The following is a 57671-nucleotide window of genomic DNA, read 5'->3' as shown; positions in this document are numbered from 1 at the left end:
TTGCTGCTCGGGTTGCTGAGCGCATGTGGAGGGAAAGGCAATAACAATAATGGCGCCGCAAAGGAAAAAGCGAACAATACGCCGAGTGCGGAAGTGGCTGCTGAGTCAAAAGATCCTATCGAGCTTAAGATGTCCGTTTGGGGCAGTGATGCCCAGGTGGCGTTGTATGACGAGCTTGCTGAGGAATACAAGAAGCTCCATCCGAATGTGACAGTCAAAACTTCCGTGATTCCATGGGCGGACTACCAGCAGAAACTGGCGATCATGGCAGCGACCAAAACCTCGCCTGATATCGTATGGATCTCAGAGCGCATGATTCCGCAATTTATGAATGGGGGCCAGCTGCTCGATATTTCGTCCGTGAAAGAGGACGCGGCTTATGCGTTCGGTGATATAATACCATCCACGCTCACTGCATTTGAAAAGGACGGCAAACTCTACGGTATTCCATTCTCTACGCCGCCTCAGGTAGTTTTCTACAATAAAAAACTGTTTGAAGCGAATGGATTGAAGTCGCCAATGCAGCTTTATGRAGAGGACAACTGGACTTACGATGAGATGGTCAAAGCGTCCGAAGCGATCTCCAAACCGCAAGAAGGGGTATACGGCGTGAAGTTCATACAAAGTTCCTCCAACTGGTCCGACAATCTGATTCCATTGATTTGGGCGATGGGTGGAGAAATATTCAACGAAGACACAACTAAATTCGCTATGAACACGCCGGAGACGGCCAAAGCGATCAATCTCTTTAAAGGGCTGCTCGATAAGAAAGCGCATCCAAGCATCGGCGAGCAGTTAACTTTTGATACAGGTAAGCTTGGTATGGCGTTTGAAAACGTTACCCGTACAAGCGCTTACCGTGACAAAGTCGATTTCGAATGGGATATTGCTCCGCTTCCGAAAGGCGACCATGGCGTCACGGTGCCTATCGGCTTTGGAGGCTATTCGATCTTCAAAGACGCAGAGTATCCGGAAGAAGCATTGGAATATTTAAAATTTATTAGTAATAAGGAAAATGCAGCTAAAGTAGCCCAGTTTTTTGTGCCGCAGAGAAAGTCTGTCCTATACTCCGATGAGTATCTTAACAAGTTCCCATTCCCGACTGTTGAAACGATGAAAGTGGCTGCGTACGATCGGTTGGCCGAAGGTACAATCCGGCCTTCTCATCCGAACTGGGTCAAGATTGACGAGCAGGTGACATTAAACATGGATGCGATTTTGCTCGGTTCCACGACAACCGAGCAAGCGTTAAAAATTATGGAAGACAGCATTAATCCTCTATTGAAATAACCCTCCAGAACGATGGAGCATTGCGAGATCGCCATATGAACAATAGGGCGGTCTCGTAGATTATAGGGAGGGTTGCGTCATATTGACAACAGGAGGTAGGCGCGAATGGCCGGAGGTAAGTCTGCGGGTTTAGCATCTTTGAGATCAAAAGAAATGTGGATGGGATATTTATTCATACTGCCTATTGTGGCAGGATATATAATCTTTCTGTTTGGCCCGATCGTGTACGCTTTCGTGATGAGCTTTACGAATTGGTCGTTATTTGGAGATACAGCGTACATTGGTTTAGATAACTATATTTACGCGATGCGCGATGATCCCGTCTTCTGGGATACGGTCGTGAATACCGTATATTTCTCTGCGGGCTTGGTCCCGCTGAACATTGTTTTATCGCTTTTGCTGGCCATGCTATTGAAACGGAAAATATGGGGCATCGGCTTGTTTCGGACCGCGATCTTTACGCCGGTAGTCGTTTCCCTCGTGGTTTGGGGGATCGTATGGAAGTTTATTTTCTCTACGGACGGCGGATTAGTCAATCTGCTGATCCGAACGTTTGGCGGAACGGAGATTGCCTGGCTTTTCTCAGAAACTTGGACGATGCCTACCGTTATAGTGGTCAGTGCGCTCAAAGGCGTGGGCATGAACATGGTCATCTTCCTGGCTGCTCTGCACGATGTGCCGAAGGATTATTACGAGGCTTCCAAAATTGATGGTGCTTCGCGCTGGGAAACCTTTAAATCCATTACATTGCCAATGATTACGCCAGCCGTATTCATGATAACGATAATAACCGTTATCGGTTCTCTTAAAGTGTTCGGACAAATCTATGTGATGACAGGCGGAGGGCCGGGAACTAGCACGTACGTGATGGTCTTCTACATTTTCAAACAAGCGTTCCGCTCCTACGAATTCGGTTATGCATCGGCACTGGCATTTATTTTGTTCAGCATTATCCTGGTTCTGACTTTGATACAGTGGAAACTGAGAAAGAGATGGGTACATTATGAACAATAAAAAGATAACATCCAACCTTGCATCCTATCTGGTTCTAACAATCGTTTCCTTCATCGTGTTGTTCCCTTTTTTTTGGATGGTCAGCACATCCTTGAAGACGGATTCCGAGGTGTTTCTATTTCCGCCCCAGTGGATACCCGAAGCTTGGGAATGGTTCAATTATATTCGCGTGTTTACGGAAATGCCGTTTCATCTCTACTTTTTTAATAGTATATATATCGCTGTGCTCGTCACGGCAGGCACTTGTTTCTTGTCCGCATTGGCAGGCTATGCGTTTGCCAGATTGCACTTTCCATTCAAAAACGCGATCTTTCTGTTCCTGCTCAGCGGGATGATGATTCCTACAGAAGTTACGGCCATTCCTTTATTCAGCTGGATATCAAAACTCGGATTCATCGATACGCATATTCCTCTGATTCTTCCGCCAATGCTTGGAGCGGGAGGGATGTTTGGTGTATTTCTCGTACGTCAGTTTCTAATTACCGTTCCTATTGAACTGGATGAAGCAGCCAAAGTAGACGGGTGTTCGCCGTGGCGCACGTTCAGGTCGATTATGCTCCCGATTGCCACGCCCGCATTGGCAACCGTAAGCATCTTTACATTCATGAATAGCTGGAACGAGTTTTTTGAACCGCTAATTTATTTAAATACGAAGGAATTGTTCACGCTGCCGATCGGCTTATCGCTGCTTACTACGGATACCGGCGTGGACTGGCCGCTGCTGCTTGCCGCTTCGACCATAGCAACTGTCCCGATTCTGGTTGTTTTCTTCCTGGCTCAAAATAAGTTTATTGAAGGCATTGCCAATACGGGCTTGAAATAATATTCACATACAAACGTCAGCCCAACAATGGACTGACGTTTGTTTTTTGCAGCTACTTCGAAACGAAAAAAAAGTCATATGTTAAAAGAGTGATTCTTTACGTCGATAACATGGTATTATAAATAAACTGGTGAACTAGAAGAGTAATGATAAGGCTCCTTTTGGAGCTTTTTTTAATAGGTACTGTCAAATATTATTCCAAACAGAACTCTTTCCCTAATATAATAGATGGAGCTTGATTTGATCAAACTCTTCGTCGGTCAGCTTGCCTTCTTTGAATAAAACATCGTCACGAACATCAATTTTGCTGATATCATGTAGGAGTGCCATTTTGTGCAGAAGATCAATTTGCCATTATAGGAAATATAGGCACGACTATTAGCAACAAGAGAGGAATTAATAAGGTGAAGGAATCACTCTGGACCAAACCGTTTGTTTTGTTGATTTTATCTAATTTATTTTTGTTCTTATCACTGGAGATGCTGCTGCCTACACTTCCGATGTTTGCGGCAAATAAAGGCGGGTCGGATGCTGAGATCGGACTCATTATTGGTTTATTTACTTTTTCAGCCGTTATTTTAAGACCTTTTGTTGGTATGGCTTCTGATAAATTTGGCAAAAAGCTGCTGCTTCTCGTCGGTGTAGCCATTTGTTTAATCGGTACGGCCAGCTATTACGCCGCAGTGACGATTACGATGATGCTTATGCTTCGTATCGTGCATGGTGTAGGCTTCGGTATTTCAACGACCTTGTACGGAACGGTTGCTTCGGACATTATACCTGCCTCCCGAAGAGGAGAGGGCATGGGGTTTTTCGGTACAGGGAATGCTGTAGCCATTTCGCTCGGGCCCTTCCTTGGCATATGGTTGATGGAGGAGTTTGGTTTCTCCGTATTGTTCATTGTTGGCGCATGTATACTGCTAATTGCGATGGTTTGTACGGCCTTCGTCAAAGGTGACACCAAAGAGGAGAGGGCAAAGGCGCAAATAGCGTCCGCCACGGAAACCTCATTCATGCTGCGGTTTATTGAGCCGAAAGCACTTATGCCTTCTTTATTAGGACTGCTTGTAGGTTTGTCTCTGGGCGGTGTTATCAGCTTTATCACATTGTTCGGCAAAGAAACAGGCGTACAAAATATAGGTTTTTTCTTCCTTGTCCTTGCTATAAGCGAATTTTTGATACGTTTTATCAGCGGACGGATTTTCGATTCGAAGGGGAGATTCTGGGTACTGTTTCCTGCGGCAATATCTTGTATCGTGGGCTGCATAATCCTTTATGTGACGAAATCTACTGGAACATTGCTGCTTGCAGCGGTGTTTTATGGAGCGGGCTTCGGGGCTATTTTCCCAGGCTTGCAGGCTTGGGTAATTGACAGGGTGGAGCCGCAGCGAAGAGGGGTAGCGACTGCAACTTTTTATAATGCATTCGATATCGGAATCGGAAGCGGAGCCATGCTGCTTGGTCTAGTCGCGACATGGTCGAATTATGCGACGATGTATCTCGTATCCAGTCTGTTCTTCGTCATTTACTTAGTTGTATATTTCGTGTATGAGAAGCAGCTTAAGCAAGCGGGTTTGGCGGAAATAGCAAAGCGATCGTAGCCGAGAAAAACAGCAGCGACGATCGCGTGGTTAGTGTGATACGTATCGATCTTTTCCTTCGCGCTTCGCCTGGTACAGCGCTTTGTCTGCATAGGTAAACAGCTCGTCTTGCTTAGCGGAGCAGCCAGGCTTCCATGTCGCTGAGCCCAAGCTTATCGTAACCTGCTGGCAGCCGGATAATTCTGCATGCGGTATTTTTAATTGTCTGACCGCTTCCAGAAGTCTAGATGCAATATTGTCGGCGCGTTCTTCACTCGTTTGAGGTAAAATAAATCCAAATTCCTCGCCCCCATAGCGGGCGACAATATCAAGCGGACGCTTCAGGGCGCTCCGCAATGCGGCGGCGATTTGTCTGAGACATTCGTCGCCTTTTTGATGCCCGAACGTATCATTGAATAATTTGAAGTTGTCGATATCGCCCAGCATGAGCGTGATCGGCATATGGTGATGCTGCGCTTCCAGCCATTCCTTGTTCCAAGACTCATCAAACACTCGCCGATTTGCAATATTGGTCAACTCATCCACATGCGAGAGCTTATGTAATAATTGATATTTTTCAATCATTTTCAACTCATTTTCTTTGCGAGGGGTAACGTCTCTGGAGACAGAAACGATCGTCTGCGTGCGATCACCATCATGATAAATGACGCGGGAGGTCGTTTCGAGCCAGCGATAAATGCCTTCCTTGCGGCGCATGCGATAAGTAATGGTATTGGCTTCAACGTTGCTGTAAATGAGCTCCTGATTTTCGAGCATTCTCCCTCTGTCATCAGGATGATACAAAACAAACGGTGACGATCCAATCAGCTCGTCATCACGAAAGCCTAGCAGCATATAGCAAGCAGGGGATACATAAGTAAATAACCCATCTCGATCATGCTTGGAGATCATGTCGCTTGAATTTTCAGCAAGCAGCCGGAAGCTCTTCTCGCTCTCCAGCAGCTTGTCAGCGATTCGCTTCCGCTCTGTAATTTGGCGAAAATGAACGGAGAGTCCAAATTCGGACGGGTATAAATTCGACTCAAACCAATTATTAAGCCGTGGAATAAATTGCTCATACATGCGGTGCTGATTGGTTTCCATAGACAACCTATATTCTAGATGGCTTATGGACTCTGCGAGCCAAGGGAATAGCTCCCATATGCTATAACCAATCAATTGTTCCTTGTTTCGCTTAAATAGTTCCTGAGTCGCATTGTTCGTATAGATAAACCTAAATTCATGATCCAGTGAGAAAAATGCATCTGAGATACTCTCCAAAATAGTGGAGATACGCATCGTAAGCTGCCTTACTTCCGACACGGCTTGCGTCTTCTCTGTAATGTCCATCATTTGCGATATAAAATGACGGGGGGCGCCATGCCTATCATATACAAGGGATACGGAAAGAAGCACGGTTACAATGCCGCCGGTCTTTTTGAAGTATCTCTTCTCCATTTGAAAGGTGTCGATTTCGCCCTCGAGCAGCTGTTTCACGTAGCGGTAATCCTCTTCCAAGTCATCCGGATGGGTAATTTGGCCAAACGTAAGATTGATAAGCTCTTTCTCCTCATAACCCAGCATCGTTTGAGCGGAAGGGTTGGCTACGATAAAACGACCATCTAAATCTACTAATGCCATGCCTATTGAGGCATAATGAAAAGCGCTGCCGAATAAATCAGCTTCGCGCTTTGATTTCGAAAACAAGGTCAAGCTGCGCACCTCTCTGCGGTTCAGACTGGATAAGTTTGTTAGTACATAGTAAAGAATAGAACACAACCATCCGTTTGTCCACATGACTTCTGTAGGAAAGATCATCTGCAAAAAAGTAAGCATGTGGTATTTTCGGCGCTATATTATTGTTGTTTTGAACAAAGCTTCGTATAATGAAACGTATCATGCGTATCTCGCCCATTCGTTTGGATAGGATAGGGATGAGGCGTACCGGCAGAGCAATGTTTGGAGCAATCAAAATGATAGAGGAGGAGCAGCAAAATGAGCAACGATATGAATTTATCGCCTGCGGAAATAGCGGCGATGATCGATCATACAATACTTAAAGCTGATGCAACAAAGGATGAGGTACTTCAAATTTGCCGCGAGGCTAAGCAGTATCAATTTGCAACGGTTTGCGTAAATGCAGGCTGGGTAGCAACAGCTGCTGAAGAACTAAAGGGATCGGGAGTAGGCATAACGACAGTCGTTGGTTTCCCATTAGGAGCGACGATGACGGCATCTAAGGCAGCAGAAGCGAAGTTTGCTATTGAAGCTGGAGCAACGGAAGTGGATATGGTTTTAAACATCGGCTTGATGAAATCAGGCGATCTTGAAGGCGTGAAGCGTGATGTTGAGGGTGTAGCTGCGGCGGTTAAAGGACAAGCCCTGCTTAAAGTTATTCTTGAAACGGGACTTCTAACGGATGAAGAAAAGGTTGTCGCATGTGAAATTTGCAAACAGGCTGGCGCAGATTTCGTGAAGACATCGACGGGTTTTGGCAAGGGAGGCGCTACGGTAGAGGATATCGCGCTGATGCGCCGTACGGTAGGTCCTGACCTCGGTGTGAAAGCATCCGGCGGCGTACGCGACCGGGAAACTGCTTTGCAAATGTTCGCAGCGGGCGCTACACGTATTGGAGCAAGCTCTGGTATCGCTATCGTTACAGGCGGTCAAGGCGAAGGCTATTAGTTCGTTGCTCTTAAAATGAAAAGAGGGAAGCCTTGCACCATGGAACCGAACCCATGGCTTGCAAGGCTTCCCTCTCTTTTTTTGCTTAATGGCTGAATCGTTCGTCCAAAGAGACAGGACTTAACGTTCGCAGCTAATCGTCATGTTGGCATGCAGCTCTTCGCCAGCGTTCAGCATGACAAGCTCCTCTTGACGGTTAAGCTCACCATTTTCAGCCATCCATGGCTCTACACATACGAAAGGCCGATCCTTAACGGACCAAAGTACCATATATTTGAAAATGTCATCGTAAGTTAGACGAACGCGAGCGCCTTGCAAAGCGACGAAGGAGATTTCGCTCTTCTTCGCATCGAGCAGGCATACGGATTCCACAAGTCCTTCCAAGTCGATAACACCATCAAATGGTTTCTCTACATTATCGTTATAATCGACATAGCGGGTAGCATCGCTTTCATATGCGATCTTTTTATCCGAATCAATGGCGAAATAAGGATGGAAGCCAGCATAAAAAGGCATCGCAGCTGCTTCGCTTAGATTGCGGTACAGCTGACGCGTATGTAATTGACCATCCTGCAGTACATAGGTAAACAACAATTCGAATGCAAAAGGGTAGGAGCGCAGCGTTTCTTCATTGCTTTGCAGGCGGATTGTAATCGAAGCCTCACCATCCGTTTTTGTACTGACAACATCCCATACAGCAGTACGGGCAACGCCGTGATTAGCCATCGTGTACGATTGACCGTTCCACTCATAAGTTTGGTTAGCAAGCTGCCCGCTAATTGGGAACAGGATCGGATTGCCTCCGCGGATATTGGCTGTGGGGTTCTCAAACGTCGCTTTGTCCAAATAAAAGAGCTCTAGTCCATGCAGCTGGCAGCCGATAACGATACCGCCGCGCTCTGGACATACAATGATGCGGGATTGCGTGCTTTCTTCCGTTAACTCATACAAGGTATACGTATCCTTATAGCTGCGTACTTCGTAGTTGCTCACTTGTTTCCCTCCAATAATAGGTACATGGCATATTTCACCATCATATCATATTCGCAATACACGCTACCTCACTATTTATGTCCTAAATCACGCCTACAGAGTCATTTCGCCCTCCCCGTCATCCGTACGACTATCCCTAACCGATCGATTGCCTGTTTTAAAATGGTCGAATCTAGTAAAACAATCATCTACGCCAATTGATAGTCATAGAATAATATATATTAACTTCAGAAGAATGACATAAAATTGAAGAGGCTCATCTGTCTTTCTGAAGCCAAAGCCTCCCTGAAGCCCATCCCTCCGGGTGAAAGGGGGGCTTTTTATTGTGAAAAAAGGACTGTGCCCACAGGTTATAAATAACCTATGAAGCACAGTCCCTTTAAAGAAAGCATTAGCTATTATTCAGCTTTTGGAGCGTCAGTAGCTGCTGGAGTCAGTGTGTTCGTGATTTTTGCTTTTGCACGAATTTCTGTCATCCAAGCTTCGGATAGCTCATTTGCTTCTGTAGCAACAAGCTGGTTCTTAATTTCTTCTTTTTTCTCTTCGAACGTTGGAACAACAGCAGCTTTCTCAGCTGTTTTCTTAATAATGTGGAAGCCGTTTTCGGTTTGAACAACACCGCTGATTTCATTGATTTTTAGAGCAAAAGCAGCAGCTTCGAACTCAGGAACCATTTTTCCTTTTCCGAATAGGCCAAGATCTCCGCCATTATCTTTCGAACCTGGGTCGATCGATTTCGCTTTTGCAATTGCAGCGAAGTCGCCGCCTTGCTTAAGCTCAGCTAGAATAGCGTCAGCTTCTTCTTTTGTAGCTACCAAAATGTGTGAAGCTTGAATTTGCTCAGGCGTGCCAAGTGCAGCTTTGTTCGTATCATAGAACTGTTGAATTTCTTCCGCAGTTACGTCTGTTTTTGGCTCCAAAACTTTACGAATCGTTAGATTGATTTTTGTATCGCTTTTCAAGTTTTCAAGCGTCATGTTGTACTGAGCAAGTGCATTACTGAACTGCTCGTCCGTACCGAAGCTCTTCTTGATCAGCGCAATTTCAGCATCCACGTCAGCGTCTGTAACTTTGACGTTATTTGCTTCTGCTTCTTGGAAGATCAGCTCTTGTGTAATGATGTTCTCAAGTGTAGCCGGACCGCCTGCTTTAACTAGCTCATCGTAAAGTCTGTCTTTCCCTATGTTGACACCGTTGACAGTTGCCACGGTTTCATTGCTTGATCCAAATGGCGGTTTAATTAATACGACGATCAGCAAAATAGCTAGTACTGCTGAGACGATCAACCATGCTTTACCGCTTCCGCCTTTGGGAGCCTGATGAACGCTCTCCGAATTTAGGGCAGCAGCACGAACCTCGTCGTTTGATGCTTCAGGAAGCTCTTCGTTTAATTCTTGTTGAAGCTCCTCTTCGATAGCTGTATCTTGATCCGAAAGCTTGTCCTGCTCTTCTGTCTGTTCGAGCTCGTAACGTTCTTCCTTCGCAGTCAATTCGTTTTCTGCGTCTTTGTTTGGCTGCGATTCCTTGTTATTCATTCCATAAACTCCCTTCAATTTACCTGTCTTCAACTACTATAACAAAACAAGATTGAAAAAACCTTAATCTAAAATAAAAATATATGTTGTCGGCTCGAATTATCCGTATTTCCGCGAAATTTCACTATTTATAGGTTGACTCCGTGATGATATGATAGTAAAAGACGAATATCCAACATTATCCTACAAGTTTCATGTTGGTTTTTAATGAAGCTTTACATTTTGCGCCTCCCACAGGCGGTATGTTTACCAGCAAATACATATAAAGAACGACATCTAGGAGGAATAAGCTTGCGCAAAAATATGTGGGTATACACACGTTTAGTTTTATTAATGCTTTTGCCGTTGGCAGGCTATTTCGCGTTGCGAGGTTCGGAGCTTGATAAGAGCATTAACGCACCTCAAGAGCATTTTTATATCGTCAGTCTCGTAGCATTGATCTCACTGATCCTTGCTATTGCTGTAGGATTCGTCGCGATTACCCTTCGCAATATTAAGATTAGTTTTCTATCGTTATCTTATGTATCATTATCTGCATTGTTTGTTCTGCATGGCTTATCTACCCCTGGTTTTTTAACGCATCACTCAAGTACTGCAGGCAGCACTGCTCAGCTTAGCGTTATACTGGCCGTTGTATGGTTGTGGTTGTCCTCTATATCTGTAGATCGTCCTCTCATCAAATGGTTTGCGCAGTTGCAGCGAATGCTTTTGCCCTTATGGATATCCTTGCTTCTTGCCCTTTGCACCATCCTTTGGTTTTACCCGAATCTTATTCTATTTCTACATTTTAAGGAATTGCCGATGAAATGGGCCGCAAGCCTATTTACGATCGCTTTGAATGGCTGGACAATATATCGGTATTTGCAAGCGTACATATCCTCTCGTTTTCCATTGCAGCTCGCCATCGTGTACAGCTCAGGCTGGATGATTATTGCACAGCTGATTATCGTGAGTGGCGAAGCTTGGAATATAAGCTGGTGGCTTTACCATTTCCTATTGCTTGCTTCGGTTATTGTTATGGTTTGGGGTATTGTAAATCAATATGTCAGCTCCAAATCCATTACAGCGTCTATTAAGCTGATGTTCCGCGCCAATCCGCGCGATTGGATTAACACCTATATGTCTACAAGCGTTCGAGAGCTGGTGATGACAACGGAAGCACGTGATTCTTACACAGCAGGCCATAACTATCGGGTAGCCCTCTATGCTTTGAAGCTGGGAGAGGAGCTCTCACTCAGCTCAGCTGAATTAAGAGCGATTGCGCAAGGCGGATTAGTTCATGATGTCGGCAAATTGCGAATACCGGATACGATTTTGAACAAGCCAGGCAAGCTTACACCAGAGGAACGTGAAATTATTGAGGTGCATCCTATATCGGGCTACGATTTGTGCAAAAGATTAGGTTTTATGCCGGAGGAGCTTTCTGTTATAAGGTCTCATCATGAGAAGTGGGACGGCAGCGGCTATCCTGATCAGCTTGCAGGTGAACAGATACCGCTGCTTGCACGGGTCACTGCCGTAGCGGATGTTTATGATGCTTTGACCTCGTCACGTTCTTACCGAAAGGCGATGTCGCATGAGGCAGCTATGGAAATTATCCTAAAGGAGAGCGGGAGACATTTCGACCCCGTGTGCGTTCAGGCATGGGAGYGCCTTGTACGGGAGCAAACGAGCTTTTTCGAGGAAACCGTCCGCAACAGTCCGCATTTGAAGCTGGAGAAAAGGCTGATCAAATAGTTGCATTTCCATTTGGCAAGCTGCAGTTGTACAATATACGGGAAGCAGTTTGTTGATGCTTAATAAGCACAATAAGCGATTCCAATAACGGTTTGGGGGAATATTGAACATGACTTATTTAGCGGCTAATAATCGGTATGAGAGCATGAAGTATAACCGTGTCGGACGAAGCGGCTTAAAGCTGCCGGCAATTTCCTTAGGATTGTGGCATAATTTCGGCGGCATTGACCGTCATGAGAATGGGCGTGCCATGGTACGCCGTGCATTTGATTTAGGCATTACGCACTTCGATCTTGCGAATAACTATGGACCGCCTGCTGGATCAGCAGAAGAAATGTTTGGCCAAATACTTAATCAAGATTTTGCAGCATATCGTGATGAGCTTATTATATCAACCAAAGCTGGCTACTATATGTGGGAAGGCCCTTATGGCGAATGGGGCTCACGCAAATATTTGGTTTCCAGCTTGGATCAAAGCCTAAAGCGGATGAACCTTGATTATGTCGATATTTTTTATCACCATCGTCCAGATCCGGATACACCGCTTGAAGAAATAATGGGGGCTCTTGATCATATTGTGCGCCAAGGAAAAGCGCTGTATGTCGGCGTTTCGAATTACAATCCAGAGCAAACAGCTAAAGCGGCCGCTATTCTGAAGGATCTAGGTACGCCTTTCCTTATTCATCAGCCATCCTATTCGATGTTCAATCGCTGGATCGAGAACGGCTTGCAGGATGTTTTGGACGAAGAAGGCATTGGCTCGATCGTATTTTCTCCGCTTGCTGGAGGCTTGTTGACGAATCGTTATTTGAACGGTGTTCCTGCCGATTCACGCGCTGGAGGACCAAGTGTATTTCTGAAGGCGGATCATATTACAGACAGCACATTGAATAAGATTAAGCTGTTGAATGAGATTGCACAGCATCGTGGACAATCGCTTGCCCAAATGTCTCTTGCTTGGGTACTCCGAGGCGGAAGAGTAACTTCGGCTTTGATCGGAGCAAGTCGTGTTGAACAAATTGATGATAATGTTGCAGCACTACGCCGTCTTGATTTCAGCGACGAGGAGCTTAGCCGTATTGAATCGGTGCTTGCAGCCGAATAGCTTACTATAAATGATAATGAGACGCTAGAGCAGCTAACCGCAGTGTTGCGGCATGCAGACTCTAGCGTTTTTTTATTATCCAAATAATAGTTGAAAGAGATATAATAGTGTCAAAGTCAGGCAGATTTGGCTCATGCGTAGCGAAAGGTGGAAGTGGTTTGAAAAAAATGTCGTTGCGTACAAAAGGTTTGATCTTGATTGTTCTCATTTCTTTTTTTCCGCTGTTGATTGCCGGAATAGGCAACTATTCTGCGGTCAAGGATGCAATGCTCAAATCCGAAATCGAGAAAACAAGCAGTATGCAAAACAAACGTGCAAACGAATTGGCGTCATGGATGGCTATCCGCAAGGCGGAGGTTATTGTGATGAGCCGAACAGAGGTTGTCCGTTTTGGCACAGATGAGGAGCGTCTTCATTATTTTGGACGTGAGCTCGTTCGCGGGGGCTTTATCTATCACTCGATTGGGTATATAGATGAATCAGGCATAGGCCTGCGTACCGATGGTATTAGACGAGACATGAGTATGGAGTCATTTTTTCAGGAGTCGATTACAGGCAAAGTGGTCATTACGGACCCTTTTAAGCCTTCTTTTTCTGATGCTACACAATCATTTATTGTTGTACCTGTATATGGGGCTACGAATGAACTCAAAGGAGTTGTGTACGCCTCTATTGTCATGGCTACACTTCGGCCATTCATTGAATTTACAGGAGATCAAACGATTATACGCTTGTTCAATGATGAAGGCGGCATCATCTATAGCTCTGATGACCAAGAGATCATTAGCAAGGGCTTATTTCATGAGAAGTCTTCCTTGTCTCCGATTGCCGAGAAAATGCTTGGCTCCTATGAGGGTGTTTCAGAAATTAACATAGCGGGAAGAGCGTACGCGGTATTTCATACGAAGGTGAGTGAAACGCCATGGCGTTTTGCATTGCAAGAGCCAATGTCCAAGCTGGAAGAAGAGGTAAAGCCGATCTTTTGGCGTATTTTCACGACGATTGCTGTCTCGGAAGTAATCATTGTTATCTTCTTCTTTCTCTACTTCGAACGTATTGTGAAGCGGTTAGAACGTATTTTGGGCGTTACGGAGCAGGCTGCAGCGGGGAGCTTCGAGGCTGAGCATCTTGAAGTTGAGCCGTATGATGAGATTGGTCAGCTTGGTCATTCTGTGAACGGCATGATGGAGCATTTGCAAGAAATGTTCGATCGCCTTGAGGCAATTATTAATCAGAATCAATATGCATTTATCGTGCTCGACGATCAGTATAAGGTCACCTATCTGAATAAAACAGCTGAAGAGATGCTGGGCTACAAGACTTCGGAGCTAGCTGGGAGCGCTACACCGCTGTTGTTCATGGATCTAGATGAGGTTCGCTTGGAAGCTGAGAAGCTTACCGAACAGCTTGGCAGAACGGTTCAGCCTGGTCTTGAAGTATTCAAGGAGCTCCGCAGCACGAGCTTCTCCTATGAGAGGGAATGGACCTTTATTCATAAAAACGGAACAAGAATTCCAACGCTGCACAGCTCGAATGGTTTGCGTGACCGCAATGGACGGTTCTCTGGTGTTGTAGGTATGGTGCTCGATATTTCCGACCGCAAGCATGTAGAGAAAGCACGCAATCGTTTGCTCGACATCGTTGAATCAGCCAAGGATTTAATAGCTTCAGTCAGCTCAAGAGGCAAGCTCGTCTATATGAATGGGGCAGGCAGAGAAATGCTGGGCTTGCAAAGCAATGCGGATCAGGTGCATATGGTAGAGGAATATTCTCATCCAGAAATGTATTCGGAGCTTGTGAGAGGAGCAGCGCTCGCCAAAGAGTTTGGTTACTGGGAAAGCGACGCGCAGTTGATGAAGCGAAATGGCGAGCCGCTGTACGTTTCCATGGTCATCGTGCCGCATAAGGATGAAGATACGGGTGAGCTGTTTTTTTCTTGTATAGCCAGAGATATTTCGGAGCAGAAGATGGTGCAGGAGAAGCTTGTTCGCGCCACACTCGAAGCGGAGGAAGCCAATCAGGCGAAAAGCCGATTCCTAGCACTCATGAGCCATGAGATACGCACACCGCTTAATGGGATAATCGGCTTGACGCAATTAATGCGCAAGACAGGGCTGTCTTCGTCACAGAAGGATTATATGGACAAGATGAATACCTCCTCGGAGACGCTGCTGCGAATTATTAATGATATTTTGGATTTCTCCAAAATTGAAGCAGGCAAGGTCGACATCGAACGTCAGCCGTTCCAGCCTGAGGAGCTGATGCACCGGATCACTGATCAATTAAGCGTATTTATGGGCGGTAAAGAGCAGTTTGAATTCATTATTGATACGCCAGAGGAATTGCCGCAAACGATTATTGGCGATGCGCTGCGTCTTGAGCAGGTGCTGCTCAATTTGTGCATGAATGCGATCAAATTCACGAATAGAGGAAAAGTAAGGCTGAAGCTGGAGATAGTGGAGCAGACGGATAAAGGGGTAGACGTGAAGTTTATCATCTCGGATACGGGGATTGGGATGAGCGAGGCGCAGGTCCAGAAGCTCTTTAAACCGTTTACGCAAGCGGATGGATCAACAACACGGAAGTTTGGTGGAACGGGACTTGGACTTGTCATATCCAAATCATTTGTTGAATTAATGGGAGGCAAGCTGAAGGTTACCAGCAAAGCGCTTGTTGGAAGCGAGTTTTACTTTACGCTGCCATTCACTATTATTCATAAGTATACCGAACCGCGTTTGCAGGTTCATCAGGATTTATTGGAGCAGCCCGTGTGGATCGTAGAGGATGATGACGAGATGCGGGAGCACTGGAGCGATATTGTCGAATCGTTTGGCTTGACGCCTATTCCATTTCACTCTTGGAAAATGGCTAGAGATCGCCTGCGCCGCATTGGAGCTGGCGCTCTGCCGAAGCTTATCGTGCTTGATATGGAGATGCCGGATATGTACGGTGCAGAAACCTGGCTTGAATTCCATCGTGATGCGGAACTAGCTGGTGTTAAAACCATTGCTATGACGACCTCTTATGGACGCGACGAAATGATGCAGCTTCCTGCTGAGCAAAGACCGGTAACATTGTTAATTAAGCCTATCATGAGAACGGCTATGCTTCGTGCAATTGAAAGTGTTCTGGATCATAATGGCACGAATGGGAAGGAACAAGAAATCGAGTCGCTCGAAGCAACGATTCAACAAAATATGACAAATACGCGGATTTTGTTAGCAGAGGACAATAAAATTAATCAGCTGGTTGCAATCGAAATTTTGAAGGAGCGGGGCTACGAGGTCGGCTTAGCTGAGAATGGCGAAGAAGTGCTGATGAAGCTGGGTGAAGAGCGCTGGGATCTTATATTAATGGATATTCATATGCCGATAATGGATGGATCGGAAGCGGTTCGCATCATTCGCACACAAGCTAAATATGATCATATTCCGATTATTGCCGTGACGGCAAACGTGCTTCGCAATGATCACGAGCGTTATTTGAAGCTGGGGATGAACGATGTGGTAACGAAGCCTATTTCCTCCGAGCGAATTCATAATGTCATTTCCTATTGGTTGAAGGAAATCAGCGGTTCGACTATTCAGCCGGTCGTCAAATCTGGGCTAAATGATCGTACACGTACATTAGAACCAGCAAATATAGATAGTTTGCCGTCTATTGACGGCATGGACGTTGAAAGCGCACTGGCAAGAGTGAATGGAAAACTGCCGATCTTGCTGCATATGATGGAGCAATTTATGCTTGATTACGATTCATTTGCAGACCAGCTGCGAATGATGATTAAGCAATCGGAGCTAACAATTGTCAAACGAATGGCTCACACACTTAAGGGGGCTGCCGGTTATTTATCCGCCTACGAATTGTTAGAGGCGGCTTGTGAGGTTGAGCGAATCGTGAAGCTGCCGGAGCTAGAATCAGACAATTTGCAAAAAGCTATGATTCAGTTAGAGGTGACGTTAAAGCGGCTTTTGGATGGGCTTCGGAAAGCGAAAGATGTATTCGACAATAAAACCTAACAAATTTCTAACAACTTGTTGTTCCTTTAATAACGTTAAGGTATAGTAGAGATACAAAAAATATTCGACAGAAATCTTCAATCCTCAAAAAGGGTGACGACAATGTATAAGGTTTTAGTTATTGAAGATGACGTCATGATGAGTGATATGCTGTCTATGTATTTATCCGAGGAAGGCTATTCTGTCATGCAAGCTTATAGAGCGGATGATGGATTAAGACTCGCATCAGAGTTTAATCCGGACTTGGTGCTGCTTGATTTAATCTTGCCCGATCTGGACGGAATGGAAGTGTGTGCGCTAATTAGAAAGCGCTCTAACGTACCGATTATGATTCTATCCATGAAGAGTGAAGTGTCAGAAAGAGTTCAGGCTTTAAAAGCTGGAGCGGATGATTACATGTGCAAACCATTCAGCATGCACGAAATGACAGCTAGGGTAGAGGCGTTAATTCGTCGATCGAATACGATGCAGACAGAGACAATGCAGCAGGTTTCAGCAGCAGTGGAAGCGACCGAAGAGGGGGAGCTCATTCAGCTTGATTTTGAGAGACGCCTATTGCTGGTTCGCGGGAAGTTAGTTGAAACAACCTTCTCGGAATATGAGCTGATGAAATTATTTCTTGCACATCCGGGCAAGGTGTTTAGCAGGGAAGAACTTATAAATACGATCCGCGGCTTTGATTCCTTCGTAACAGACCGTGCCATAGACGTACATATCGTCAACCTTCGCAAGAAGATTGAACAGAACCCGAAGGAACCGCGGCTCATTCGAACGGTTTGGGGATTCGGCTATAAGTATACCGCTCAGCATACGAGCAAGAATCAAACCTGAATAAGCTATTATGTAAGAAGAATCACTCTATAACATGGAGTGATTCTTTTTTTTTGCCCATTTGCCCAGCAATACTATGAATATTCGCCGCCATTCTCCTAATTGTAAGGTTGTTAGAACAGGTATTAAATTATCTAACAATGTTCTAAATATTGCTCATTAATTTTTCTAATAGTTGTATGACAAAATGAGTGTATATAACTGAAATGGAAAAGGATGGTGGTCGAACAACATGGATGCGTTGACCGGTTTGCCTTGTCGCAAGGAGGCTTATGCACAGCTGGAATTGGCCGTAAATGTCGTACGTGCAGCAGGCAAGCGGATGGTGGTGGCGTTGGTGGATTTGGATAAATTTTATCGCTTAAATGAAACCAAAGGAACAGAGTTTGGCAACCATGTACTCCTCATGATGGGGCAGCGTCTGGCTGAAGCTAGAAAGGCTGCTACAACGGTGAGTAGAGTTGGTGGAAACAGATTTATGGTAGCTATGCCTGTAGAACATGATGAATGTCAAAGCATACAAGCTGTGGAGGCTATCAAAAATGCGATTGAGCGTCCCATCGATATTAACGGAGCGGAGCTGTATTTGACCTCGAGTATTGGGGCAACGTTATACCCGAAGGATGGACGAACAAGCGAACAGCTTATATGCCGAGCGGAGTCTGCCCTATACCAATCAAAAGAGCAGGGCGGCAATCGAGCAAGATTTTATAATTTGGAAGATACGAATAAGCTTAATCGACGCATCGCTATCGAAGCGGCGTTAAGACCAGCATTATATTTACAGCAATTTCACCTCAGCTATCAGCCTATCTATCGCATGGAGGACGGCAAGCTTAGAGGATTTGAAGCGCTGCTGCGCTGGCAGCATCCTGAGCTTGGCGATATTTCACCTACAGAATTTATACCTATAGCTGAGCATAGCGGTCTCATTGTACCTATTGGAGAATGGGTGCTTAGAGAATCGTGCAAAACGCTCGCGAACATGAGCAAATATGGTTTGAATAGTCTTAACATGTCAATTAATATATCTTCTCTTCAGCTGCAAGATCTGACCTTTTCACAAACGGTGCTGCATGTGTTAAAGGAATATGAGCTTGCGCCCTCCTCATTTGAGCTTGAAATAACGGAAAGCTGTATGCTTCATACTTCAACTACAGCCATATCTACACTTAGCTGGCTTCGAGTAGCTGGCGTTCGAATCATACTAGACGATTTTGGAACAGGATTCTCTTCCCTCACCAACTTGAATCAATTGCCGATTCATTGCCTTAAGATCGATAAGTCATTCATTAGAAACATTGATCTGCAAAGCGCGGATCGCATTATCGTTGAAGGCATCATTAATCTCGTTCATAAGCTTGGTCTTGAAGTGATTGCCAAGGGTGTAGAGTACAAGGAACAATACGAATTATTAGGCGAATGGGGTTGCAATTATGTACAGGGATTCCTTCTGGGCAAACCACAGGAACCTGACGTGCTTGATATATCCATGATACGACGTTCGGAATACACAGCAAAGAAGATGACTAAAGGAGAACTGTAAAGTGAGTCTATTGAGCAAGCTAAAAAATCTTCGATCGATCAAACCTACGATTCGTATAAAGCTAATGGCGTTATGCTTGTCGCTTCTTTTAATTCCTAGCATTCTAGTTAGTACTTTAAGTTACAATACTGCTGTTAGCGAACTGGACAACGGCGGCGAGAAGCTGCTTCAAAATAGCGTTAAAAGCACCATTGGTTTAATTGCATTGCTCGACACACAGGTGAAAGCAGGAGCGATTGACCGCGCCAAAGCAGAAGAGTTCGTCAAAGTCACTATGCTTGGGCCAAAGAATGAGGCAGGCAAACGGCCTATCAATAAAAGCATTGATCTCGGCGAAAACGGTTATGTTTTTGCATTAGACAAAGACTCACTCACGATTGCCCATCCCACGATGGAGGGCAGCAGTCTTGCTGGACTTAAGTACGGCAATGGAGAACCAGTGCTCGATTCTGAATGGGGCCTCCCTGTTTCGGATGCCTTCATGAAGAAAGCGGAGTCGGGTGGCGGTTTTGTTTATTATACTTGGGCGCTTCCGGGTACAGAGAATGAACTGGCGTCGAAAATTACTTACCTAGAGAAGGACCCTCACTGGGGCTGGATTATTGCCTCGGGTACATATATGCAGGATTTTAATAAGGGTGCTGAACAGATTGTGACGGTTACAATCGTTACCTTATTAATTACGATAGCGGTCGGTATGGCAGCAACAATACTCTTTACGATCCGCATGACACGGCCAATCAAGCAGGTTTCTGCGCTTTCAATGGAGGTTGCAAAAGGTAATCTTCAAATAGATCCAATTATTTGCCATTACCGAGATGAGACAGGCGTACTTGCTGTAAGCTTTAATGAAATGGTAAAGCAGCTCAAAACGCTTGTGCACGAGGTGGGGAGCAGCGTGGATCAGGTAGCCGCTTCCTCGGAGGAGCTTATGGCTAGCGGAGAGCAAACCAGCCATGCAAGCGAACATATCGCATATACGATTCAGAAGGTAGCAGATGGGGCAGAGAAGCAATCGGCTAGTGCTGAGCAGAGCTTTCAGGTTATCCATGAAATGTCGGCAAGCGTTCAGCAAATTGCGGTTAGCACGGAGCAAGCATCACATGCAGCCAAAAAAACTTCCCGCCAGGCAACAGAAGGAAACGAGACGCTGCAGCAGGCAGTTGTTCAAATGGAATCAATCCAGCTATCGTTTAATAGTTTGGCTGCAGCCGTACAAGGACTTGGGAATCGATCCACTGAAATCGTTAGAATGGTGCAGGTTATATCTGACATTTCTGCTCAGACGAATCTGCTTGCACTGAACGCTTCTATAGAAGCGGCAAGAGCGGGTGAGCATGGCAAAGGCTTTGCAGTTGTAGCTGGCGAGGTTCGCAAGCTGGCAGAGCAAACGAAGGAATCAAGCGATCATATTACGAAGATTGTTATGGCTGTTGGCACGGAGACGGAACGTGTGGTGCTGGCGATGAATGATGCGGGCACTGTCGTATCCGGCGGCATCCAAGCAGTTGAAGGAGCAGGCCGCATGTTTGGCTCTATACGGGACGAGGTTATGCAGGTCGCTGAGCAAATTGATGAGGTTTCGCAAGCAGCAAATGGGATTGCAGCAGGTACGGAGCAAGTGATGCTGACCATTAAAGAGGTCGTTGATATCGCGGTTGAAGGGGCTTCTGGTACGCAATCTGTAGCTGCGGCGGCGCAGCAGCAGACGGCCTCGATGGAAGAAATTGCAGCGGCATCAGCTATGCTTGCCAATATGGCAGAGCATTTGCAGAAGGAAATTATGAAATTTAAGGTTTAGCTTAAAGGAGAATGAGTAATGCCCTAGCAGCGATATGCTGTTGGGGCATTTTTTATAGGTGAATGGGATTGATAAAAACACAAAAAGACCTGACGGGCACTTTGCCTGCAGGTCTTTCTTTACGAGTTATCTAACATACTTCAAGGTAGAGCTTTGTGCCGTCGTTATATTGGAAAATAGCGACATCACGCACCATTTCAACAGATTTGATTCTTCTCCACTTTTTGCGGAAGTCAAAATCGAGTTCTAGTTCGTACAATTTATGATGAAGCAGATCTATGGATGCGGATTGTTCATTAGGGTAATAGACTGGGACAGAACGACTTTTAAAGGTAACGATTTTCATCATTTCCTATAACACCTCCGATCAATTTCCTCCATTCTAACGTAAATATTTTAGCCCCTTATGAATATGTGGTCAGAATTTTGTTTACTTTATTTACACTTTTCTAACATGTTCGACAATTACTGCACATGCTTTAGAGGTGTAGCAGCTGCAATCTCATGTATGAAAGCCATAGAAAAACTGGCGGAATGATCAACTGAATGATAGCTTGCGAAATATTTCCTTAAAGCTTTCGCTGCTGGTTGCGTAATAAACGATTGCGATGAGCGTCAAATGAAGCGGATAAAAGCTGCGCCAGACGAAGCGCGGCACTTTGATGGTTTCGAGGCTGCGCATGAAATCAGGCACATAGACCATAAGAATAGTAGCAAATATGCTAAAGGGCTGTATGAACCATTCCTTTATAAAGATGCTTACCACTTCCAAGGAGAAGTGAAACACAACAAAGGATTGATTTTGAGCATAACGATAAATGAGTACGAGCAGTGCAGCATATGCGCCATAGCTGAAGGGCATAAACTCGAGAAGTCCAGCGAGTGAAAGGCAAAGCAGAACTTGAAGAAGCGGCTTTCCGTTCCATTTGTCTAGAAGGCGCAGAAGCAGCAGGCAGACGAATAAAGTGCCTACCGTATTGACTTCAAGCCGGTAAAAAGCAAATTGATAAGGCAGCTGCGATAAAAGCGCGATCCATGCAACCCGTTTCAGATAACGATCCAAATTGCTCGTTCGGTAATAACCGAGGACAATCGCGAGCGCATAGAAGGGGAGTGCCAGCCGTCCAATGATTCTCCAAACGACGTTCTCAGGGAACCATAACAGACCAATATGATCAATAAGCATAGTAAGCATAGCCAAAACTTGAATCGCAATCACCTTCGTTCCCTCGCCTTTTGTTTAGTATAGCATAGGAAAACGAGGGAATAGGAGCAGGAAGACCTCCAAGCCGCTTTGCGCGCATGAGGAGGTCTTCCTTGAATCATGACATGATTATAGTCCGGCGTTTTTCTGCAGCCGACGGGCAATTTCAATAAAATCCTCTTGCGAGATGCCTGGCGCAAACTCTTCTGGAAGCTCGCTCAAATCAGGCATAGGTGCGCCTTGCGGTGCGCCTTGAATGACCTCAAGCTCAGCGCCGGTAAGCGGATTTTGTCCATTCCAAATGAGGACAATATCCTTGTAGTCGTTCTGGCTGAATGTGTACAGCTTGTTGCCAAGCCCCATTGCTTCGTATTTTCGAGCCGTTTCGAAGCTGTTGTTGCTAAGGTCGGGAATAGGGATAAGCTTCTTCACATCAACACCCGTTGCGATTTCGAGCGCTTTGGCATAGGCAAGTACATGGACGCCGCCGCGAACGAGTAAATAGCCAATCATTGCCCTTGCTGTAGGGTGATCCGTCATCTCAAATACTCGCATTTTATGCGTTCGTGCTCCGCACTCCAAGAAGAAATTATGCAGCAGATCAAGCACGAGATTGCCGCTGCTAAATACATTATCACCAGTCCATGCGCGTCCCATCGAATCACCTGGCAGCGAGGTTTGACCGGTTTGTATAAAAAAATAGCTGTTGCGCTTATTTACACCTTCCTTTAGTGGAGCAGAATTAGGATCACCGGGACTTGTTGTCCCTGTTAATACCATATTAATAGCTGTCGAAACAAGCTCCACATGGCCAAATTCCTCTGCTGTTATGCTGGATACGAGGTCGTAGAACGGTTTAAGCTTCTTTTTCTCACGGAAATTAAAGGACTGATACATGTAGTTGTTTAAGGTGGACATTTCACCAAATTTTCCTCCAAGCAGCTCCTGCACCGCTGCCGCGGCGTTCGCATCCGCGTAAGGTGATGGCGGGAGTTCTATCTGAAGCCGATTTATCCGTTCAATCATGAGTTTACTCCCCTCATTTCATCGACGTTTCATTCTATGCATATGTATGACAGCTTTCGCAGTCATAGACCGTCGATGTCAAAAGGGACATGCTTTTGTCGAATGTATCAAAGCCTAACTTAATACTTAGAGCAGTGTGATGACAAGAAGCTCATACAGAACGAGTGGCAGCACCGCATTGTACGGGTTCATGAAAGCGCGCGGGTCTCGCATCGTACATTGCAAATAAAGAATGCAGTGATCAATATGCATAAGTTTGCCTTCAAATACATGTCCATCGATGGTCTGGACGCAAACGTATTTATGCATATGACCGCCGCACATGTTCATAATCCTATCGCGTACCTCCATCACCATTGCCGTGTGCTGCGCTTCGGCTTCATAGATCACTGGAGCGGGTTTCTCCATGCCTGCCATGTTGCTCATATTAGGCATGCCGCCCATGCCTGCGTTTTGCATGTTGCTCATGTTAGGCATGCCACCCATACTGCTGACGTTTGGCATATTGCCCATGTTGCTCATATTGGACATGCCGCCCATACTGCCGACGTTTGGCATATTGCCCATGTTGCTCATATTGGGCATGCTGCCCATATTGCCTGCTTTCGGCATATTGCCCATGTTGCTCATATTGGACATACTTCCCACATTCCCCGCATTCGGCATACTACTCATGGTGTTCATGTTAGGCATATTGCTCATGCTCCCCATGTTGCCGGGGTTTGGCACATTGCCCATATTGCCGATATTGCCCATGCTCATCATATTTTCTGCCAAGCCAAAGACCTCCATTCGTATGGTATGTCATATAGGTATGCAGGAAGCGAGCGGGTCATACAAAAATGGAAGGTTAAATTCAACACATGGAAGGCGATACTCGTCCATGCAACTCTCTTAAATTTACATAGAATAGAGTATGTTCGATAGGGAGGTGGAATAATATGTCTGCTAAATCAATACTGAAAGTTAGCAATGTGAAAGCTGCTCGCAAAACAAAAAGCCGAGCTCGTATTTCTTCTGAAAGCATAAGCCCAGTGGAGCAAAAAAGCTGCGGACGCAGAGAAGACCCGGCAGTTGAAGCGATGCAAGAAGCAGGAGCTGAGTTAAGTGATATTTTTAAACAGTTGAAAGATGAGCGCACTGCTGCAAAACTTGTGAGAGCGATACGATGTCGTGATGCAAGAGCCGTTCAAAGCTTAATCGATTGCCATTGCCGTGTAGTTAACTTCTTCTGCACGCGTGACAAGGACTGTGTAAGAATTTTCTGTGCGTTTGGAAGAAATCAAGATGTAACCGTCTCATTTGATATTTGCGTCAAAAGAGAAGTAGATGAATGCCGTCGTCAATTCTGGTAATTTCAATTTAATAGGAAGGGCTGTCAATATTCTATGTTGGCAGTCCTTTTTGTTATTTAAAAAGGAGGCATATCACAGGAGTTGTATGGGCTGCATACGTTATAGGAGTGAGAGACGAGAATCATGTATAAGTTTGGAGGGAAAGAGGATGCCGCGAATACCTAATTTTCCGCAAGCGTTGTTAGATGAGCACCGCGTATGGCATCATACGAATCATTTGGTTCCGGGAACGATACCGCCGCCGGGTTATGGCGATCGGTTTCTGCGATTTCATCGAGATTTTATTAATAGGGTATACAGCTGGCATGATTCGATGGGCTATGACCGCAGCTGGATTGCTGGCTGGAACCAAGTGCCTGAGGAGATCAGGCGTTCCTCCTGCTTTAATCCAGGCGCAGAGCAGCGAGTACAGAACAATCCGCGTTCATTCGCTACAGCCGATCAGCTGGGCAGCTTTATTGAGTACAATCTTCACGGGTGTTTTCATGAAATGGCGGCGAGGTTGTACAATCAGCCCGAGCTGAATGATTTTGACCTAGCGCCGCGCCATACTGAATTTTATAATATCCATGGCTTAATTGACCAGTGGTATAGCAATTGGGAGCGAACAATGGGCGTTCGCGATCCAGCTAGCAAAAGCAGGGCATCCCTTAAGTACAACCGCGCAGAGCCTGAAGTACGCTCGTATAATAAGAAAACTCGCGAGGCACGAATTGCTTCGCCGAAACAGAGCACTGGACAATCGTCAGCTGCTCGTTCTGATCGCCGAGCTCAACACCTGACGCAGAAACCGCAGATAAAGAGCCTTCAAACAATGCAATCAGCTCATCTAGATCAGCCTCATAAACGCCGGCCACTTCTTCAGGCTGCAGCAGAAGTTCTGTCAAAGGCAGCTCGCACACAAGGCCAAAAACGTCACTGACCTCACGGTCGATAAAGGGTTTTCCGTTTACTTCACCGCTAATATTTTCCCTGATTTGCCCGAGTGGTATGAGCTGTTGAAATGAGGCGGAAACCCCTAGCTCTTCCTCAAGCTCACGAATGGCCTCGCGAATAGTTTCGCCCGCACTCAAATGGCCGGCCGCCGTGATATCATAGCAGCCCGGATTGGTATCCTTGCCTGCCTGACGCAGCTGAAACCGCACGAACCTGCGGTTTCCTTCACGGCGCGTCAGCCAGCAATGGAAGCTGCGGTGCCAATAACCTTTCGCATGCGTCTCTGCGCGTGTTGCTGTGCCCAGCGGCCGAAGCTGCTCGTCATAAATGTCAAAGAGCTCATCAGCCATGTGCAGCAGCCTCTAGCTGGGATGTGCAGTGCTTGCAGCGAGTAGCCTTCACAGGGATTTTGGACAAGCAGTAAGGGCAATCCTTCTCGGTCACTTCAACAGGTGGAGCTTCCTTCTTCTCATTGCGGCGAAGCACATTGATTACTTTTACAAGCAGAAAGATACAGAATGCAACGATAATAAAGTCCAGCATTACGTTTATGAATTGGCCATAATTAATGGTAGGCAACAAGGTTTCATCAATTTTGCCTCCGTTGCTTGCGGTGACAGTGGCGGCGTGTTCTTTGCTATAAAGAGGGATTTTTAAATCCTTAAAATCGACGCCTCCCAAAACCACACCGATCGGCGGCATAATCACATCGTTAACCAAAGAAGTTACGATTTTACCAAAAGCTCCTCCGATAATGACCCCGACCGCTAAATCGATGACATTGCCTCTCATTGCAAACTCTTTAAACTCTTTAATGATTTTCATTGCTTTTCCTCCTACACATTTTAAGAAGCGGTAATAATGTCTGACGTAAGCCTCGTGCTATTACGAAGCGGAATGATCAAATCTAGCAATCCTATTAGACTATTATCGCCTGTTTCTACTAAGGTCATTCTAACATAATAGCCGAAGATGAGCAGAAGAGAAACTCACTCGCGATTTCTTACAAAAAATTGAAATATTGCCGGGACAAAGAGAGGTTTTTAAAGGATATTGTCGAATTTTACTATTTGAAAGCAAATTAATGGTTATTTAAGGAGTTCTATGAGCGACCTCGTTATACATGAAAATGGATTCTATTTAGTTTTATCACTCTTCATCATGTGTTTTGCCTCCTATACGATGCTGAAAATGATTGAAAAGCCTCTGCAAAATGAACATACACACGGCTTCAATTGGATCATTGGCGGCGCTGCTGTATTTGGACTTGGCCTATGGACGATGCATGTTGTTTTGTTGCTTGCATCCCATTATAGATTGGTCATGAATTGGAGCATGCTCCCTATAGTATTCGCATGTGTCATTATCATTTATGTCTCATTAGTTGTTATGCAAAAGAAAAATCTCTCATCGGTACGCTTCTTATTTGGAGCCCTATTAATGGCTCTGGGAGTTAATATGCTTCATTACTTGTCGATGCTTTCCGAATCGGTCGTTATACTAAAAATGGACTGGCCGCTTTATTGGATCTCCTTTGGAGTCAACTTTATTGGTGCATATTTGGCTTTTTATTGGCTGGAAACAAAGGGGTCAGGGTATAAGATAAAAAGCTGCTTTTCACTCGGATTGTCTAATATAGTCGTTCATCAAGTTGGCATGCACGCGCTGCAGATTGATTATAGCGATGTTTTATCTACAGATCTTCTAAACCAATATTTGTTGATTCTTGCATCTTTACTTGGTTTATCTACTTTATTTATCCTCAGCTTCAGTCTTACCACCTGGTTTGCATCCAACAAATATACTCAAATGAATGAGCGTTATAAACTTCTAGTGGAGAACTCCATAGATACGATAGCTTTAATAAGCGACGGCAAATGGGAATTTATGAACCGTGCTGGCTTGCGTTTATTCGAAGTGCATTCAGCGGATAAAATAATCGGTTCAAATGTTTATAATTTATTGGCCGAACCCTATCATAATGAACTGGAAGCATGGCTCACGGCAGGCCAAGCAGGAGATGATGCGCCCAATAAGCCAATCGAGCTGCAATGGATGTCCATGCAAGGGATGCTGCTTCATACAGAAATGGTACGGGTGAGCTCTACCTTCTCGGGTAAACAAATTGAACAAGTCATTATTCGGGATATTTCTGAGAGGAAGAAGAATGAGGAGCTGCTCATTAATTCTGAGAAGCTTTATGTCGCAGGTCAATTAGCGGCGGGCATTGCACATGAAATTCGAAATCCGCTTACCTCGTTAAAAGGGTTTATGCAGCTGCTTTCATCGGGCCGGGGCAATATCAACCATTTTTACGATATTATGAAAACAGAGCTCATCCGTATCGAGTCAATCGTCAGCGAACTACTTATGCTCTCCAAGCCACAGGTTTATGAATTTGTGCATAAAGATTGCCGTCAATTAATGGCGGACACGGTTAATTTACTGGAGACACAAGCTATTTTGCACAATGTGATCATTGAATTCCATTCTGACTATCGCCCATTGTGGGTATACGGTGTTGAGAATCAATTAAAGCAAGCGTTTATTAACGTGCTTAAAAATGCGATAGAAGCGATGCATAATGGTGGCATCGTCATGATTAATATGTCCCTTGATCCTGATCGCGGAGTAATGATACGCATTAAAGATGAAGGATCAGGCATGCCTGCGGAGCAGCTGTCGAAGATTGGTCAACCTTTTTATACAACAAAGGATAAAGGGACAGGACTTGGATTAATGGTCACTTTCAAAATTATTAATAATCATCAGGGACAAATTACGGCCGAAAGCAAGCTAGGAGTCGGGACGACCTTCATCATCCAATTGCCGTATATGGAGCAGCCGAATTTGCCGATGGATCAGAAGCTGAGCGAGCTAGGCCAATCAGATGATTCAGACCATTAGAGACGGGTTCACGCCATTCATCATTAACTTTTTATCACGCGCCGAAGGATGACTTTTTGAATTTGAAACTTAATTTTCAAGACATCGTAATACGGTTATGCAGTTCGGAATGATGATAATTTGAGTGGAGGTCGGTTTGATGTTTAATCGTTTTTTGGCAAGCATCGGTATTGGCTCAGCAAAGATTGATACACTATTAGAAAAAGCACGTTATGCACCAGGTGAAGAGGTTCGAGGTATCGTCAAAATGCAAGGCGGCAACGTAGAGCAGCGAATTGAAACGATACAGCTATCGGTCATGACAGAATATATACGTGAGAGCAATGACAGTAAAATAACGCAGCAGGGAGTGGTGGGACGATATCACGTGAGCGCTCCCTTCACATTGCAGGCAAATGAAAGTCGCGAGGTGCCGTTCTCCTTTCAGCTGCCCCATCAAACACCGCTTACAATTGGCCGCGCGCCAGTATGGGTGAAGACGGAATTAGACGTTCGCGGAGGCGTCGATCCTGGTGATAATGACCGAATCGAAGTGGTTCCGACACACGCCATGAACACGGTGCTGGAGGCGCTGAATGTGCTCGGCTTCCGTTTGCGCAAGGCAGAATGCGAGTACTCTTCCCGTCTTGGCGGCAAAATGCCATTTATTCAAGAGCTGGAATTTGTGCCGACCTCGCAGTTCCGAGGCCAGCTTGATGAGCTGGAAGTGATGTTCTATCCATCGGATCGCGAGCTTGAGCTGGTGCTCCAAATCGACCGGCGCGCACGCGGGTTATCATCCTTTTTTGCAGAGGCTATGGATATGGATGAGACATTTGTTCGGGCTCGCTTCACGAATGAGCAGCTGTCAGCAGGGCCGAACGCAATTGCGCAGCAGTTGTCTGGAATCATAGCGCGCTATATTTAAGTTTTATAAATAAAACAAGCTCGGGAGCGCTCTTGCAGGGGCGTTTCGGAGCTTTTTTGCTGCTTGCAGCGCAGTTATAAATGAATAACGGATGCAAGTAGTGATCGAATCGGTTTTTTCGGTATAATAACTGGAGGAGGGGATTAATTTGGCAGAACCGCTTAAGGCTATGTACGATGGATTATTTTTGGAGAAATTTGCGGGTTTGCTGAAGTCAGCATGGAGTCCTTTTGACGTCGTTCTTTTCGCAGAGCGTGTAAGGGATGGTGACTGGGAGCAATTAGAGTTAAAGGCTCGAACTCGAAAAATTACAGAAGCGCTGGGTGCTACATTACCGCAGGCATATGATGAAGCGCTGGCTGTTTTATATCAAATAGATGAAAAATGCACTGGGCTGCCTTTTATCGTATTTCCAGACTTCGTCGAGGTGTTTGGACTGGAGCCGCAAAACTGGGAGCTGTCTTTGGACGCGCTGGAGCGCTTTACGAAATATTCGACCTCAGAATTTGCAATAAGAGCATTCATTCTTGCCGATCCACAGCGTATGGCTAAGCAAATGCTTATATGGGCAGATCATCCGAATGAGCACGTAAGGCGGCTTGCGAGCGAAGGCATAAGACCACGCCTGCCATGGGCGCAGGCGCTGCCGCTCTTTAAGCGAGATCCATCGCCGATTGTTCCGATTTTGGAGAAGCTGAAATGTGATGATTCACTTTATGTGCGTAAGAGCGTAGCTAACAACTTGAATGATATTGCGAAAGATCATCCGGAGCTTGTCACCACGCTTGCGCAGGCTTGGATCGGCAATGATGCGAAGACGGATTGGATCATTCGTCATGGCTGCCGTACGCTGATTAAGCAATCAAGCCCGCAGATCATGGAATTGTTTGGGTACGCGAAGCACTCGTCTGCAGAAGAAGAGGAACACCCGCTTGTTGCTTTTGCTGCAATCGAGGTAGATCCAGAGACGGTTGCTATTGGTGGTGAGGTATCTATACGCTATCGCATACAGCTGCGTGAGGGTGAGCCGGCCAAGCTGCGTATCGAATATGGAATTGCATTCGTGAAGTCTGGAGGGAAAACTTCATTGAAACGTTTCCTGCTATCGGATCGCGAGTATGCTGGAGGAGCGTCAGCTTCAAGTGTTCGCACTCATCGTTTTGCTGATTTAACGACGCGAAAGCATTATAGCGGGCTTCATCTTGTAACGCTTTGGGTAAATGGAAGAGAGGTGGCTTCAGCCGAACTTCTGGTGACGGAGGCAGAATCAACATGACGATTGGTGCAAGAGTTTTAAAAACGGGGATGGCTGTTGCCTTAGCGATTTACTTGAGCAGCTTGTTCGGCTTCGCTTCCCCGCTTATTGCTGCTGTGGCAGCTATATTTACGATTCAGCCTTCTATTTACCGCTCATGGCAGCGTGTAGCGGATCAAGTGCAAACGAATCTGCTTGGTGCTGTAATGGCGATTGTAGCCGTTCGGTTATTCGGCCATACGCCGATTGCGGCAGGTCTTGTATGTATCCTTGTCATTCTCATTAGTATTCGCTTGAAGATGGAGAGCACGATTAGTCTGACGCTAGTAACGGTCGTTGCCATTATGGAAGCGAATGGACAAGGCTGGGACGTGGCAATTGGAAGATTTTTAATGGTGCTAACGGGTATTGGAGCATCATTTGCGGTTAACGTGCTCGTATTTCCTCCACGGCCAAGGAAGCAATTTACCGAACAGGTTCATCATGCCTATTCACAGCTTTCTCTGCTGCTTCGCACAGCCATTTCGAATGAGATGAAGGAGCAGGTTTTCCGCCAAGAGAAGGACAAGCTTCACGATACGCTGCACAAGCTGGAGGAACGCCACACCGTTTTCGAAGAGGAGCGCAAAGTGCTTGCGAAGACGAAGACGAGCCATGCCCGTCAGCTGCTTGTATCGAAACAAATGATTAAGTCTCTGCAAAAAGGGGCTGATCTGCTCGATGTGGTGGAGGAGCATTATTTTTCCTCCCAAAGTGCCAGTGAGTGGGCGCTGCGCTTCGATCGGCAAATTGAGGATTTATCGAAGTATCACGAGCACATCTTGTTGAAAGCTGAAGGGAAAATGAAGCCTAATGCGCTGATTGAGCCTGAGGAAGAACGAGAAGCGCGGTTTGTGAAGGAATTGACAGCATACATTTTGGAAGACCCGGACGAGCATAAGCGTCTCGTCTTTGTCGCTTCGGCATTGTTCGAATATGCCTACCATTTGCGGCGACTGGAGAAGCTGCTCGATCAAGTGACGCAGCGCGAGGAAAACGCAAAGCGCTGTGCTGAAGAGGCAGAGAATGGACCAAAGTCATCATGAACGGATTTAGCTGATTAGTTTAGCAAATAAAACAAAAACAGCAGGTTAGAACGCCGCTTAAGAGCGTTCTTGCCTGCTGTTTTTCTGCTTATATTACAGCATGCTCAATGTTTACTGATCATCGTCAGTTTTGTTGCTGCCTTCATGACGCCTTGGATGCTGCATATGAGCCTCTGGGTTATTATCATCATCATGCGGCACCAGCCTCGGATCAGTATGCCCCTCATGATGATTATTGAAGAAGAGCTCAACGAGCTGCCACTCGGTTGTTCCAAGCATCGGATCTGCTGGGAACACATCTCCGCGTTCGAGCTGCTCTTCACGTCCCCATTCATTGCGGTAGGTGCCTTTTACTTCAACAGGCTCACCAGATAGGGGATTCATCTCATTATGGTTATTATCATTGCTCATATGGTGTCAACCAACCTTCCTGTCCTTATAATCCGTGCTTGGGCACAGCTGAACGATCGGCATCTGACTGCAGTTCGCTCGCTGACGATTTGCTGGCTAGATTGCGGTCTGCTCGGGATTGCGCCTTGCTTGCTGCCTTCTGTTGATCGGATGGCTGTTTGCCTGACATGTGGTCACCCTCCTCGAGAATCTCATCGTTTTTTTATTTTCTTTATCTTCAGAAGAAGATCCTCAACAGTGTGCCACAAAAGGATGAAATGTATGAGTACAAGGTGGAAGAACAGGAGCAAACTATAATAAGTGGAGTCCGCATGAGGGGCAAACCGAATCACGTTCAGTGACGATCTCATCGCAAGCGGGACATGGTTCGGAAAATGGTGCTTTAGCAGCTGCGGCATCATGTATGAGCTCGCCTTTGCCTTCTTTTATGGCGGAGGATTGTTCGGGATTCGGACGGAGATGGGCAGGCGTTCCGAAGATCGTCTCCACCATCTCTTTCATGTCCTTAAATTTATCTGAGTCATCTGTAACAATTCGAATGAACATAAACATGCCGGCGAGCAGAGCAAACGCAATGACCAGCACGATCGTCGTAGCCCCAACATCAAACCATGTGAGGAGAGGGAGAGGCGCTTGTACAGGCAAACTAGCCAAGATGGTCCATGAAAACATACTCCATCACCTCACCCATTCAGCTGATAGCGGGATTCGAGACGTTTGCCCCCGAACCACATGACCAGAACAGCAGTAATCGAGACGAATATACGCCAAGGCTCATTGACTAAATTGCCAATATCGAAGCTAATCAAGGAAATGCAAAATATCATAACTGCCTTCCCAAGCAGTGTAGCGAGCATAAAAGTAGGGAATGGCACCTTGCTAAGTCCGGATACGACAGTTATAACAACTGAAGGTGTAAAAGGGAAGCAAGCCAGCAGGAATAGCGGCGTGAAGCCGCGGCGTTCAACCCAATTGAAGAACCGCTGCGACTTGGGAAATCTTCGCTCTAGTTTCCCTTTTACATTGCGTCCGAGCTTTCGGCTGATCCAAAATACGCAGAAGGCACCAGCGCTTACACCGATCCATGAAAAAAGAAATCCAAAGCCGAGGCCGTAAATGTTGGCATTAGCCGCAATGATAAGAATTAATGGGAGGAAAGGGAGAAACGATTCAAGCATGGGAAGCAAAATGCCGGGAAAAGGCCCCCATTGCGAATAGCTTTCCAATGTCCATTGGATTGAATCGAGATCCAAGTGTTTTAAGTATTCAAGCCAGTTGCGCCAATCATCCATAGATCTAACCCCGTTCTACTTGTTTGTAGCTTTTTCATTTGTAGCGAATGCCGGAAATGGGAACCATAAATAAAATAAACCGATCAATCCAAAGAGGATTGCGCTTGTCCAAAAAACGGATGCTTCTCCGTTCCAAGCCGCGATTAAGCCGCCAGCAGCTGGACCGATCATAACGCCTATTCCTTCAAAAGTGGATAATACGCCCCAGCCAAGCCCTTCTTGATTAGGTGGAACATAGGCAGCGAGCAGCGCATTCCAAACAGGCAAAATAGCTGAATAGGATAATCCAAGAGCAGCCGCTATTAGTAAACAATACCAGAACGAAAGTCCTGATGCCAGCATATATAAACCAAATGCAAACGCTCCAAATCCAGTCACGAGAAACCATTTTTTATTAACCAGCTTATCGGCAAGTTTCCCCATGGGGATGAGTCCACCTGCAGCAAAAAGTCCTCCGGCCGTTAAAAGAATGGAGTATTGCGTGCCTGAGATACCCAGCTCCTGATTTGCGAAGCTTGGTAAAATGGGAACGAGCATGCTTGCGCCTGTCGTCTGCAAAATCATCCCCGGCAGCAGCATCTTCATATGGCCGAGTCGTTCCTTCAGAATGACGAGCTGCGTTCGAAATGGCATACGGTTTGATGCAGCAGCCCTTTCTTTGCTCATGAAAAGTGTTAATACGCATGCAGCCACAGACATGCTGACAAGCAGCTTGTACGTAAAAGATACGCTGAAATCGAGCAGAATATTACATACGATCGGACCGCTTCCTAGTCCCACCATCCAAATGGTGTAGAGCGTTCCCATTTGAGTTGCACGCTGCTGCTCAGTTACTTTCGTTAAACATACGATCCAGATCGGTGACATTCCGATGCCATATAGTGCGGCTGCACCAATGAACATCCATGGCAGCTCGGAGAATTGCAGCAAATATATGCCGATCAGCGAAATAATTAAACCTGCTTGAACGACGATACGAGTTGAGAAACGATCGAGCAAGTAGCCAATAGCCATTTTGAGCAGCGTATCGGTTAAATAATGAGCTGAAATCGCAGCGCCGATAACATCAGGTGATAGGCTTAATGTTTTTGCTCCAAAAATAGGCAGCAAACTAACAAGAACAGCACCTCTTACAAACTCCACAACAAACAAAATAACGGAGATAAGTCGCATCTCCGCTCCAAACCAACTTTTCTGATTTGTAATCACGGGCAAGCCCCTTATCCATTATAAAGTGATTGCTTTCTCCATTATACGTAAGTTGGATAAAATATCCAAAACGATGCTATCTGCTGCGGTTTGTGAGGCTTGAAGCTGTTTAGTGGATTGTCTGCTATTAGTAAGACGTAATGGATCATGAACGAGTTTCAAAATTTGTTCCGTCAGCTCATTCACCTCATAGGCAACGACAGCTGCGCCTTTGGACTTAAGATACAATGCATTTTGTTTTTCTTGTCCAGGAACTGGCTTGTAGATGAATATGGGCAGCTCGGCAGCGATCGCTTCTGATAATGTAACGCCACCTGGCTTAGTGATGAGGCAATTAGATATAGCCATAAGCTCGTGAATAGACTCAATAAACCCGTACACCTGCAGGCGAGAAGCTCCTTCATGTGCTTGAAATTGTTGCTCAATAATATTTTTCATAAACAGATTATGTCCGCATACGAGCGCGACCTGAACCTCAGCGTTTTGCAGCAAGCTGCTGCAAATTTGCGATACATCAGGCAAAACGCCCTGCGCTCCCGCCATGATTAGGACGATAGGTTGATTAGGATTTAGTTTATATCTCTCGTAGAGCTCGCTTGAGGCGGCTGTTGCACGGAATCCGCGTTTGAGCGGAATGCCGCTCACTTGAATTGCCCTCTCCGGTATTCCCAGCGAGGAAAGCTCTAATCGGAGATCCTCTGTAGCGACATAATAGCGGTCGACGCTTGGATGAACCCAGCGCCTGTGAAGATCAAAATCGGTAATGACAGCATAGGAGGGAGGATGAACGCTTTTACGTTTCTTAAGCTTCGGCAGAGCAAAGCTAGGGAAAGTATGCACGACGATATCCGGCTGCTCGACTGCAAGAATACGCCTAATTTTTTCTGTACCGAAGGAATGAAGAAGCCCGCCAAACAAAGAATCATGCTTCATTAGCCTTGTGAAATCATACACCCAGCCATATAGCGAGGGCATATGCGTATAGCTCTTTAAGTAAAAGCGCTTAGCAAACTCATTTATCCAAGGGTGAGATTCTGCCATGAGATCGACCATTACCGTACGATAATTGCCATGCTCCTCCCAAGCGCTCTTAATCGCGCGAGCAACCTGAAGATGGCCTTCTCCATATGAAGCGTACAAAATTAACAATTTCGGCTGCGGTTTTTCCTCGAAACGTATCATAGACACACCTCCTGCCGTTAGTGTAACGAACATTTGTTATGCGATTGTGAACGGCGTTTGGTTACTTTGTGTATTTTTAGTATAATGAATACGCAATCCATCCTATTTCAAAATTGAAGGAGCGATGATTAGAGTGCAATACACGAAACTAGGAAGATCTGGACTTCGAGTAAGCCGTTTATGTCTGGGCACAATGAATTTTGGCGTGGACACGGACGAGAAGGAATCATTTCGTATATTAGACGCAGCTCTAGATGCAGGCATTAATTTTATCGATACCGCTAACATTTACGGTTGGGGCGAGAACGCAGGCCGTACAGAAGAAATTATCGGAAAATGGTTCAAGCAGGGCGACGGACGCCGTGAACGTACGGTGCTGGCTACAAAAGTATACGGCGACATGCATGATAATCATGACGGTCCGAACCGTGAAGCGGGACTATCCGCATATAAAATTCGCAGACATTTGGAAGGTTCGCTTAAGCGTCTTCAAACGGATCATATCGAGCTGTACCAAATGCATCATGTGGATCGCAGTGCAAATTGGAATGAGCTTTGGGGAGCATTCGAAACAGCAGTAAACCAAGGCAAGGTTGGCTACATAGGCTCAAGTAATTTTGCCGGCTGGGATATTGCAGTTGCGCAAGGCGAAGCGAAGGCAAGAGGATCGATCGGTCTTGTATCTGAGCAGCACAAATATAATTTGTTATGCCGTTTGCCGGAACTGGAAGTATTGCCAGCTTCGAAGGAATTAGGACTTGGCGTTATTCCGTGGAGTCCGCTTGACGGCGGCTTGCTTGCAGGCAATCATCGTCGTAAAGACGGAGGCCGCCGCAGCGGAGATTCGAAACGATTGGATCAGCATCGTGATCAATTAGATGCCTATGCTGCATTTTGTGACGAGCTTGGCGAGCCTGAGGATCTCGTTTCACTCGCATGGTTGCTTGCAAATCCGGCAGTAACGGCTCCGATTATCGGTGTCCGCACGCTGGATCAATTCGAGCGCTCGCTTCGCGCAGTTGAAATCTCATTAGATGAATCTGCACTGAAACGTATTGATGAAATATTCCCTGGTCCTGGCGGAGATGCACCGCGCGCTTACGCCTGGTAATGACAAACGCCCCGTATCCATTCATGGATACGGGGCGTATCTTATTCACATCATGCCGATCAAATCAACAAGTTAAACAAAACAGGGTCCTTGTTCAGCTCAAGAAATTGAAAGCCCTTCTTGCTCATACGAGCAACGAGCGGATCGTAATCCTCACGGTGCGTAAGCTCGATGCCGACGAGCGCAGGACCGTTGTCTTTGTTTGATTTTTTGGTGTACTCGAATCGTGTAATATCATCATTAGGACCTAGCACGCTGTCGAGAAATTCACGAAGCGCTCCTGCGCGCTGCGGGAAGCTGACCATAAAGTAATGCTTGTAGCCCTCATAGATGAGAGAACGTTCTTTGATTTCCTGCATCCGATCGACATCATTATTGCCGCCGCTGACGACACAGACGACCGTCTTGCCTTGAATTTGATCACGGTATGCTTCTAGCGCAGCAATGGGCAGTGCGCCTGCCGGCTCGGCTACGATGGCATTCTCATTATACAAATCGAGCATCGTCGTACACACTTTTCCTTCAGGTACGGAAATAACATCGTCAAGCAGGTCTCTGCATAGCTCAAATGATAAATCACCGATACGTTTAACTGCTGCGCCATCGACGAATTTTTCAATTTGATCAAGGGTAACGACTTCACCTGCATCAAGCGATGCTCTTAGTGATTGCGCGCCTTCCGGCTCCACGCCAATTACCTTTGTTGTCGGTGAGACGATTTTTACATAAGATGAGACGCCGGCTGCAAGCCCGCCACCGCCGACAGTCACGAATACGAAGTCAGGTACGGTATCCGCGGCTTCCATTAATTCTTGTCCTACCGTTCCGTTTCCTGCGATGATTTTGGGATCGTCAAAGGGATGTACGAAGGCAAGGCCATTGCGGTTGCTCTCTGCGACTGCTTCGGCATAAGCATCGTCAAAGGTGTCTCCTGTAAGGATGACTTCTACTTGCGATCCGCCAAAAAAGTTAACCTGCGTCACCTTCTGGCGAGGAGTTGTGCTGGGCATGTATATTTTACCGGGGATGCCAAGTGTTTGGCACGAGTAGGCTACGCCTTGCGCGTGGTTGCCGGCGCTGGCGCAAACCACCCCTTTAGCGAGCGTTTCTGGTGACAGAGAACGCATCATATGGTACGCTCCGCGTATTTTGAAGGAACGAACGATTTGCAGGTCCTCTCGTTTTAGAAGAACATGACATCCAAACCGCTCGGACAGCACACGGTTATGTTGAAGTGGTGTTCGTGTAATGATATCCTTTAAGTGCATTTGAGCTTGAACGATTTCTTCAAGCCCAATACGATGCAGCGGTATAGGATTTGTGTTCATAGGTGACCATCCTCTCGGCATTTTTTTGATCAACAGTAAAAATGATTGGATTCATTATAGCACTATCATTATGAGATGACGTAATAGAAATCGTTTATCTGTATAGCAAGGAGAGGATTCACATGGGAAAAACCTTAAAAAGACTTCTAATGAGCTTCATTGTTATTCTTTTACTGCTTGGCGGCGCACTATGGTGGTTCCTGTCTTACATTGCACCGGATGAGCCGCTGGACATGAGCYACGCGCCGATTGATGTGAAAGAGAAAGCGCTGGATATGGTCAAAAAGATGAAGCTGGAGCTCGTCCTCAYGGAATCCGATATTAACCATTTGATCAAAATGAATATGAAAGACGAGCTTGCCATCAGCAGACCAGAATCCGCTGATCAAGAAATGGCGAGGGATATTCATCTAGATGGGGCAAACTTTGACCTCGAAGAGAACAAGCTGATTGCACAAATGAATATTACCTATAAGAACAAAATTCCTGCGAGATTGGATGCGGTATATTCACTGGACTGGGAGTCTCCAAACATTATTCTTAAACCCCAATCGCTTTCTGTCAAAGCTATTCAGCTGCCGCTAAGTATGCTAGAAACGATCGTCATTCCACTAGATTTGCCGGCACAGGAAGTTGTAACGGTGAGAGATGTACAGTTCGAGAATAATCAGATAAAAATTCGTTTCAAGCTCCAAATTCAATTAAAGCTGTAATGAACGAAGAATCTTGGAAAAGAAAACGACAGATTAAGGACGAATCCTTAATCTGTCGTTTTTCATAATTTCGTTTTTTAAGAGATGCCTAATCCAGCGCTAGCATAGCCAGCTACAAGATTGACAAGTGATACACCAGTAGCTGTAGCAGAGAAGACAAGAAGAAGGCGTGTTCCAGCAGTAACAGGAATAGATAAACCTGGAGTAATGCCGCTGCTAATAGTGCCTAGAGCCAGAATGCCGGTAAGTGGAGGAGCTAATGTTACAACAGCGCCTGGAACTGCAGTAAACGAATTGTTTGGAGTCGTTGACTGGTAAAGCTGAGCAGTAATAGTTACTGTAGAGTTGACAAGCGAAAGCGCTGCTGTTGTACTGAAGTAAGCTGCAAGAGAAGTGATCGTACCATCGCGCGGCACAGAGAAAGCAAAGTTAAGAAGTGTTCCTGCAGCGCCTGTGAGGTCGATTATACCGCCAAGTATACTAACGCCTACAGCGGAGGAACCAAAACCTACCAGACTCGAAGTTCCTACCAAACCGCCTAATACTGTCGTTAATTCGGTTGGAATGCCTGAAGCAAAAGGAATAATAGCGCCCGCACCATCAATACCAGTAGCACCAGTAGCGCCAGTACCACCAGTAGCACCAGTAGCGCCGGTAACGCCAGCAGTACCAGTAGCACCAGTAACACCCGGATCTCCTGTAGCCCCAGTAGCACCGGTAACACCAGCAGTACCGGTAGCGCCCGTAGCCCCAGTAACACCCGGATCTCCCGTAGCCCCAGTAGCACCGGTAACGCCAGCGGTACCAGTAGCGCCAGTAGCTCCTGCAACACCTGGATCTCCAGTAGCACCAGTCGCTCCAGTAGCACCAGTCGCTCCTGTAGCTCCTACTCCTGGTCCTGTAGGACCTGCTGGACCAGTAGCACCGGTTACGCCGCTAATACCATTTGCACCAGTCGCTCCCGTAACTCCAACTCCAGTAGCGCCGGTAGAACCCGCTGCCCCTGCAGATCCTGTTGCACCTGTAGGACCAGCTATTCCTTGAGGCCCTTGTGGACCTTGTGGTCCTTGCGGTCCTCTTCTGCCTTTGTGGCCTTCTTCTCCTCGCTCAGCTACGACTTTAACTCTTTGAGATATAATTTTTTTCTTTACAACTATTATTTTGTCATCGTGTTTCTTCCTTCTTGGACTGCAACCTGCAGTCGGTTTTCTGACACAACGTTTCTTATAATAATAATGACTCAGCGAAAACACCTCCTTGTTAGATGCCTTATTATACGGCTGTACTCTATCTATTGATTGGGTATCTATCTGCTATGGTCATAGTCCTTCAACTATATTTGCGGATATGTGTGTTTGTATGGGATGGATGATCAACTACTAAATGATAGAGAAGTAGAAGAGCATGAATGAAGAATAAATGAAGAACAGGATTGACATTATTATTGAGAATGGTTATCATGTATACGAAAGTGATAATCATTATCACTATATGGTGTTGTTCTTTTACTACTGCCATGAAAGAGTTTGGATAGACATCCCCAATAACACCTTATAAGAAACGAAACATATTGCATTATTAGTGAATGGATAACGATATAACGATTATTTTTATAGGAGTGAGAGACATGCAGACTGAAACGAGCAAGCCTTGGAATTGGCTGCTCTTTCCCTTCTCGTCCGTTAAAGCAGGAGCTGATAGCTTGTATGCCGCTTCAGTCGGTCACGGGATTTACCAAATCGATGCTGAAGGAGAATGGAAGAAGCTTGATCAAGGCATGGAAGACCAGACTAATGTAAATCGGCTGCAGTTGCAGCATGATTTGCTGCATGCCTGCTCAAGCAGCGGCTTATATGAATGGAACGGAGAAGCATGGGTCAATGATGGCATATTGATTCCTAGTTATCAGTATCGCAAGATCGGTGGAAGCAGCTATGTTGCAACGGAATATGGGCTTTGGTCCAAGGCTAGCTCCAAATGGGAGCAAATAGCATGCCAAGATAAACGTRTATATGATTTTATGAATTTGCCTCAATATTTGATTATTTCGCATGAGAGCGGCATCTCTTTATATGATCGTTTTATGGATGATTGGGCTCATTTTGAGCTGGATGCAAGTGTAACAAGCTTAGCGGTATTCAGAGGCCACTTAATTGGAACGAGCGATCAAGGCGAGCTGTTTATTGGCGATAAAAAAGGAAGATTTGACCGGATAAGATTCGGCAAACTTTTTATTTTTTCTGTGCAGGCGAAGGGCAATGAGGTTTATGTATGTACGGATCGCGGATTATTCCAGCTTACTTATTTGTGTAATCAAGTAACTCTTCTATCCGTTAAACTTGGTTATCCTGTAACAGATATTGATATGCAAGATGGAAATCTGTATCTCGCTACGCTTTTCCAAGGCATTCAAACGATAAATGTCTAACGACAAAAAATAGAAAGCGGAGGAAAAAAGATGCCCAAAATACTTGTGGTGTATGCTAGCATGACCGGAAATACAGAAGAAATGGCCGAGGCGATAGTAGAAGGCGCTAAGGAAGCGGGTGCCGAGGTTGTTTCTAAAGAGGCCTTTGATGCTACTGCAGATGAGCTGAATCATTATGACGCGATTATTATAGGCGCCTACACATGGGGAGACGGTGAGCTTCCGGATGAATTTCTCGACTTCTTCGAAGAAATGGATGGACTTGATCTTAGCGGCAAGAAAGCAGCCGTATTTGGCTCAGGTGATACATCATACCCAATCTATTGCGGCGCTGTAGATACAATTGAAGCGAAGCTGAAGGAGCTCGGCGCAGAAATTGCGGGAGAGTGCATTAAATTTGAATATAACGCGTCGGAAGAAGAGAAAGAGCAAGGAAGAAGATTAGGACGCCAAATTGCGGGTCTTGTAGCGGTAGCCGGATAGTGGAACGAGAAAGGCGGACTTTGTAATGGAGCAGTTGCCAGCGATTTTGAGAGTGGAAGACTATAAGCTAGAAGAGCTGCTGCGTTGCCCCGAACGGTTCGCTCGAAGAAAATCCGGTCGCAAGCAGGAAAGTGACGTGAATTGGCGGCAGCTTGTTCAATATGCAGCCAGCCACACGGTAAACGACTTTTATCGTCAGTCCAAAGAGACCCGCGGAGTAGAAACGATACATACTTCCGTTGAGAATTGGTGGACGAATCGCAATTATAAATTTCATTCCGACGAGCATTTCTTGCAAATGAAGCAAACGATTAAGGAGCATTTGGCAGCCTTCTTGCTTGGAGGCGGAGCACCGAGTATGCCGATTATCTTTTATGAGCAAATGACGGCTTATGTAGAGGAGCTCGATTTGGAGATTTCACAAATCTTTCATTTGGTTTCTGCCGAGCAAGAGGATTCGCTTGATCATTATATAGTTCAAAAGCTAGCAGTAGATACAGATGAAGACGCTCTTAATCTATATTTTCATATGACATCGGTATTTTGTATGAGTGCATTCGAGAAGCTCCCTGACCGAATCGAGGTGTTCTCCCTTTTAAGCGGTAAGCAGGTCGTGTTCGTGCCTGACGAGCAATCGCTTGAGCTTTCTTATGATTATATGTTTTTGGTCAAAAGCTTGCTGCCGGACGTAGATTTCTTTAAGGTTAATTCGGGCTCGGATGTACAGCTGGTGATGTGAAATTGCTGCTGAAAATAATACAAAATTTGCAAATCCCCCAAGTCATTTCCGGAAGCGGAATGGTGGGGGATTTCTTTTGTTGTAGACAAATGAAATGGTTTTCAAGTAACATGAGCAGTAGTCATTTTTTGCACATTTACACATGATTATTAATTGTGAAGTTTATTTTACTGTGAAAAAGTAAGCGTATGCTTTTTAAGGCAAGTTTTGCTAGGTAAATTGAGCATAGGCTAGGATGGCAGGCTTTGCTATGCAAAAACTGGATTAATGTTTATGGAGAGAGTTTTGCTGCGCAAAACAAAGGTTATGAGTATGAAGAAGTTTTTGCTATGCAAAACAAAGCTCATGCTTACGAAGTAAGTTTTGCTATGCAAAACTTTAGAAGGAGAGAGATTAGGTTGTCAGAGGAGCTATTACTAACGTTTCGTTCACCACCATTGCCATTTTTCATAGAATCCAACCGTTTGGTTTATCGTGCGGGCGAGGAGCATCCGAATCGGACGAACCTCGGCGTATTTGATTTGTTGTATGTGAACAAGGGAGCACTGCATGTAGCAGAGGATAATCGCAGATGGACGCTCGGTCCTGGAGATGTGCTTATTTTAAGGCCGGACCGCTGGCATTATTCTACACGTCCATGCGAGGAAGAGACTGTGTTTGATTGGATTCATTTTCAAACAGTAGGCGCTTGGGAGGAGACGGTAGGCAATCAAAGTGGATCGCTTAGAGGGGACTACTACACTTATGCCATTCGTCTGCCTAAACAAATGAAGCTTACCTACACGGATGAAGCGAGTCTTATTTTCTCGCAATTGCATGAGGCTTCCAAAGGCTCGTCACATGGCGCGTTCTGGGATCGGCAGCAACGGTTTCTGCATTTGCTTCAAATGCTGGACGAAGGCTGGCGCTCGGATGCGGCTAAAGCTGCCGTATCGGTAGCAGAGCGTGCGGCTGCCTACTTAAAGCTGAATTATCGTACACCAATCAGCAACACGATGCTGAGTGATGTGCTGGAGTTACATACGAATTATATTACTCGCTGCATGAGTGAGGTTTTTGATTGTACGCCGCAGCAATATTTGCTTTATTATAGACTCGATCAAGCAAAGCTGCTGCTTATTAAGACAGATTGGACGATTGCAAAAGTAGCAGAGGAAACAGGCTTCCGGCAGACGCCGCATTTCTCAAGGCTGTTTGCATCCCATACGGGAATGCCTCCTCTTAAATTCCGAAAAAGATTTACGATGTAGGTCGAAGGGTTTTGAAGAGTAGAGGAACTATTTTCGGCAAACTGTTGTTTAGACTTTCTAATATTCTGAATAGGAACGTTGCATAAATATCGCGACTTTAACAAAAACTGGATTCAACAACGTGAAAAGGGTGGTCGCGATGATTGAACGGTTTTCGTTAACAGCAGATATTGGCGATATAGTGGATATGTTTCAGGTAGGAAAAGTAATTCGGGGGCATACAAACCGATTTAATGCAGCTCCGACTCAGATGGTTTCGATTGTCATGAATGATCGATTTGATCAGCGGACAATGGAGGAATCGAGATGGGGGCTGTTTCCTTTTTGGGCGAAGGATGCGGTTAATGCAGATCATATGACATTGTCCGAGAAGCCTTTCTTAGAAAGAATGCTTCGCAGACAAAGATGTGTGCTGCCATGCAGCGGCTTTTTTGGTCAAAAGCAATTCGGAAAAGAGCGTGATCCGAGGGCGATGCATATCGTTGTTCCAAGCCAGCAGCTTTTTGGCATAGCGGGCATTTACGACTGCTGGAAAAACGTGAGCGGCAAGGAAGTGCGTGCCTTCACTATGATTACCGCAGCTTCGACAGGAGCGATGTCGGTGTGGCAGCCTCGAGTTCCGGTTATTTTGGACGAAGATGGTATGGAAGATTGGCTCAATCCGCGTATTACCGAATTCAGTGGATTGCGGAAGCATTTAGAGGCTATGGACACTTATCTCATGCGCGCCTACCCGGTAACGAATGCGGTGCATGATGATCTGTACGAATCGCCGGATTGCATCCGTGAAATCCGTCCTGATTTTGCTTAAGTAAAATGAAGTGTAGTTAACCAAAAAGGCGTCCTATCTCTGACTCGGCTCTGTATGCGGCCGAAACAGGGTAGACGCCTTTTTTTGATTTTTTAGTGGACGGGGTTAGGTGCTTGAATCAGATATATAATGATTTAGTTGGTTGTAAATGGAATCAACTTAAGTAAAAAATTTTAAGCACGATACGGGTGAGAGGCAATTAGATGAAAACTAGGACATTTAAGCGCGAGCGCGTTGGAGCTCTGTTGTTAATAGCGGAACGACCTCGAATAAATCGCCTACGATGCCATAATCAGCAACGCTGAAAATAGGGGCATCGGGGTCTTTGTTGATAGCGACAATGACGCGAGATTGGCTCATACCCGCCAGATGTTGAATAGCGCCGCTGATTCCGCAGGCAATATAGAGCTGAGGTGTAACAACTTTGCCGGTTTGCCCGATTTGGAGGGCATAATCACAGTAGCCGGCATCGCATGCGCCGCGAGAGGCGCCGACTGCGCCCCCGAGCGCTGTTGCCATCGCTTGCAGCGGCTCAAAACCTGCTGCGCTGCGAACGCCTCGGCCGCCGGACACGACGACGTCGGCTTCGGCAAGATCAAGCTGCCCGCCGGCGCGGCGCACAAGGCTGCGCACGGCGGTATAAAGCGGCGGCACCGTGAACGGCAGCTCCGCTGCGGTGCCCTTTATATCGGCGGCGTCCAGTGGTTCTGCCGCCGGCAAGTTGTTCGGGCGCACCGTGATGACCCACGTCGCGCCCGAAATAAAGCTGCGCCGCTCGAACGCCTTGCCGGCGTAGAGCGGGCGGGTAAATAAGACGTCATTGCCATCGTCAGATGTTTCGATGGCAATGACGTCAGCGATGTGGCCAGCGCCATGGGCAGCGGCCACTCGGGGCGCGAGCTCGCGCCCCAAAGCGGTGTGGCCGAGCAATAGCGCGTCCGGCCGCACCGCAGTTATGGCTGCGCCGAGGGCGGCGATGTACGCCTCGGGCGCAAAGGCGCGAAGGGCCGGATCGTCGGCGATATGCACGACGTCCGCGCCCCGCGCGATCAGTGCGGCGGCTTCATCCGCCGCACCGCCGAAGCAGGCAAGGACGGCGTGGACATGGCCGTCCTTGCCTGCGAGCCGGCGCGCTGCGCCGAGTGCCTCGAGCGCCACTCGGCGCAGCGCGCCATTCCGGCTTTCTGCAAATACGAGAATGGTTTTGGACATAGGATACAGCTCCTCTTCCACAGCTTTTACGAATAAGCTTAGCTCTTACACGTTCAACTCTATAATCAGTGATTGCCCTGTTTAGGTATCGTCTTAACGGACATGAGAGCTGTTATTTCTGGGTTTTAGGGCGAAGTTACTTTTCTAACGGACATGAGAGCCGCTACTTCTGGGTTTTAGGGTGAAGTTACTTTTCTAACGGACATGAGATCCGTTATTTCTGAATTTAGGGGCATAAATTATTATCTAACGGACATGAGATCCGTTATTTCTGAATTTAGGGGCATAAATTATTATCTAACGGACATGAGATCCGTTATTTCTGTATTTAAGGGCTAAATTACAATTTAACGGACATGAGATCCGTTATTTGCCCTAAATGGCACCCAAACGCTCGATATTTTATGAAATAAGGGAACCTATGTCCGTTAGATCGAGAAATAGAAGGTTTTACAGCAAATAAGGCATCTGATGTCCGTTAATTGGGAAGGTTTGATTAATTACCAAAGTCCAATGTTGGTCAAACACTGCTTTTGATTTGAGCCACTCTATCAACAAGAGAACTAACTAAATTGTCTAGTAACCAGTAACTATTCAGTTCTTGTCAAATGTCTCTGCATCATTTCTGCTCTAATACCAACATGCCTCAGCACAAATCCACTACCTGCCCAATACCAACATGCCTCAGCACAAATCCACTACCTGCCCAATACCAACATGCCTCAGCACAAATCCACTACCTGCCCAATACCAACATGCCTTAACACAAATTTACTACCTGCCCAATACCAACATGCCTCAACACAAATTTACTACCTACTCCACTAGCTAAATCCCCCAGCCAATCTCCACTACCCCTGAACAGTCCAACTACACTGAATAAGTCATGTTCCTATAGAAGCTTTCTTTGCTCCTGCAGGGGCGAGACAAGTGCTGCTTGCTGGGCTGGCTCGCCGGGTAAGCCATTTGCCTGCAGTGCACGGAGGTGGAGGGGGGGGAGCTGCGTGCACGCAGTACGTGGCGAAACTCGCCTTCTAGTGAAAGCTCGCCACTGGCGATCAGCTTAGCTCCAATCCCAACCTCCCCCAGCCAAACTCGACTACCCCTGAACAGTCCCAACTATAATAAAAAGTCACGTCCTAAAGAAGCTTCCCTTCCTCCCGCAGTGGCGAGACAATTGCTGCTGCTTGCTCTGCTTGCTCTGCTTGCTCTGCTTGCTCTGCTTGCTCTGCTTGCTCTGCTTGCTCTGCTTGCTCTGCTTGCTCTGCTTGCTCTGCTTGCTCTGCTTGCTCTGCTTGCTCTGCTTGCGCTGCTTGCTCTGCCGGCTCGCCCGGGGAGCCATTTTCCAGCAGCGCAAAGAGGCGGCGGGGGCATCTGCGTGCGCACGGTTCGCGGCGCAACACTTTCAAGTGAAATCTCACCACTAGCGATCAGCTCAGCTCCAATCCCAACATCCCCCAGCCCAACTCCACTACCCCTTACAGCTCCCAACTATAAAATAGTCGCGAACTCAAAGAAGCTTCGCTTCCTTTCGCAGCAGAGACACAAGAGCTGCGGCTTGCTCGGCCGGGTCGCCGGGGAGCCGTTTGCCCGCTGCGCGCGGAGGCGGCGGGAGCAGCTGCGTGCGCGCCGTGCGAGGCGAAACGCTTTCAAGTGAAAGCTCGCCACTGGCGATCAGCTCAGCAGCCGTTATTGTGCGAAGCGGCTTGCGCTTCGCTTTCATAATGCCTGGCAGCGACGGATAACGCGGCTCGTTTAGTCCTTGCTGAGCGGTAATGAGCGCAGGAAGTGGAATCGATACCGTTTCGGTATCTCCTTCAACATCGCGCTCAACTAATGCGTAACGCTCAGCGCTCCCAGCAGTAGGTGAGCTGAGAAGTCCATCGGCAGGCAGGGAGCCAAGCTCCCCAGCAGTTAAGATGGTGACCTTCACAGCTGAAGCTGCATGAGGCAAGTGCAGCAGCTCGGCAATTTGCAGAGCTACGCTTCCAGCGCCGCTGTCTACTGCAAACAAGCCGGCTAGCAGCAAGTCAGGAGAGAGCGGCCTAATTACGGCAGCAAGAGCAGCAGCGACGGCTGAGTTGTCATCGGACAAATCTGCGCTATCAAGCCGAATAGCTTCATCTGCTCCGATAGCCAAAGCGGTTCGGAGCGCCTCTTGCGAGCGTTCGGCACCGCAGGTGATCACGATGACCTCGCCGCCGAGCTGCTCCCGCTGGCGAATGGCTTCCTCGAGTGCGTATTCATCGTAGGGATTGATTACAAATTTGGCGTCACTTTCGTCAACGCCAGCAGGTGTTACAATGATTTTTTCCTCGGTATCGAACGTTTGCTTGAGAAGCACAACTATTTTCAGCATAGAAGCTCCCTCACTTGTACCGCTAATTTGTTGACACTGTCCATCAGTGCTAGGATATGCTGTCTTGGAATTGAATAGACCGCCCTGCAATTGCCCGCTGTGCGGCATGTTCAAGGCCTAAAGCTCATATACATGGAGCACCGCGGCTATTTTTGTAAGCGCTTCAATACTTGTCCGACTACTGCGCGCGTAGGTGCTCGGTTTTATAGCCGGCATATAAGGGAGGCGGGGCGTATGCCATCTTTTTTGGCACTTAGGAATGTCGATCAATGGTTGATAGGGGGAAGATGGGCATTATTCGCGGCGGTTGTGCTGTTTGCTATTACCATGTTCGCAATGGTTGTACAGCGGCGCATCTTGTATATGAGGCTTGGGGTGCCGGCGGTTTTTTCGCGGTATCGACGCAAGTCAGGCAGTAAATCCGGCTTTGYCTCACAAGTGCTAGGCCATCGTAAGCTGCTGAACGATGTGAGAAGCGGCGTGATGCATTTGGTTTATTTTTATGGCTTTATTGTGCTTCAGTTTGGTGCGGCGGACTTGGTTTGGAAAGGGCTGAACCAAGGTGTACCGCTGCCGCTGCCCTATTATAATTGGTTCTCGCTGACGCAGGAGATGACCGTTACGCTCGTTTTTGCAGCTGTGCTGTACGGTGCTTTCCGGCGTTAYGGGGAACGGCTCCCGCGGCTTAAGCGGGGGTGGAAACCTTCGCTCGTTATGTGGTTTATTGGCTCGTTGATGCTGACTGTTTTATTCTCATTAGCATTCGAGCGATTGGCTGCGGAAGAGCGCATGGGCCAGAATGCTTTGGTGCATGGGTCCACTGAAGCCATCGTTGAGGCGAAGTTCGCACCAGTGAGCGCTCCCTTGGCCACTATGCTTGAGAGTGCAGGTATACAGCCGCAAAGCACCGCAGCCCATGCAGGGTTTGAATTGTTTTGGTGGCTGCATCTTCTGGTTCTGCTTAGCTTTCTTGTGTACGTGCCGCAATCAAAGCATTTTCATTTATTGACAGCGCCTGTGAATCTTTGGTTCAGACGCAGCACGCCTCCCGGCCGACTTGTGCCGCTTAACCTAGAGGATGAGGAAGCGGAGTCCTTTGGTGCAGGGAAGGTTGAGCATTTCTCGCAAAAACAGATGCTAGATTTGTATGCATGCGTGGAATGCGGCCGCTGTACGAATGTTTGTCCGGCATCGAGCACCGGCAAGCTGCTCTCGCCGATGCATCTTATTGTGAAGCTGAGGGATCATTTGACCGAAAAAGGCGCTGCCATAACGTCCAAGTCACCATGGCTTCCAGCCAGCCTGCTGCATTCGAAATCGCGTGAGCCTCATGCCCATGTGATGGGAGCGGTGCTTCCTGCTTGGGAAGCTGAATCCGAATGGGGCACAAACATAGCGCCAACCATGGCTGCGCAGGCTGGGGCATGGAATATAAAAGAGAGTGCTAAGCCAGAGGAGGTAGAGCTGATCGGCGAGGTGTTGACCGAAGAGGAGCTGTGGGCATGTACGACCTGCCGGAATTGCGAGGAGCAATGCCCGGTTGGCAATGAGCATGTCGACAAAATTATCGATATGCGCCGTTACTTGGTGCTGATGGAAGGGAGGCTGCCGTCTGATGGGCAGCGCGCGCTGCAAAACATCGAGCGGCAAAGCAATCCATGGGGCTTGCCGCGTGCCGAGCGGGCGGCTTGGATTAACGATTGCGAGAGCAGAACCGGCATTCAAGTGCCGACGATGCAGGAGCTCAAGAAGCAGGGCAAAAAAGCAGATGTGCTGCTATGGGCGGGATCGATGGGCGCGTATGACATGCGGAGCCGCCGTGTTTTGTACGATGTGGTTAGGCTGCTGGATCATGCGGGTATCAACTTCGCTACGCTGGGATTGGAGGAAAAAAGCTCTGGCGATACAGCTAGACGAATCGGCAATGAACTGCTTTTCCAAGAGCTATGCCGCGAGAATATAGAAACGCTTAACAAATATGGCGTAACACAGATCGTGACCGCTTGCCCACATACGTATAACACGTTCAAAAATGAATATCCTGACTTCGGTCTTAGCCCTAGCATCATCGTGGAGCATCATACCGAAATGCTCTCTCGCCTGCTTGAGGAAGGTTTATTGAAGCCGGAGCATAAGATTGAGGAGCGAGTAACCGTGCATGATTCTTGTTACCTCGGCCGTTACAACGATACGTATGAAGCGCCGCGCAGCCTGCTTCGCTCCATTCCAGGCATATCGATTGAAGAGATGGAGCGCTCGGGCTCAAACGGCATGTGCTGCGGGGCGGGGGGCGGTCTCATGTGGATGGAGGAGCATTCTGGAACTCGCATCAACCATGCTCGAACCGCTCAAGCACTTGAAGTGAAACCATCGGTCATCAGCTCTGCCTGCCCCTATTGCCTAACGATGATGGAGGATGGTTTAAAGGCGCTGGGTGCGGATGAGAAGGTAATCGCACGTGATGTGGCGGAGTTGCTTGCCGAAAGTGTTTTTGGCGAATAAGCCGCTGTTTGTCAAAAAGGAGGAGGAGGCTATGACGACACAAGCATCGCAAAATAACTCAAGCACGATTCGCAGAGCCGCAGTGATCGGCTCCGGCGTAATGGGGGCCGGCATCGCTGCACATTTGGCCAATGCGGGGATGCGAGTGACGCTGCTGGACATTGTTCCGCATTCGCTGACGGCAGAGGAAGAACGACAGGGGCTTACGCTCTCTGATGCCAAGGTGCGCAATCGACTCGCAAATGCGGCGATAGCAAAAATGGGCAAGTCACAACCCGCGCAGCTCTACGATCCAGCTTGGTCATCACGCATTACGCCGGGTAATTTGACCGATCATCTAGAGCTGCTGGGCGAGGCAGACTGGATTGTAGAAGCGGTTGTGGAGCGGCTCGACATTAAATGTGATGTGCTTGCAAAGGTTGAATCCGCACGCCGCCCAGGCAGCATCGTTTCTACGAATACGTCGGGATTATCGGCGGCGTCCATGGCAGAGGGGAGAAGCAAGGAGTTTCGGCAGCATTTTGCGGTAACCCATTTTTTCAACCCGCCGCGGTATATGAAGCTAGTTGAGATCGTGCCTACAGAAGACACCACTATCGAGGTTATTCAGCTGTTGACGGAGGTGTGCGAGAAGCGGCTTGGCAAGGGGGTCGTACTGGCGAAGGATACGCCTAACTTCATTGCGAACCGAATTGGCACTTACGGCATGCTCGTTACGCTTGAGGATACGCTGGCATTTGGGCTGACGGTAGAGGAAGCGGATGCCTTGACCGGTCCGGCGATGGGAAGGCCGAAGACGGCGACACTGCGTATGCTCGATTTGGTTGGGTTAGATACGCTGCTGCATGTCGTGGATAATGTGCGGGAGCGGAGCAGCGATCCAGCGGAGCAAAAGGTTTTTGCGAGGCCGCCCCTGCTAGAGAAGCTTGCAGCATCGGGACGGCTAGGTGAGAAAACGGGTGCGGGCTTTTACCGAAAGGTGAAGGGGAAAGGGGGCAGTGAGATTGAATCGCTTAAGCTGGATACACTCGAGTATGGGCCTAAGCGGTCAGTCAACTCAACTGTTATTGATGCGTCTAAGGCTGCGAAGGGTGCGGCGGCAAAAGTGAAGGCGCTGCTTCGCACAGACCCGCAGAACCGCTACGCTAAATTTGCATGGTCCACTATCAAAAAAACGCTGCTTTATGCAGCGGCACAAATCGGTGTCATTGCGGATTCAATCTCGGATATCGACCGCGCAATGCGCTGGGGCTTTAACTGGGAGCTTGGACCGTTCGAGCTGTGGGATGCGATAGGGCTTCGCAAATCGGTGCAGCAAATGCAGAAGGAGGGCGATGCAATCCCAGAGTGGGTGTCAGCTTGGCTGGAAGCCGGACATGAAAGCTTCTATAAGGTGGAGGGAACAGAGCGGGTTTATGCTGCAAGCGGAGCATACAAGAGAGAGGTAGAGGAAGCAGATTCGGTTTCCTTAACGGCATTAAAGGCTGCCGGAAAAACGGTATTGTCCACCTCAGGCGCTAGTCTAATCGATATTGGCGATGACGTTGTACTGCTGGAATTCCATTCGCCTAACAATGCCATCGGGGGTGATATTTTATCGGCGATTCGGCAAAGCACAGAGGAGGTGTCACAAAATTGGCGCGGGCTTGTGATAGCGAATGAGGGGAAAAACTTCTGTGTAGGAGCAAACCTGATGCTGCTATTAATGGAGGCGCAAAGCGGCGAATGGGATGAAGTGGAGGATATTATTCGTTTCTTCCAGAGCAGTATGCTTGGGCTTAAGCGGCTTGACCGTCCTGTCGTAGCTGCTCCGCACCGAATGACGCTGGGCGGCGGAGTAGAAGCATGCTTGCCTGCTGATCGCATTATTTATTCGCCAGAGACATACTTTGGATTGGTGGAAACGGGAGTTGGCCTTATTCCTGCGGGCGGGGGCTGCAAGGAAGCGGCTGCGATGGCAGCTGAACGGGCCTTTATTGCGAATGGCGGCAAGCCAGGCGGAGACCTGCAGCCGCATTTGAATGCGCTGTTTGAGACGATTGCGCTGGCCAAATCATCAACCAGCGGCTACGAGGTGCGCCGTTTGGGATTGATGCGGCCGCAGGATAAGGTCATTATGCGGCAGGAGGCACGGATAGCCGAGGCGAAGCGGGCGGTGCTGGAGCTGGACCGGGCGGGCTACTCGCCGCCAGCGGAGGAGCGTATTCGCGTTGCCGGACGAGAAGGCAGAGCGGTGCTTAAGGTAGCGGTGCAAGCGATGCAGCTTAGCGGCCATATTAGTGAGCATGACGCGCTTATCGCTGGCAAGCTTGGTTCTGTACTCGCGGGCGGGGACATTCAGCCAGGCGCTGAAGTGAGCGAGCAATATTTGCTCGATTTGGAATGCGAAGCATTCCTCAGCCTATGCGGCGAGCGCAAGACACAGGAGCGTATGAGCCATATGCTCGCGACAGGCAAGCCGCTGCGCAACTAGCCTAAAACGAAGGGGGAGAGTGAAATGTCAGCTTCATCACCGTTTGAAGATCACGCTCGTGATGCCGTTATCGTTGCTGCGGTGAGGACGGCGGTCGGCAAAGCATCAAAGGGGAGCCTTGCTGAGACGAGGGCAGAGGATCTTGGGCGAGCTGTGCTGCAAGGTGCGCTTGAGAGTCTGCCCGGCTTGTTGCCCGAGCTTATAGAGGATGTCATCATTGGCTGCGCAATGCCCGAAGGAGAACAAGGCTTGAATATGGCGCGCACGATCTCACTTTATTCGGGATTGCCGGTGACGACGCCAGCAGTAACGATTAACCGCTTTTGTGCATCAGGCCTTCAAGCAATCGCTTATGCAGCGGAGCGAATTAGGCTTGGCGATGCGGACGTTATTGCTGCTGGCGGAGTGGAGAGCATGAGCCATGTGCCGATGACCGGCTTCAGGCTGTCGCCGCATCCTGCGATTGTCGATACGATGCCAGAGGTTTATATGGGGATGGGCCATACGGCTGAAGAGGTTGCCCGCCGGTATGGGGTGACGCGTGAGGAGCAGGATGCGTTTGCAGCATCCAGCCATCGCAAGGCGGCAGCAGCTATTGAAGCAGGACGCTTCCAAGCCGAGATCGTGCCGATAACGACCAGCCGCTCCGGCGTGAACGATGCTGGCCGTCCATGGTCGAAAGTGATCACTTTCGATACAGATGAAGGCGTCCGGCCGGAGACGACGGTTCAGACGTTGGCGCCGCTCAAGCCCTCTTTTGCAAGAGAAGGTACGGTTACAGCGGGCAATACTTCCCAAATGAGCGATGGAGCAGCTGCGGTAATTGTGATGAGCAGGGCACGTGCGGAGGAGCTGGGCTATCGTCCGCTCGCCGTATTCCGCGGTTTCAGTGTAGCTGGCGTTGCTCCTGAGGTTATGGGCATCGGTCCCATTGAAGCCGTGCCTAAAGCGCTTAAGAAAGCGGGAATTACGCTTGAACAGGTCGATCTGTTTGAGCTAAATGAAGCGTTTGCGGCGCAGTGCGTCCCTATCATTAAGGAGCTTGGCATTAATCCTGAAATCGTCAATGTGAACGGCGGGGCTATTGCACTCGGACATCCGCTTGGTTGTACAGGAACAAAGCTGTCGGTGTCACTTATTCATGAGCTTGGTCGCAGAGGCGGCGGTATTGGCGTTGTCACGATGTGTATTGGCGGAGGCATGGGAGCAGCAGGCGTAATTGAAGTGTATAACTCAGACCAATAAGGTCGGCAGGCGGATAAGGGAGTTTGGCAGCATCCTGAAATAAAATATTCGGTTGGCTGAAAGGAGAACTGCGCATGACGGAGACGATACGTTTTGGCGGTCGGTTTGTCGTGGAAGACAGTGTGCCGGAATCGGTCGTGACGCCCGAGGATTTTACGGAAGAGCAACGAATGATGGCGGATGCGGCGCAGCAGTTCATGGATGCGGAAATAACGCCGCGCGATGCGGAGCTGGAAGCTTTAAATTATGATCTGACCGTAGAGCTGATGCGCAAAGCAGGCGAGCTTGGCCTGCTGGGCGCAGATGTGCCGGAGGCTTACGGCGGGCTGGGGCTCGACAAGGTAAGCACGACGCTGCTCGCAGAAACGTTGGCAAGATCCTCCTCGTTTGCGCTTTCGGTAGGCGCTCATACGGGAATCGGCACGCTGCCGATCGTTTTTTTCGGAACACCAAAGCAAAAAGAAACGTATCTCCCGGCACTTGCAACGGGGGAGCGCATCGCTGCTTATTGCTTAACTGAACCAGCATCGGGCTCGGACGCTCTAGGGGCGAAAACGACGGCAAGATTATCGCCAAATGGGAAGTACTACGTTCTTAATGGATCAAAGCTCTATATTACAAACGCAGGTTTTGCTGACTTATTTATCGTTTATGCGAAGGTAGACGGTGAGTATTTTACAGCATTTATTGTAGAGAAAGGCATGCCGGGGTTCAGTATTGGACCGGAGGAGCATAAGATGGGCATCAAGGGTTCTTCAACACGCCCTTTATTTTTTGAAGATGTGGCGGTACCGGTTGAAAACGTGCTTGGGGAGGTTGGAAAAGGGCATCAAATCGCATTTAACATTTTGAACATAGGACGCTTTAAGCTTGGAGCAGCTTGCCTCGGTTCGTCGAAGGAGACCATTGAGCTTGCATCGGCCTATGCCAATACGCGGAAGCAATTTGGGAAGGCAATTTCCTCCTATCCGTTAATAGGCGCCAAGCTGGCTGATATGAACATTCGTACTTATGTGCTTGAGAGCATGGTTTACCGAACTGCGGGCTGGATCGATTCGATGCTGCGGACGACAGAAGAAGGTGGGGCGGCAGTTGAAGGCATGACGGTCGCTAAGGCAATCGGAGAATATGCCATTGAATGCTCGATTATAAAGGTTTTTGCATCTGAGGCGCTTGATTTTGTAGCGGATGAAGGGGTGCAGATTCACGGCGGCTACGGCTATATTCGCGAGTATAAGGTGGAAAGAATTTATCGGGATTCGCGAATTAATCGGATTTTTGAAGGCACGAATGAAATTAATCGGATGCTCATTCCTGGCACGCTGATGAAAAAAGCGTTAAAGGGCGAGCTCCCGCTGCTCCGTAAAGCTCGTTCATTGCAAGCAGAGCTGCTACAGCCGATGCCGATTCCGCCTCTTGAAAAGCCGCTTAGCAAAGAAGCGTTCCGCGTAGGTCAAGCGAAAAAAATCTTCCTCGCCATCGGCGGGCTTGCTGTTCAGAAGCTGGGACTGCGGCTGGAGCAGGAACAAGAGGTGCTGTGTTCTCTTGCTGATCTTATGATCAACATCTTTGCCATGGAAAGCGCACTGCTGCGCTCACAAAAAATATGGAAGGCTAGCCGCGGAGTCGCTTCGGAAAAGACGGAAAATGTTTTAGCGATGACGACAGTTTTTGTGCAGGAGGCGATGGAGCGGGTTGAGTCACTAGCTAAGCTGGCACTTGCTGCGCTAGAGACGGGAGACGGGCTGCAGATGCAGCTGTCCGTCCTCAAAAAGCTGATGCGCGCGCCTATCTCTGATACGGTTGCTTTGAAGCGAACAATTGCCGCTCGTGTCATTAACAGTGAGCATTATGTCGTGTGAAGGGGGAGAGCATGAATGGATTCGCTCAGACCGGAAGATCCGTCTTTGCCCGAGCAACCGTCCACTCAATCTGAAGAGCAAGCGCGCCCATGGCTTCAACATTACCCGAAAGAGGTTTCTCCTTCACTGCACTATCCCGATCAGAGTATCGTCCAGTTTTTAATTAATGCGGCTAATCATCATCCAAATCATCCAGCCGTGCATTTCCTTGGCAAAATATTAACATACCGCGAGCTGCATGAGAATGCGGTTAATCTCGCTTATGGTCTCCTTTCCCTTGGCATAGCCAAAGGAGACCGGGTGGCAATCATGCTGCCGAATTGCCCGCAGGCAGTGGCTGCTTTTTATGGCGTGCTGCTTGCAGGCGGCGTCGTCGTTCAGACGAATCCGCKTTATGTGGAGCGGGAGCTTGAGCATCAGCTGGCAGATAGCGGAGCTGTTGCTGTCATTACGGTTGATCTGCTTTATGCACGCTTGTCTCGGGTTCGAGGCAAGCAGCCGGAGTCGGGCCCGCTGCCGCAGCTGAAGCATGCGATCATCACATCGATTAAGGATGGGCTGCCGTTTCCGAAAAACTTACTTTATCCTCTTAAGCAGCGAAAAGAGGGCTTTCGTGCAGATATTCCATATGGCAGCTTTGGTGTCGTTTCTTATAAGAAGCTGCTTGCAGCAAAGCATACGGATATGAGCCTGCCTGATTCGGCAAAAGGATCTGATCTTGCGGCTCTACAATATACAGGCGGCACAACAGGAACGCCAAAAGGTGTGATGCTGACTCATCGCAATCTCGTTGCCAATACGATACAAATATCTACTTGGTGCTATAAAGCGGAGGATGCTAAAGAGAGATTTTTAGCGGCACTGCCACTGTTTCATGTGTTTGGATTAACGGTATTAATGAATATGTCGGTACTGCGTGCGGGAACGCTTATATTACTTCCGCGCTTTGAAGTGGAGACGGTACTGCAAACGATTAATCAGCAGAAACCTACCATTTTTCCAGGCGCGCCAACGATGTATGTCGCACTCATCCATCATAAGTCCGCGGCAAAAATTGATTTTTCTTCTATTAATGTGTGTGTAAGCGGATCAGCGGCATTGCCGCTAGAGGTGCAGGAGAAGTTCGAAGCTTTAACTGGCGGAAGGCTTGTTGAAGGTTATGGCTTGTCGGAATCTTCTCCCGTCACACATGCCAATCCGGTATGGGAGAAACGCAAAATCGGCACGATCGGCATTCCTTTTCCGGATACGGATGCGGCAGTGATTGATCCTGAGAGCGGTGAGAGACTGCCTATCGGCGAGCTTGGGGAATTAATTGTTCGCGGTCCGCAGGTCATGCGAGGATATTGGAATAAGCCTGCTGAAACGGATCAGGTATTGCGGGATGGTTGGCTCCATACTGGCGACCTTGCTACGATGGATGAAGA

49 protein-coding genes (1 of these 49 running past the window's edge) are annotated in these 57671 nt (G+C 47.4%); 29 read left to right on the top strand and 20 right to left on the bottom strand.

The features are described from left to right. From AC1DSE_RS00245 to AC1DSE_RS00230, 4 genes are all read left to right on the top strand, one after another. A protein-coding gene (locus AC1DSE_RS00245; protein ID WP_477527303.1) for an ABC transporter substrate-binding protein crosses the window boundary here: on the top strand, nt 1-1290 show its 3' portion. Its footprint begins 36 nt before the window's first position; 1290 of the gene's 1326 nt are visible here — the last part of the coding sequence; its start codon lies beyond the left edge, outside the window; its stop codon occupies nt 1288-1290. Nucleotides 1291-1395: 105 nt separating this feature from the next. Then, nucleotides 1396-2304, top strand: a complete 909-nt coding sequence (locus tag AC1DSE_RS00240; RefSeq protein ID WP_477510934.1) for a carbohydrate ABC transporter permease — start codon at nt 1396-1398, stop codon at nt 2302-2304. After that, complete coding sequence (locus tag AC1DSE_RS00235; protein WP_076268419.1) at nt 2294-3127, top strand: carbohydrate ABC transporter permease; 834 nt, start codon at nt 2294-2296, stop codon at nt 3125-3127. Before AC1DSE_RS00240 ends, AC1DSE_RS00235 begins: the two co-directional genes overlap by 11 nt. Before the next feature lie 404 nt (nt 3128-3531). After that, nucleotides 3532-4728 (top strand): MFS transporter, encoded by a 1197-nt coding sequence (locus AC1DSE_RS00230; protein WP_477527302.1) that lies wholly within the window; start codon nt 3532-3534, stop codon nt 4726-4728. 30 nt (nt 4729-4758) lie between these two features. On the opposite strand, the gene AC1DSE_RS00225 is transcribed toward AC1DSE_RS00230, so the two are convergent. Next, complete coding sequence (locus tag AC1DSE_RS00225) at nt 4759-6420, bottom strand: PAS domain S-box protein (RefSeq protein WP_477510932.1); 1662 nt, start codon at nt 6418-6420, stop codon at nt 4759-4761. A 282-nt stretch (nt 6421-6702) separates the two neighbouring features. Between AC1DSE_RS00225 and deoC the strand changes: the two genes are divergently transcribed. Next, complete coding sequence (gene deoC / locus AC1DSE_RS00220) at nt 6703-7392, top strand: deoxyribose-phosphate aldolase (protein WP_477510931.1); 690 nt, start codon at nt 6703-6705, stop codon at nt 7390-7392. 120 nt (nt 7393-7512) lie between these two features. On the opposite strand, the gene AC1DSE_RS00215 is transcribed toward deoC, so the two are convergent. After that, complete coding sequence (locus AC1DSE_RS00215; RefSeq protein ID WP_477510930.1) at nt 7513-8385, bottom strand: aldose epimerase family protein; 873 nt, start codon at nt 8383-8385, stop codon at nt 7513-7515. A gap of 398 nt (nt 8386-8783) precedes the next feature. Continuing rightward, on the bottom strand, nt 8784-9920 hold the full coding sequence (locus AC1DSE_RS00210; protein WP_477510929.1) for a peptidylprolyl isomerase: 1137 nt from the start codon (nt 9918-9920) through the stop codon (nt 8784-8786). Nucleotides 9921-10211: 291 nt separating this feature from the next. On the opposite strand from AC1DSE_RS00210, the gene AC1DSE_RS00205 reads away from it, so the two are divergent. The 6 genes from AC1DSE_RS00205 to AC1DSE_RS00180 all read left to right on the top strand — a co-directional run bounded on the left by AC1DSE_RS00205 (nt 10212) and on the right by AC1DSE_RS00180 (nt 20959). Further along, entirely contained in the window at nt 10212-11657 is a 1446-nt protein-coding gene (locus tag AC1DSE_RS00205) for an HD-GYP domain-containing protein (protein WP_477527301.1), read from the top strand. Nucleotides 11658-11766: 109 nt separating this feature from the next. Beyond that, on the top strand, nt 11767-12762 hold the full coding sequence (gene mgrA / locus AC1DSE_RS00200) for an L-glyceraldehyde 3-phosphate reductase (protein WP_477510927.1): 996 nt from the start codon (nt 11767-11769) through the stop codon (nt 12760-12762). A 167-nt stretch (nt 12763-12929) separates the two neighbouring features. Continuing rightward, the gene (locus tag AC1DSE_RS00195; protein WP_477510992.1) at nt 12930-16781 is read left to right on the top strand and encodes a response regulator; all 3852 of its coding nucleotides are present in this window, start codon (nt 12930-12932) and stop codon (nt 16779-16781) included. 102 nt (nt 16782-16883) lie between these two features. Next, nucleotides 16884-17612, top strand: a complete 729-nt coding sequence (locus AC1DSE_RS00190) for a response regulator transcription factor (protein WP_477527300.1) — start codon at nt 16884-16886, stop codon at nt 17610-17612. 232 nt (nt 17613-17844) lie between these two features. After that, nucleotides 17845-19158: a putative bifunctional diguanylate cyclase/phosphodiesterase gene (locus AC1DSE_RS00185; protein ID WP_477510925.1), complete on the top strand. Its 1314-nt coding sequence runs from the start codon at nt 17845-17847 to the stop codon at nt 19156-19158. 1 nt (nt 19159) lies between these two features. Beyond that, a complete protein-coding gene (locus tag AC1DSE_RS00180) occupies nt 19160-20959 on the top strand; it encodes a methyl-accepting chemotaxis protein (RefSeq protein WP_477510924.1) in 1800 nt (599 codons plus the stop codon). A 130-nt stretch (nt 20960-21089) separates the two neighbouring features. Here AC1DSE_RS00180 and AC1DSE_RS00175 read toward each other — a convergent pair whose 3' ends face one another. From AC1DSE_RS00175 to AC1DSE_RS00160, 4 genes are all read right to left on the bottom strand, one after another. Next, nucleotides 21090-21308 carry a hypothetical protein gene (locus AC1DSE_RS00175; protein WP_076268411.1) on the bottom strand — a complete coding sequence of 73 codons (219 nt, stop codon included), beginning with the start codon at nt 21306-21308 and terminating at the stop codon, nt 21090-21092. Nucleotides 21309-21497: 189 nt separating this feature from the next. Next, nucleotides 21498-22178, bottom strand: a complete 681-nt coding sequence (locus AC1DSE_RS00170; RefSeq protein WP_477510923.1) for a TraX family protein — start codon at nt 22176-22178, stop codon at nt 21498-21500. A gap of 114 nt (nt 22179-22292) precedes the next feature. After that, a complete protein-coding gene (locus AC1DSE_RS00165) occupies nt 22293-23189 on the bottom strand; it encodes a manganese catalase family protein (RefSeq protein WP_441877864.1) in 897 nt (298 codons plus the stop codon). Between the two features lie 126 nt (nt 23190-23315). Next, nucleotides 23316-23966 carry a hypothetical protein gene (locus AC1DSE_RS00160; RefSeq protein ID WP_477510922.1) on the bottom strand — a complete coding sequence of 217 codons (651 nt, stop codon included), beginning with the start codon at nt 23964-23966 and terminating at the stop codon, nt 23316-23318. Between the two features lie 164 nt (nt 23967-24130). Between AC1DSE_RS00160 and AC1DSE_RS00155 the strand changes: the two genes are divergently transcribed. Then, a complete protein-coding gene (locus AC1DSE_RS00155; protein ID WP_477510921.1) occupies nt 24131-24544 on the top strand; it encodes a hypothetical protein in 414 nt (137 codons plus the stop codon). A gap of 185 nt (nt 24545-24729) precedes the next feature. After that, a complete protein-coding gene (locus tag AC1DSE_RS00150) occupies nt 24730-25068 on the top strand; it encodes a hypothetical protein (RefSeq protein ID WP_441908232.1) in 339 nt (112 codons plus the stop codon). A 126-nt stretch (nt 25069-25194) separates the two neighbouring features. Here the strand turns inward: AC1DSE_RS00150 and AC1DSE_RS00145 are convergent, their stop codons facing one another. Further along, complete coding sequence (locus tag AC1DSE_RS00145) at nt 25195-25830, bottom strand: NUDIX hydrolase (protein WP_477510920.1); 636 nt, start codon at nt 25828-25830, stop codon at nt 25195-25197. Next, entirely contained in the window at nt 25823-26305 is a 483-nt protein-coding gene (gene mscL / locus AC1DSE_RS00140; protein WP_477510919.1) for a large-conductance mechanosensitive channel protein MscL, read from the bottom strand. The genes AC1DSE_RS00145 and mscL overlap by 8 nt, the downstream gene beginning before the upstream one ends. Before the next feature lie 366 nt (nt 26306-26671). Here mscL and AC1DSE_RS00135 point away from each other — a divergent pair, with 366 nt between their 5' ends. The 4 genes from AC1DSE_RS00135 to AC1DSE_RS00120 all read left to right on the top strand — a co-directional run bounded on the left by AC1DSE_RS00135 (nt 26672) and on the right by AC1DSE_RS00120 (nt 31634). Continuing rightward, complete coding sequence (locus AC1DSE_RS00135; RefSeq protein ID WP_477510918.1) at nt 26672-28387, top strand: ATP-binding protein; 1716 nt, start codon at nt 26672-26674, stop codon at nt 28385-28387. 139 nt (nt 28388-28526) lie between these two features. Then, nucleotides 28527-29294 carry a sporulation protein gene (locus tag AC1DSE_RS00130; RefSeq protein WP_339206505.1) on the top strand — a complete coding sequence of 256 codons (768 nt, stop codon included), beginning with the start codon at nt 28527-28529 and terminating at the stop codon, nt 29292-29294. 148 nt (nt 29295-29442) lie between these two features. Further along, entirely contained in the window at nt 29443-30570 is a 1128-nt protein-coding gene (locus AC1DSE_RS00125; protein ID WP_477510917.1) for a DNA alkylation repair protein, read from the top strand. Next, on the top strand, nt 30567-31634 hold the full coding sequence (locus tag AC1DSE_RS00120) for an FUSC family protein (RefSeq protein ID WP_441877878.1): 1068 nt from the start codon (nt 30567-30569) through the stop codon (nt 31632-31634). The genes AC1DSE_RS00125 and AC1DSE_RS00120 overlap by 4 nt, the downstream gene beginning before the upstream one ends. Before the next feature lie 111 nt (nt 31635-31745). Here the strand turns inward: AC1DSE_RS00120 and AC1DSE_RS00115 are convergent, their stop codons facing one another. The 6 genes from AC1DSE_RS00115 to AC1DSE_RS00090 form a co-directional block, all read right to left on the bottom strand. Then, nucleotides 31746-32045 carry a transposase gene (locus AC1DSE_RS00115; protein ID WP_339206509.1) on the bottom strand — a complete coding sequence of 100 codons (300 nt, stop codon included), beginning with the start codon at nt 32043-32045 and terminating at the stop codon, nt 31746-31748. Between the two features lie 25 nt (nt 32046-32070). Continuing rightward, nucleotides 32071-32214, bottom strand: a complete 144-nt coding sequence (locus AC1DSE_RS00110; protein WP_179089810.1) for a hypothetical protein — start codon at nt 32212-32214, stop codon at nt 32071-32073. Between the two features lie 122 nt (nt 32215-32336). After that, complete coding sequence (locus AC1DSE_RS00105) at nt 32337-32717, bottom strand: zinc ribbon domain-containing protein (RefSeq protein ID WP_477510916.1); 381 nt, start codon at nt 32715-32717, stop codon at nt 32337-32339. Nucleotides 32718-32728: 11 nt separating this feature from the next. Further along, the gene (locus tag AC1DSE_RS00100) at nt 32729-33337 is read right to left on the bottom strand and encodes a TVP38/TMEM64 family protein (RefSeq protein WP_076268400.1); all 609 of its coding nucleotides are present in this window, start codon (nt 33335-33337) and stop codon (nt 32729-32731) included. Nucleotides 33338-33352: 15 nt separating this feature from the next. Further along, nucleotides 33353-34546 (bottom strand): MFS transporter, encoded by a 1194-nt coding sequence (locus AC1DSE_RS00095; RefSeq protein WP_477510915.1) that lies wholly within the window; start codon nt 34544-34546, stop codon nt 33353-33355. 18 nt (nt 34547-34564) lie between these two features. Next, nucleotides 34565-35728, bottom strand: a complete 1164-nt coding sequence (locus AC1DSE_RS00090) for an MGDG synthase family glycosyltransferase (protein WP_477510914.1) — start codon at nt 35726-35728, stop codon at nt 34565-34567. A 133-nt stretch (nt 35729-35861) separates the two neighbouring features. Between AC1DSE_RS00090 and AC1DSE_RS00085 the strand changes: the two genes are divergently transcribed. Then, complete coding sequence (locus AC1DSE_RS00085; RefSeq protein ID WP_477510913.1) at nt 35862-36839, top strand: aldo/keto reductase; 978 nt, start codon at nt 35862-35864, stop codon at nt 36837-36839. Between the two features lie 59 nt (nt 36840-36898). Here AC1DSE_RS00085 and ilvA read toward each other — a convergent pair whose 3' ends face one another. Then, nucleotides 36899-38167 (bottom strand): threonine ammonia-lyase IlvA, encoded by a 1269-nt coding sequence (ilvA, locus tag AC1DSE_RS00080; protein ID WP_076268397.1) that lies wholly within the window; start codon nt 38165-38167, stop codon nt 36899-36901. Nucleotides 38168-38289: 122 nt separating this feature from the next. On the opposite strand from ilvA, the gene AC1DSE_RS00075 reads away from it, so the two are divergent. Continuing rightward, nucleotides 38290-38880: a hypothetical protein gene (locus AC1DSE_RS00075; RefSeq protein ID WP_477527299.1), complete on the top strand. Its 591-nt coding sequence runs from the start codon at nt 38290-38292 to the stop codon at nt 38878-38880. A gap of 77 nt (nt 38881-38957) precedes the next feature. Here AC1DSE_RS00075 and AC1DSE_RS00070 read toward each other — a convergent pair whose 3' ends face one another. After that, nucleotides 38958-40133, bottom strand: coding sequence for an exosporium glycoprotein BclB-related protein (locus AC1DSE_RS00070; protein WP_477510911.1), 1176 nt, complete (start codon nt 40131-40133; stop codon nt 38958-38960). Between the two features lie 374 nt (nt 40134-40507). Here AC1DSE_RS00070 and AC1DSE_RS00065 point away from each other — a divergent pair, with 374 nt between their 5' ends. The 5 genes from AC1DSE_RS00065 to AC1DSE_RS00045 all read left to right on the top strand — a co-directional run bounded on the left by AC1DSE_RS00065 (nt 40508) and on the right by AC1DSE_RS00045 (nt 44591). Beyond that, nucleotides 40508-41308, top strand: a complete 801-nt coding sequence (locus AC1DSE_RS00065; protein WP_477527298.1) for a hypothetical protein — start codon at nt 40508-40510, stop codon at nt 41306-41308. 30 nt (nt 41309-41338) lie between these two features. Continuing rightward, nucleotides 41339-41791: a flavodoxin gene (locus tag AC1DSE_RS00060; protein WP_441877895.1), complete on the top strand. Its 453-nt coding sequence runs from the start codon at nt 41339-41341 to the stop codon at nt 41789-41791. 25 nt (nt 41792-41816) lie between these two features. After that, nucleotides 41817-42530 carry a hypothetical protein gene (locus AC1DSE_RS00055; RefSeq protein ID WP_477510910.1) on the top strand — a complete coding sequence of 238 codons (714 nt, stop codon included), beginning with the start codon at nt 41817-41819 and terminating at the stop codon, nt 42528-42530. Between the two features lie 398 nt (nt 42531-42928). Then, nucleotides 42929-43780, top strand: a complete 852-nt coding sequence (locus tag AC1DSE_RS00050; protein WP_441877899.1) for a helix-turn-helix domain-containing protein — start codon at nt 42929-42931, stop codon at nt 43778-43780. 139 nt (nt 43781-43919) lie between these two features. Next, the gene (locus tag AC1DSE_RS00045) at nt 43920-44591 is read left to right on the top strand and encodes an SOS response-associated peptidase (protein ID WP_477510909.1); all 672 of its coding nucleotides are present in this window, start codon (nt 43920-43922) and stop codon (nt 44589-44591) included. 219 nt (nt 44592-44810) lie between these two features. Here AC1DSE_RS00045 and AC1DSE_RS00040 read toward each other — a convergent pair whose 3' ends face one another. The 3 genes from AC1DSE_RS00040 to AC1DSE_RS00030 all read right to left on the bottom strand — a co-directional run bounded on the left by AC1DSE_RS00040 (nt 44811) and on the right by AC1DSE_RS00030 (nt 48159). Continuing rightward, nucleotides 44811-45803, bottom strand: a complete 993-nt coding sequence (locus tag AC1DSE_RS00040; protein ID WP_477527296.1) for an electron transfer flavoprotein subunit alpha/FixB family protein — start codon at nt 45801-45803, stop codon at nt 44811-44813. A gap of 1139 nt (nt 45804-46942) precedes the next feature. Continuing rightward, complete coding sequence (locus tag AC1DSE_RS00035) at nt 46943-47212, bottom strand: hypothetical protein (protein ID WP_477510144.1); 270 nt, start codon at nt 47210-47212, stop codon at nt 46943-46945. 101 nt (nt 47213-47313) lie between these two features. Continuing rightward, the gene (locus AC1DSE_RS00030; protein WP_477510227.1) at nt 47314-48159 is read right to left on the bottom strand and encodes an electron transfer flavoprotein subunit beta/FixA family protein; all 846 of its coding nucleotides are present in this window, start codon (nt 48157-48159) and stop codon (nt 47314-47316) included. Between the two features lie 237 nt (nt 48160-48396). Between AC1DSE_RS00030 and AC1DSE_RS00025 the strand changes: the two genes are divergently transcribed. The 5 genes from AC1DSE_RS00025 to AC1DSE_RS00005 form a co-directional block, all read left to right on the top strand. Continuing rightward, nucleotides 48397-50664 carry a (Fe-S)-binding protein gene (locus AC1DSE_RS00025; RefSeq protein WP_477527295.1) on the top strand — a complete coding sequence of 756 codons (2268 nt, stop codon included), beginning with the start codon at nt 48397-48399 and terminating at the stop codon, nt 50662-50664. 31 nt (nt 50665-50695) lie between these two features. Then, nucleotides 50696-53137 (top strand): 3-hydroxyacyl-CoA dehydrogenase/enoyl-CoA hydratase family protein, encoded by a 2442-nt coding sequence (locus tag AC1DSE_RS00020; RefSeq protein ID WP_477510146.1) that lies wholly within the window; start codon nt 50696-50698, stop codon nt 53135-53137. A gap of 24 nt (nt 53138-53161) precedes the next feature. After that, a complete protein-coding gene (locus tag AC1DSE_RS00015; protein WP_477527294.1) occupies nt 53162-54382 on the top strand; it encodes an acetyl-CoA C-acyltransferase in 1221 nt (406 codons plus the stop codon). A 74-nt stretch (nt 54383-54456) separates the two neighbouring features. Further along, nucleotides 54457-56244 carry an acyl-CoA dehydrogenase family protein gene (locus tag AC1DSE_RS00010; RefSeq protein WP_477527293.1) on the top strand — a complete coding sequence of 596 codons (1788 nt, stop codon included), beginning with the start codon at nt 54457-54459 and terminating at the stop codon, nt 56242-56244. 15 nt (nt 56245-56259) lie between these two features. After that, a partial coding sequence (locus tag AC1DSE_RS00005; RefSeq protein WP_477527292.1) for an AMP-binding protein occupies nt 56260-57671 on the top strand: 1412 nt, incomplete at its 3' end.

The organism is Paenibacillus sp. 01L418 (assembly GCF_056400045.1).
The sequence above is the reverse complement of the archived record's forward strand: the minus strand, read 5'-3'. Positions and strand labels throughout refer to the sequence as shown.

Excerpts from the sequence above, each read along its gene's own strand:
- AC1DSE_RS00040 (WP_477527296.1), bottom strand. The coding sequence starts at position 45,803 with ATGTCCAAAACCATTCTCGTATTTGCAGAAAGCCGGAATGGCGCGCTG.
- AC1DSE_RS00060 (WP_441877895.1), top strand. The coding sequence starts at position 41,339 with ATGCCCAAAATACTTGTGGTGTATGCTAGCATGACCGGAAATACAGAA.
- AC1DSE_RS00135 (WP_477510918.1), top strand. The coding sequence starts at position 26,672 with ATGATTGAAAAGCCTCTGCAAAATGAACATACACACGGCTTCAATTGG.
- mgrA (WP_477510927.1), top strand. The coding sequence starts at position 11,767 with ATGACTTATTTAGCGGCTAATAATCGGTATGAGAGCATGAAGTATAAC.
- AC1DSE_RS00120 (WP_441877878.1), top strand. The coding sequence starts at position 30,567 with ATGACGATTGGTGCAAGAGTTTTAAAAACGGGGATGGCTGTTGCCTTA.
- AC1DSE_RS00020 (WP_477510146.1), top strand. The coding sequence starts at position 50,696 with ATGACGACACAAGCATCGCAAAATAACTCAAGCACGATTCGCAGAGCC.
- AC1DSE_RS00110 (WP_179089810.1), bottom strand. The coding sequence starts at position 32,214 with ATGTCAGGCAAACAGCCATCCGATCAACAGAAGGCAGCAAGCAAGGCG.
- AC1DSE_RS00090 (WP_477510914.1), bottom strand. The coding sequence starts at position 35,728 with ATGATACGTTTCGAGGAAAAACCGCAGCCGAAATTGTTAATTTTGTAC.
- AC1DSE_RS00150 (WP_441908232.1), top strand. The coding sequence starts at position 24,730 with ATGAGCACCGCGTATGGCATCATACGAATCATTTGGTTCCGGGAACGA.
- AC1DSE_RS00195 (WP_477510992.1), top strand. The coding sequence starts at position 12,930 with ATGTCGTTGCGTACAAAAGGTTTGATCTTGATTGTTCTCATTTCTTTT.
- AC1DSE_RS00155 (WP_477510921.1), top strand. The coding sequence starts at position 24,131 with ATGTCTGCTAAATCAATACTGAAAGTTAGCAATGTGAAAGCTGCTCGC.
- AC1DSE_RS00210 (WP_477510929.1), bottom strand. The coding sequence starts at position 9,920 with ATGAATAACAAGGAATCGCAGCCAAACAAAGACGCAGAAAACGAATTG.
- AC1DSE_RS00015 (WP_477527294.1), top strand. The coding sequence starts at position 53,162 with ATGTCAGCTTCATCACCGTTTGAAGATCACGCTCGTGATGCCGTTATC.
- AC1DSE_RS00055 (WP_477510910.1), top strand. The coding sequence starts at position 41,817 with ATGGAGCAGTTGCCAGCGATTTTGAGAGTGGAAGACTATAAGCTAGAA.
- AC1DSE_RS00175 (WP_076268411.1), bottom strand. The coding sequence starts at position 21,308 with ATGATGAAAATCGTTACCTTTAAAAGTCGTTCTGTCCCAGTCTATTAC.
- deoC (WP_477510931.1), top strand. The coding sequence starts at position 6,703 with ATGAGCAACGATATGAATTTATCGCCTGCGGAAATAGCGGCGATGATC.
- AC1DSE_RS00145 (WP_477510920.1), bottom strand. The coding sequence starts at position 25,830 with ATGGCTGATGAGCTCTTTGACATTTATGACGAGCAGCTTCGGCCGCTG.
- AC1DSE_RS00165 (WP_441877864.1), bottom strand. The coding sequence starts at position 23,189 with ATGATTGAACGGATAAATCGGCTTCAGATAGAACTCCCGCCATCACCT.
- AC1DSE_RS00100 (WP_076268400.1), bottom strand. The coding sequence starts at position 33,337 with ATGGATGATTGGCGCAACTGGCTTGAATACTTAAAACACTTGGATCTC.
- AC1DSE_RS00190 (WP_477527300.1), top strand. The coding sequence starts at position 16,884 with ATGTATAAGGTTTTAGTTATTGAAGATGACGTCATGATGAGTGATATG.
- AC1DSE_RS00235 (WP_076268419.1), top strand. The coding sequence starts at position 2,294 with ATGAACAATAAAAAGATAACATCCAACCTTGCATCCTATCTGGTTCTA.
- AC1DSE_RS00130 (WP_339206505.1), top strand. The coding sequence starts at position 28,527 with ATGTTTAATCGTTTTTTGGCAAGCATCGGTATTGGCTCAGCAAAGATT.
- mscL (WP_477510919.1), bottom strand. The coding sequence starts at position 26,305 with ATGAAAATCATTAAAGAGTTTAAAGAGTTTGCAATGAGAGGCAATGTC.
- ilvA (WP_076268397.1), bottom strand. The coding sequence starts at position 38,167 with ATGAACACAAATCCTATACCGCTGCATCGTATTGGGCTTGAAGAAATC.
- AC1DSE_RS00185 (WP_477510925.1), top strand. The coding sequence starts at position 17,845 with ATGGATGCGTTGACCGGTTTGCCTTGTCGCAAGGAGGCTTATGCACAG.
- AC1DSE_RS00105 (WP_477510916.1), bottom strand. The coding sequence starts at position 32,717 with ATGTTTTCATGGACCATCTTGGCTAGTTTGCCTGTACAAGCGCCTCTC.
- AC1DSE_RS00240 (WP_477510934.1), top strand. The coding sequence starts at position 1,396 with ATGGCCGGAGGTAAGTCTGCGGGTTTAGCATCTTTGAGATCAAAAGAA.
- AC1DSE_RS00010 (WP_477527293.1), top strand. The coding sequence starts at position 54,457 with ATGACGGAGACGATACGTTTTGGCGGTCGGTTTGTCGTGGAAGACAGT.
- AC1DSE_RS00115 (WP_339206509.1), bottom strand. The coding sequence starts at position 32,045 with ATGAGCAATGATAATAACCATAATGAGATGAATCCCCTATCTGGTGAG.
- AC1DSE_RS00045 (WP_477510909.1), top strand. The coding sequence starts at position 43,920 with ATGATTGAACGGTTTTCGTTAACAGCAGATATTGGCGATATAGTGGAT.